Source organism: Limimaricola cinnabarinus LL-001 (assembly GCF_000466965.1).
Lineage (GTDB): Bacteria > Pseudomonadota > Alphaproteobacteria > Rhodobacterales > Rhodobacteraceae > Limimaricola > Limimaricola cinnabarinus.
On the sequence record NZ_BATB01000015.1, the window covers coordinates 1 to 54,301 of the forward strand.

Annotated in this window: 62 protein-coding genes, 1 tRNA gene, 1 other RNA gene and 4 pseudogenes; 53 read left to right on the forward strand and 15 right to left on the reverse strand. The window is 66.7% G+C overall.

The window, feature by feature from the left end; all coding sequences use genetic code 11:
* From MBELCI_RS07340 to ssrA, 4 genes are all read right to left on the reverse strand, one after another.
* On the reverse strand, positions 1-1,051 hold a 1,051-nt coding region (locus tag MBELCI_RS07340), incomplete at its 3' end, for a class II fumarate hydratase (protein WP_045319825.1).
* 86 nt (positions 1,052-1,137) lie between these two features.
* On the reverse strand, positions 1,138-1,587 hold the full coding sequence (locus MBELCI_RS07345; protein ID WP_045319826.1) for an SspB family protein: 450 nt from the start codon (positions 1,585-1,587) through the stop codon (positions 1,138-1,140).
* Between the two features lie 126 nt (positions 1,588-1,713).
* On the reverse strand, positions 1,714-2,394 hold the full coding sequence (locus MBELCI_RS07350; RefSeq protein ID WP_021693547.1) for a DUF1194 domain-containing protein: 681 nt from the start codon (positions 2,392-2,394) through the stop codon (positions 1,714-1,716).
* 77 nt (positions 2,395-2,471) lie between these two features.
* Positions 2,472-2,826, reverse strand: a transfer-messenger RNA (tmRNA) gene (gene ssrA, locus MBELCI_RS19810).
* Between the two features lie 99 nt (positions 2,827-2,925).
* On the opposite strand from ssrA, the gene MBELCI_RS07355 reads away from it, so the two are divergent.
* Positions 2,926-3,471 (forward strand): GNAT family N-acetyltransferase, encoded by a 546-nt coding sequence (locus tag MBELCI_RS07355; protein ID WP_021693548.1) that lies wholly within the window; start codon positions 2,926-2,928, stop codon positions 3,469-3,471.
* An 80-nt stretch (positions 3,472-3,551) separates the two neighbouring features.
* Here MBELCI_RS07355 and MBELCI_RS07360 read toward each other — a convergent pair.
* Positions 3,552-4,591, reverse strand: a pseudogene (locus MBELCI_RS07360) (ABC transporter substrate-binding protein).
* A 156-nt stretch (positions 4,592-4,747) separates the two neighbouring features.
* Here MBELCI_RS07360 and acuI point away from each other — a divergent pair.
* The 9 genes and pseudogenes from acuI (at position 4,748) to MBELCI_RS22920 (ending at position 16,955) form a co-directional block, all read left to right on the forward strand.
* On the forward strand, positions 4,748-5,737 hold the full coding sequence (gene acuI / locus MBELCI_RS07365) for an acryloyl-CoA reductase (protein WP_021693550.1): 990 nt from the start codon (positions 4,748-4,750) through the stop codon (positions 5,735-5,737).
* 147 nt (positions 5,738-5,884) lie between these two features.
* The gene (locus MBELCI_RS07370; RefSeq protein ID WP_021693551.1) at positions 5,885-7,600 is read left to right on the forward strand and encodes a BCCT family transporter; all 1,716 of its coding nucleotides are present in this window, start codon (positions 5,885-5,887) and stop codon (positions 7,598-7,600) included.
* A gap of 136 nt (positions 7,601-7,736) precedes the next feature.
* Positions 7,737-8,849: a mechanosensitive ion channel family protein gene (locus MBELCI_RS07375; protein ID WP_021693552.1), complete on the forward strand. Its 1,113-nt coding sequence runs from the start codon at positions 7,737-7,739 to the stop codon at positions 8,847-8,849.
* 51 nt (positions 8,850-8,900) lie between these two features.
* Positions 8,901-10,316: a cryptochrome/photolyase family protein gene (locus tag MBELCI_RS07380; protein WP_021693553.1), complete on the forward strand. Its 1,416-nt coding sequence runs from the start codon at positions 8,901-8,903 to the stop codon at positions 10,314-10,316.
* Between the two features lie 105 nt (positions 10,317-10,421).
* Entirely contained in the window at positions 10,422-11,630 is a 1,209-nt protein-coding gene (locus MBELCI_RS07385) for an SAM-dependent methyltransferase (protein WP_045319827.1), read from the forward strand.
* 41 nt (positions 11,631-11,671) lie between these two features.
* Positions 11,672-12,112, forward strand: coding sequence for a TrgA family protein (locus MBELCI_RS07390; RefSeq protein ID WP_021693555.1), 441 nt, complete (start codon positions 11,672-11,674; stop codon positions 12,110-12,112).
* On the forward strand, positions 12,112-13,242 hold the full coding sequence (locus MBELCI_RS07395; protein ID WP_021693556.1) for an NUDIX domain-containing protein: 1,131 nt from the start codon (positions 12,112-12,114) through the stop codon (positions 13,240-13,242). The genes MBELCI_RS07390 and MBELCI_RS07395 overlap by 1 nt, the downstream gene beginning before the upstream one ends.
* A 51-nt stretch (positions 13,243-13,293) precedes the next feature.
* Positions 13,294-14,307 (forward strand): annotated as a pseudogene (locus tag MBELCI_RS07400) (cysteine synthase A); the annotation flags it as partial.
* Between the two features lie 16 nt (positions 14,308-14,323).
* Positions 14,324-16,955 (forward strand): annotated as a pseudogene (locus MBELCI_RS22920) (DUF3772 domain-containing protein).
* Positions 16,956-16,974: 19 nt separating this feature from the next.
* Here the strand turns inward: MBELCI_RS22920 and MBELCI_RS07410 are convergent.
* Positions 16,975-18,100 (reverse strand): annotated as a pseudogene (locus MBELCI_RS07410) (AI-2E family transporter).
* 154 nt (positions 18,101-18,254) lie between these two features.
* On the opposite strand from MBELCI_RS07410, the gene MBELCI_RS07415 reads away from it, so the two are divergent.
* The 3 genes from MBELCI_RS07415 (at position 18,255) to MBELCI_RS22520 (ending at position 19,752) form a co-directional block, all read left to right on the forward strand.
* A tRNA-Ser gene (locus MBELCI_RS07415) sits at positions 18,255-18,344 on the forward strand.
* A 152-nt stretch (positions 18,345-18,496) separates the two neighbouring features.
* The gene (locus MBELCI_RS07420; protein WP_021693562.1) at positions 18,497-19,315 is read left to right on the forward strand and encodes a hypothetical protein; all 819 of its coding nucleotides are present in this window, start codon (positions 18,497-18,499) and stop codon (positions 19,313-19,315) included.
* Positions 19,312-19,752, forward strand: a complete 441-nt coding sequence (locus tag MBELCI_RS22520) for a site-specific integrase (protein ID WP_369385392.1) — start codon at positions 19,312-19,314, stop codon at positions 19,750-19,752. Before MBELCI_RS07420 ends, MBELCI_RS22520 begins: the two co-directional genes overlap by 4 nt.
* On the opposite strand, the gene MBELCI_RS07425 is transcribed toward MBELCI_RS22520, so the two are convergent.
* The 4 genes from MBELCI_RS07425 to MBELCI_RS07435 all read right to left on the reverse strand — a co-directional run bounded on the left by MBELCI_RS07425 (position 19,749) and on the right by MBELCI_RS07435 (position 21,149).
* Positions 19,749-20,093, reverse strand: coding sequence for a helix-turn-helix domain-containing protein (locus tag MBELCI_RS07425; protein WP_045319828.1), 345 nt, complete (start codon positions 20,091-20,093; stop codon positions 19,749-19,751). The two genes, MBELCI_RS22520 and MBELCI_RS07425, sit on opposite strands and share 4 nt — an antisense overlap.
* A 180-nt stretch (positions 20,094-20,273) precedes the next feature.
* Complete coding sequence (locus MBELCI_RS20985) at positions 20,274-20,441, reverse strand: hypothetical protein (RefSeq protein WP_021693565.1); 168 nt, start codon at positions 20,439-20,441, stop codon at positions 20,274-20,276.
* A gap of 113 nt (positions 20,442-20,554) precedes the next feature.
* Complete coding sequence (locus MBELCI_RS07430; protein ID WP_045319829.1) at positions 20,555-20,815, reverse strand: hypothetical protein; 261 nt, start codon at positions 20,813-20,815, stop codon at positions 20,555-20,557.
* A 64-nt stretch (positions 20,816-20,879) separates the two neighbouring features.
* Positions 20,880-21,149: a hypothetical protein gene (locus tag MBELCI_RS07435; protein WP_021693568.1), complete on the reverse strand. Its 270-nt coding sequence runs from the start codon at positions 21,147-21,149 to the stop codon at positions 20,880-20,882.
* 148 nt (positions 21,150-21,297) lie between these two features.
* Here MBELCI_RS07435 and MBELCI_RS07440 point away from each other — a divergent pair, with 148 nt between their 5' ends.
* Positions 21,298-21,888 (forward strand): hypothetical protein, encoded by a 591-nt coding sequence (locus MBELCI_RS07440; protein WP_045319830.1) that lies wholly within the window; start codon positions 21,298-21,300, stop codon positions 21,886-21,888.
* 369 nt (positions 21,889-22,257) lie between these two features.
* On the opposite strand, the gene MBELCI_RS07445 is transcribed toward MBELCI_RS07440, so the two are convergent.
* The 5 genes from MBELCI_RS07445 to MBELCI_RS19245 form a co-directional block, all read right to left on the reverse strand.
* On the reverse strand, positions 22,258-22,686 hold the full coding sequence (locus MBELCI_RS07445) for a hypothetical protein (protein ID WP_021693571.1): 429 nt from the start codon (positions 22,684-22,686) through the stop codon (positions 22,258-22,260).
* A gap of 59 nt (positions 22,687-22,745) precedes the next feature.
* Complete coding sequence (locus MBELCI_RS20990) at positions 22,746-22,910, reverse strand: hypothetical protein (RefSeq protein WP_021693572.1); 165 nt, start codon at positions 22,908-22,910, stop codon at positions 22,746-22,748.
* Positions 22,910-23,335 carry a tellurite resistance TerB family protein gene (locus tag MBELCI_RS07450; RefSeq protein WP_021693573.1) on the reverse strand — a complete coding sequence of 142 codons (426 nt, stop codon included), beginning with the start codon at positions 23,333-23,335 and terminating at the stop codon, positions 22,910-22,912. The genes MBELCI_RS20990 and MBELCI_RS07450 overlap by 1 nt, the downstream gene beginning before the upstream one ends.
* Before the next feature lie 219 nt (positions 23,336-23,554).
* Entirely contained in the window at positions 23,555-24,085 is a 531-nt protein-coding gene (locus MBELCI_RS19240) for a hypothetical protein (protein ID WP_052512688.1), read from the reverse strand.
* A complete protein-coding gene (locus tag MBELCI_RS19245; protein WP_052512689.1) occupies positions 24,082-24,750 on the reverse strand; it encodes a LexA family transcriptional regulator in 669 nt (222 codons plus the stop codon). The genes MBELCI_RS19240 and MBELCI_RS19245 overlap by 4 nt, the downstream gene beginning before the upstream one ends.
* 422 nt (positions 24,751-25,172) lie before the next feature.
* On the opposite strand from MBELCI_RS19245, the gene MBELCI_RS07460 reads away from it, so the two are divergent.
* The 39 genes from MBELCI_RS07460 (at position 25,173) to MBELCI_RS07655 (ending at position 54,163) form a co-directional block, all read left to right on the forward strand.
* A complete protein-coding gene (locus tag MBELCI_RS07460) occupies positions 25,173-25,625 on the forward strand; it encodes a hypothetical protein (RefSeq protein ID WP_021693575.1) in 453 nt (150 codons plus the stop codon).
* Positions 25,626-25,662: 37 nt separating this feature from the next.
* On the forward strand, positions 25,663-25,878 hold the full coding sequence (locus MBELCI_RS07465) for a hypothetical protein (RefSeq protein ID WP_021693576.1): 216 nt from the start codon (positions 25,663-25,665) through the stop codon (positions 25,876-25,878).
* Complete coding sequence (locus MBELCI_RS07470) at positions 25,875-26,069, forward strand: hypothetical protein (protein WP_045319831.1); 195 nt, start codon at positions 25,875-25,877, stop codon at positions 26,067-26,069. The genes MBELCI_RS07465 and MBELCI_RS07470 overlap by 4 nt, the downstream gene beginning before the upstream one ends.
* Positions 26,069-26,920, forward strand: a complete 852-nt coding sequence (locus MBELCI_RS07475) for a ParB N-terminal domain-containing protein (protein ID WP_045319832.1) — start codon at positions 26,069-26,071, stop codon at positions 26,918-26,920. Before MBELCI_RS07470 ends, MBELCI_RS07475 begins: the two co-directional genes overlap by 1 nt.
* On the forward strand, positions 26,917-27,492 hold the full coding sequence (locus MBELCI_RS07480; protein WP_021693578.1) for a hypothetical protein: 576 nt from the start codon (positions 26,917-26,919) through the stop codon (positions 27,490-27,492). The genes MBELCI_RS07475 and MBELCI_RS07480 overlap by 4 nt, the downstream gene beginning before the upstream one ends.
* A complete protein-coding gene (locus MBELCI_RS07485) occupies positions 27,489-27,818 on the forward strand; it encodes a hypothetical protein (RefSeq protein WP_045319833.1) in 330 nt (109 codons plus the stop codon). The genes MBELCI_RS07480 and MBELCI_RS07485 overlap by 4 nt, the downstream gene beginning before the upstream one ends.
* A complete protein-coding gene (locus tag MBELCI_RS07490; protein ID WP_021693580.1) occupies positions 27,811-28,143 on the forward strand; it encodes a hypothetical protein in 333 nt (110 codons plus the stop codon). The genes MBELCI_RS07485 and MBELCI_RS07490 overlap by 8 nt, the downstream gene beginning before the upstream one ends.
* A gap of 13 nt (positions 28,144-28,156) precedes the next feature.
* A complete protein-coding gene (locus MBELCI_RS07495) occupies positions 28,157-29,284 on the forward strand; it encodes a DUF7146 domain-containing protein (protein WP_110546393.1) in 1,128 nt (375 codons plus the stop codon).
* On the forward strand, positions 29,281-31,140 hold the full coding sequence (locus tag MBELCI_RS07500; protein ID WP_021693582.1) for a DNA primase family protein: 1,860 nt from the start codon (positions 29,281-29,283) through the stop codon (positions 31,138-31,140). Before MBELCI_RS07495 ends, MBELCI_RS07500 begins: the two co-directional genes overlap by 4 nt.
* Before the next feature lie 403 nt (positions 31,141-31,543).
* On the forward strand, positions 31,544-32,248 hold the full coding sequence (locus tag MBELCI_RS19250) for a hypothetical protein (protein ID WP_021693583.1): 705 nt from the start codon (positions 31,544-31,546) through the stop codon (positions 32,246-32,248).
* 126 nt (positions 32,249-32,374) lie between these two features.
* Positions 32,375-32,722 carry an HNH endonuclease gene (locus tag MBELCI_RS07510; RefSeq protein ID WP_021693584.1) on the forward strand — a complete coding sequence of 116 codons (348 nt, stop codon included), beginning with the start codon at positions 32,375-32,377 and terminating at the stop codon, positions 32,720-32,722.
* A gap of 96 nt (positions 32,723-32,818) precedes the next feature.
* Entirely contained in the window at positions 32,819-33,310 is a 492-nt protein-coding gene (locus MBELCI_RS07515; RefSeq protein WP_045319844.1) for a hypothetical protein, read from the forward strand.
* A 201-nt stretch (positions 33,311-33,511) separates the two neighbouring features.
* Positions 33,512-35,026: a terminase large subunit domain-containing protein gene (locus MBELCI_RS07520; RefSeq protein ID WP_235047591.1), complete on the forward strand. Its 1,515-nt coding sequence runs from the start codon at positions 33,512-33,514 to the stop codon at positions 35,024-35,026.
* A gap of 1 nt (position 35,027) precedes the next feature.
* Positions 35,028-36,296: a phage portal protein gene (locus tag MBELCI_RS07525; RefSeq protein WP_021693587.1), complete on the forward strand. Its 1,269-nt coding sequence runs from the start codon at positions 35,028-35,030 to the stop codon at positions 36,294-36,296.
* Positions 36,297-36,305: 9 nt separating this feature from the next.
* Complete coding sequence (locus tag MBELCI_RS07530) at positions 36,306-37,181, forward strand: head maturation protease, ClpP-related (RefSeq protein ID WP_021693588.1); 876 nt, start codon at positions 36,306-36,308, stop codon at positions 37,179-37,181.
* Positions 37,168-38,394: a phage major capsid protein gene (locus MBELCI_RS07535; RefSeq protein WP_021693589.1), complete on the forward strand. Its 1,227-nt coding sequence runs from the start codon at positions 37,168-37,170 to the stop codon at positions 38,392-38,394. Before MBELCI_RS07530 ends, MBELCI_RS07535 begins: the two co-directional genes overlap by 14 nt.
* A gap of 66 nt (positions 38,395-38,460) precedes the next feature.
* On the forward strand, positions 38,461-38,781 hold the full coding sequence (locus tag MBELCI_RS20375) for a hypothetical protein (protein WP_052512690.1): 321 nt from the start codon (positions 38,461-38,463) through the stop codon (positions 38,779-38,781).
* Positions 38,782-38,791: 10 nt separating this feature from the next.
* On the forward strand, positions 38,792-39,355 hold the full coding sequence (locus MBELCI_RS07545) for a head-tail connector protein (RefSeq protein ID WP_021693591.1): 564 nt from the start codon (positions 38,792-38,794) through the stop codon (positions 39,353-39,355).
* Position 39,356: 1 nt separating this feature from the next.
* Entirely contained in the window at positions 39,357-39,704 is a 348-nt protein-coding gene (locus tag MBELCI_RS07550; protein WP_021693592.1) for a phage head closure protein, read from the forward strand.
* Between the two features lies 1 nt (position 39,705).
* Positions 39,706-40,212: an HK97-gp10 family putative phage morphogenesis protein gene (locus tag MBELCI_RS07555; RefSeq protein ID WP_021693593.1), complete on the forward strand. Its 507-nt coding sequence runs from the start codon at positions 39,706-39,708 to the stop codon at positions 40,210-40,212.
* A gap of 1 nt (position 40,213) precedes the next feature.
* Entirely contained in the window at positions 40,214-40,603 is a 390-nt protein-coding gene (locus MBELCI_RS07560; protein ID WP_021693594.1) for a DUF3168 domain-containing protein, read from the forward strand.
* On the forward strand, positions 40,596-41,024 hold the full coding sequence (locus tag MBELCI_RS07565; protein ID WP_021693595.1) for a phage tail tube protein: 429 nt from the start codon (positions 40,596-40,598) through the stop codon (positions 41,022-41,024). Before MBELCI_RS07560 ends, MBELCI_RS07565 begins: the two co-directional genes overlap by 8 nt.
* On the forward strand, positions 41,024-41,380 hold the full coding sequence (locus MBELCI_RS07570; RefSeq protein WP_021693596.1) for a GTA-gp10 family protein: 357 nt from the start codon (positions 41,024-41,026) through the stop codon (positions 41,378-41,380). Before MBELCI_RS07565 ends, MBELCI_RS07570 begins: the two co-directional genes overlap by 1 nt.
* An 11-nt stretch (positions 41,381-41,391) precedes the next feature.
* Positions 41,392-41,679 carry a hypothetical protein gene (locus tag MBELCI_RS07575; protein ID WP_021693597.1) on the forward strand — a complete coding sequence of 96 codons (288 nt, stop codon included), beginning with the start codon at positions 41,392-41,394 and terminating at the stop codon, positions 41,677-41,679.
* A 3-nt stretch (positions 41,680-41,682) separates the two neighbouring features.
* On the forward strand, positions 41,683-43,917 hold the full coding sequence (locus MBELCI_RS07580) for a hypothetical protein (RefSeq protein WP_021693598.1): 2,235 nt from the start codon (positions 41,683-41,685) through the stop codon (positions 43,915-43,917).
* Entirely contained in the window at positions 43,914-44,657 is a 744-nt protein-coding gene (locus tag MBELCI_RS07585) for a hypothetical protein (RefSeq protein WP_045319835.1), read from the forward strand. The genes MBELCI_RS07580 and MBELCI_RS07585 overlap by 4 nt, the downstream gene beginning before the upstream one ends.
* On the forward strand, positions 44,648-45,232 hold the full coding sequence (locus MBELCI_RS07590; RefSeq protein ID WP_021693600.1) for a hypothetical protein: 585 nt from the start codon (positions 44,648-44,650) through the stop codon (positions 45,230-45,232). The genes MBELCI_RS07585 and MBELCI_RS07590 overlap by 10 nt, the downstream gene beginning before the upstream one ends.
* Entirely contained in the window at positions 45,217-45,633 is a 417-nt protein-coding gene (locus tag MBELCI_RS07595; RefSeq protein WP_131505512.1) for a DUF6950 family protein, read from the forward strand. The genes MBELCI_RS07590 and MBELCI_RS07595 overlap by 16 nt, the downstream gene beginning before the upstream one ends.
* Positions 45,624-47,801 carry a phage tail protein gene (locus MBELCI_RS07600; protein ID WP_021693602.1) on the forward strand — a complete coding sequence of 726 codons (2,178 nt, stop codon included), beginning with the start codon at positions 45,624-45,626 and terminating at the stop codon, positions 47,799-47,801. The genes MBELCI_RS07595 and MBELCI_RS07600 overlap by 10 nt, the downstream gene beginning before the upstream one ends.
* Before the next feature lie 64 nt (positions 47,802-47,865).
* Entirely contained in the window at positions 47,866-49,698 is a 1,833-nt protein-coding gene (locus tag MBELCI_RS07605) for a hypothetical protein (protein WP_021693603.1), read from the forward strand.
* A 72-nt stretch (positions 49,699-49,770) separates the two neighbouring features.
* Positions 49,771-50,067 (forward strand): hypothetical protein, encoded by a 297-nt coding sequence (locus tag MBELCI_RS07610; protein ID WP_021693604.1) that lies wholly within the window; start codon positions 49,771-49,773, stop codon positions 50,065-50,067.
* Positions 50,060-50,437: a hypothetical protein gene (locus MBELCI_RS07615; protein ID WP_021693605.1), complete on the forward strand. Its 378-nt coding sequence runs from the start codon at positions 50,060-50,062 to the stop codon at positions 50,435-50,437. The genes MBELCI_RS07610 and MBELCI_RS07615 overlap by 8 nt, the downstream gene beginning before the upstream one ends.
* A complete protein-coding gene (locus tag MBELCI_RS07620) occupies positions 50,434-51,090 on the forward strand; it encodes a lysozyme (protein WP_021693606.1) in 657 nt (218 codons plus the stop codon). The genes MBELCI_RS07615 and MBELCI_RS07620 overlap by 4 nt, the downstream gene beginning before the upstream one ends.
* A gap of 2 nt (positions 51,091-51,092) precedes the next feature.
* Entirely contained in the window at positions 51,093-51,395 is a 303-nt protein-coding gene (locus tag MBELCI_RS07625) for a Gp49 family protein (protein ID WP_021693607.1), read from the forward strand.
* 2 nt (positions 51,396-51,397) lie between these two features.
* Positions 51,398-51,724 (forward strand): ubiquitination-like system serine protease family protein, encoded by a 327-nt coding sequence (locus tag MBELCI_RS07630; RefSeq protein WP_021693608.1) that lies wholly within the window; start codon positions 51,398-51,400, stop codon positions 51,722-51,724.
* Positions 51,721-51,927, forward strand: coding sequence for a hypothetical protein (locus MBELCI_RS07635; protein ID WP_021693609.1), 207 nt, complete (start codon positions 51,721-51,723; stop codon positions 51,925-51,927). The genes MBELCI_RS07630 and MBELCI_RS07635 overlap by 4 nt, the downstream gene beginning before the upstream one ends.
* Before the next feature lie 127 nt (positions 51,928-52,054).
* Positions 52,055-52,456 carry a hypothetical protein gene (locus MBELCI_RS07640; RefSeq protein ID WP_021693610.1) on the forward strand — a complete coding sequence of 134 codons (402 nt, stop codon included), beginning with the start codon at positions 52,055-52,057 and terminating at the stop codon, positions 52,454-52,456.
* 1 nt (position 52,457) lies between these two features.
* Positions 52,458-53,912, forward strand: a complete 1,455-nt coding sequence (locus MBELCI_RS19255) for a phage fiber-tail adaptor protein (RefSeq protein WP_021693611.1) — start codon at positions 52,458-52,460, stop codon at positions 53,910-53,912.
* Positions 53,909-54,163 (forward strand): hypothetical protein, encoded by a 255-nt coding sequence (locus MBELCI_RS07655; protein ID WP_045319836.1) that lies wholly within the window; start codon positions 53,909-53,911, stop codon positions 54,161-54,163. Before MBELCI_RS19255 ends, MBELCI_RS07655 begins: the two co-directional genes overlap by 4 nt.
* Positions 54,164-54,301: the final 138 nt, after the last annotated feature.

Here is a 54,301-nt window from a genome sequence, read left to right on the forward strand (position 1 = left end):
CCACGGCGGCGTCGTTGCCCATCACATGCGCGCAGACCTGCGTCAGCGCCTCGCACTGGGTCGGGTTGACCTTGCCGGGCATGATCGAGGAACCGGGCTCGTTCTCGGGCAGCATCAGCTCGCCCAGACCGCAGCGCGGGCCCGAGCCGAGCAGGCGGATGTCGTTGGCGATCTTGAACAGAGAGGCCGCGACCGTGCGCAGCGCGCCCGACATCTCGACCATCGCGTCATGCGCGGCCAGGGCCTCGAACTTGTTGGGCGCGGTGACGAAGGGCAGGCCTGTGATCTCGGCCATGTTGGCCGCGACCGTCTCGCCCCAGCCTTGCGGCGTGTTGAGCCCGGTGCCCACGGCGGTGCCGCCCTGCGCCAGCTCGTAAATCGCGGGCAGTGCCGCCTTGACGCGGCGGATCCCCATCGCGACCTGATGCGCGTAGCCGCCGAACTCCTGTCCTAGCGTCAGCGGGGTCGCATCCATCGTATGGGTGCGGCCGATCTTGATGATGTCCTTGAACGCGCCGGCCTTCGCGGCCAACTCGGCGTGCAGCTTCTCCAGCCCCGGCAGCGTCACGTCGCGCGCGGTGGTGGCCACGGCGATGTGCATCGCGGTGGGGAAGGTGTCGTTCGAGGACTGGCCCATGTTGACGTGGTCGTTGGGATGCACCGGGTCCTTGGAGCCGATGGTGCCGCCCAGCATCTCGATGGCGCGGTTCGAGATCACCTCGTTGGCGTTCATGTTCGACTGGGTGCCCGAGCCGGTCTGCCAGACGACGAGGGGGAAGTGATCGTCGAGCTTGCCCTCCACGACCTCCGAGGCCGCCGCGATCATCGCGTCGGCGATCTTTGCGTCGAGCTTGCCGCGGTCCTTGTTGGCCTCGGCGCAGGCCTGCTTGATGACGCCCAGCGCGCGCACGATGGCCACGGGCTGCTTTTCCCAGCCGATCGGGAAGTTCAGGATCGAGCGCTGCGTCTGCGCCCCCCAGTAGCGGTCCGCGCGGACCTCGAGCGGGCCGAAGCTGTCGGATTCGGTGCGGGTGGGGCTGGTCTGGCTCATCGCGGTCTCCCTGGTATGCCGTCGCATGCCATGTACCGCGTGGGCCCCCTCCGGGGCAATTGCCTAATTGCGAAGGGCCGCGCGGCTCAGGACTTGCGGAAGCTGTCGAGGCTGACGACCTGCGCGTCGCCCTTTTTGGGGGCATCTTCCTCGGGTTCGGCCATCTCCTGCATCGGCGCCTCTTCGTCTTCCTCTTCCTCCTCGTCGTCCCCCTCCTGGTTCTCGAAGCGTAGGCCGAACTCGACCGAGGGGTCGACGAAAGTGCGGATCGCATCAAAGGGGATGTAGAGCGGCTCGGGGCTGTCGCCGAAGTTGAGCGTGATCGAGAATCCCTCGTCGGTGACGGTGAGATTGTCGAACCAATGCTGGATCACGATGGTCATCTCGCCCGGATAGCGATCGGAGAGCCAGTCGGCGATCTCCACGTCGGGATGCATCGTGTCGAAGGTGATGAAGAAGTGGTGCTTTCCAGGCAGCCCCTCCGAGGAGATGCGGGTGAGCACCTCCTGAATCAGCCCGCGCATCGCCCGATGCATCAGGTTTCCGTAATCGATCGAACGGTGGGCAGGGCGGGTCACGTTACGTCATCCTTTCGCGGTCGAGGCAAGCATAAGGGATTCGGAGGCGGATGAAAGGGGGCGGCACACCGCCCGGCCCGCCTGTCACCGCCCCCGTGTCTCCCCGACCACCCGGACAAGCTCGCGGCGCAGCTTGAGACGGATCGCCCGGGGGAAATCGCGATGTCCGCGCGCGGTGAGCACGAAGCCGTCGCGGGTGGCGACGTGTCGCCTGTAAAAGCCGGTGATCGCTTGGCCCAGGCTTTCGATCGCGAGGCCGTTGATCGTGACGCCCATCGCTTCGGCACGTCGGCGGGCAGTCCCCACATCGCCGCCGTCATTGGGCGTGCCGTCGCCGGACACGTCGATCACGAGGCGATGGCAATCGGGGGCCCGCTCGATCAGTTGCAGCGCTGCGTGCAGCGCCTCGGCGGGGGCTGTGCCGCCCATCACGAAGGCGCGCGGCGTCGCCCTGACCCGGCCGGAGAAGTTGTCGAGGGCCGCGCGGTCAGCCGGCTGGATCCAGTCGGTGACGACGATCTGCTGGCCTGCGTCGGACCATTGCAGCACCGCCATCGCGACCTTTCCCATGAGCACCGCCTCGACCACGACGGGGTCGGCCAGCGCGTCGGCCAGCCCGTCGATCTGGAGCCTGTATTCGGCCTCGTCGACCGAGTTCGACACATCCATGGCGAGCACCAGCGCCGTCTCGCAGGCCCGCGACATCGCGGGCACGAGCGCGCAGACGAGAGCAGGGGCAAGGGCAAAGGGCATGAGCCGGGCCATGGCCCATGCTGCACCGGAGCACACACGCAGAGCAAGATTCTTGTCCGGCGATGACGTGGAGAAGGTGAAATGGGGAAAGTGCAGGCTTCTGTTGCCAGGTGCCTGCGAACCCCGCCTTACGCTGCTAGGCGCAAGGGCTTAAGTTTCGGCAACCCGGACTGCTTAAGCAGCCAGAGCCATAGCCGGAGCACGGTTGTCGTTGGCAACTGTACAATTTTGGACCGATATCGGTGGTACCTCACCGAGACAAAGCCATCCTCTTTACACGTTCGTCGATCCTGTTTCGGCCCCATCTGCCCCCAACGAGGGATGTATGGTGGAGCCGCCGGGTACCGCCCCCGGGTCCGATCCGCTTATTACAGGCGCGTTTATGTCCATAGTTCCCGAAGGAACATTGCGAATATAGGCGGGCCGCCGCCGCTTGAAAAGGGGGGGCGGCATGAAAGCCGGGTGTTCGGATTAGAGGAGCGCAGGGCAACCTCTCGCCGCAATCCGGTGGCCGCGATCCTCTTTCGCCGATAGGTTGCCCGGATGACCCAGATACCCTCACTCACGATCCGCGCGGCCGAACCGGACGACGCCGCTGCACTTACCGAGATGGCGAACCTGCCCGGTGTGCGGCACGGCACGCTGCAGTTGCCCTTCGGGCCCCGCGCACGGCTCGAACAGCGGCTGGCGGCGACCGGCGACGATCACCTGCTCGTCGGCGAAATCTGCGATACGGGGGCGACGCGCGAGATCGTCGCCCATGGCGGCCTGCTGCGCGGCAAGAGGCGCAGGGCCCATGTGGGCGAGATCCTCCTGATCGTGCATGACGACCATGTCGGCCGGGGCCATGGCACGGCGATGCTCCGCGCGCTTCTCGACCTGGCCGACGACTGGCTCGGGCTGCGGCGTCTGGAGTTAGAGGTGAACACCGACAACCTCGCGGCGATCCGGCTCTATGAGCGGCACGGCTTCGAGATCGAGGGGACCAAGCGGGGTGATGCGCTGCGCGCGGGCGAATTGATCGATTGCCACATCATGGGGCGGCTTCGCGAGGCCCCGCGCCTCGCGCCACCTTTCGACCCTCTCTAGCCAGCGCGCGACCTAGCCAGCGCGCGACGGCGGAGCAGGGGCCGCACGAAAACGGCCCCCGTTGGTTCCTTCAAGGCGGCTCAGAAGCCCGACTTGATCATCTCGAAGGTCTCGGCGTGCTGCTCACGCAGCGCGTTCGAGATCGGCAGCTGCGCCAGCACCGGCACTTCGATCTTCTCGAGACCCGAGGCGGTCAGCGTTTCCTCGTCGATCTCGCCCAGCGCCGCGGCGTTGGCTGTGCCGAAGCCCGCCTCAAGCAGAGGCACCGCCGCGTCCGAGGCCAGCATCGCGTTGACGTAGTCGTAGGCGAGATCCTCCGAACCGGGCGCGTCCTTCATCTTCACGTAGCCGCACAGCCACAGAGAGGAACCCTCGCTCGCCTCGCGCTGAAAGCCGATGGGGCGGCCTTCCTCGACCATCGCGGGAAAGGTCTCGTTCCACGCCCAGCTCACCAGCACCTCTCCCGAGGCCAGAAGCTGGCTCAGCTCGGCCGGGTCGGTCCAATAGGTGCGCAGATTGGGATGCACCTCGCGCAGCCACGCGGTCGCGGCCTCGAATTCGGCTGCGCCTGCCTGCGTCCAGTCGGTCGTGCCGGTGGCGAGATAGGCCAGCGCATAGGCGTCGTCGACATTGTCAGGCAACGCCATGCGGCCCGCATAGGCCGGGTCGGTGAACACGTCGAGCGAGCCCACGTCCTCGGCCGGGACCTCTTCGGGGTTATAGGCGATGGCGGTGGAGCCGAAATCGGTGGGCAAGAAATAGACCTCCTCCGTCTCGCCGCCGACTTGCTGGCCGGTGAGGTTCTGGTCGAGATCCTCCCAAGCGTCGACCTTCGAGGTGTCCCACGGCGCGATCAGCCCGCTTTCGGTCCATTTGGTGACCGAGCCCGCGCAGATATGGGTGATGTCGGCGCGAAAGCCCGAGCGCAGCTTCTGGAATGCCTCCTCCTCGTCGCCAAAGAAGGAATAGGTCGCTCGCCATGCGCCTCGCCGTAGGCCGGGTGGAACGACGGCTCCTCGAATCCCGGATAGTCGAGCACGGTGAGGCTGCCATCCTGCGCCGCGGCGGCGGTGGCGAGGGCGGCGAGAGAGGCGGCGCCGAGAAGACGGAGGTGGATCATGCAATGGCTCCAGTTGGTTGCGCGGCTCCCGCGCGGCACGCGAAGCCTAGAAGCGGCCCCCCGCCGCATCAAGTCCCATGAATGTCCCGCGATTGCGCCGCCCTTCGGGACGTGCATTCATGCTCGCAAGACAGGTTTGCCCAAGGGAGGATGTCCATGTTCAAGGCGCTTTTGGTCGAAAAGGACGAGGCGGGCGCGACCCATGCCTCGGTGCAGGAGCTCGACGACGCACGTCTGCCCGAGGGCGAGGTGACCGTCGCCGTCGAGTATTCGACGCTGAACTACAAGGACGGGCTGTGCATCGGGCCGGGTGGCGGGTTGGTGCGCAGCTATCCGCACGTGCCGGGCATCGATTTCGCGGGCACGGTCGAGGCCTCCGAGGACGACCGCTACGCCCCCGGCGACAAGGTGGTGCTGACCGGATGGCGCGTGGGCGAGGCGCATTGGGGCGGTTACGCCACCCGCGCGCGGGTCAAGGCCGACTGGCTGGTGCCGTTGCCCCAAGCGCTTTCGACGCGCGACGCGATGGCGGTGGGCACCGCCGGTCTCACGGCGATGCTCGCGGTGATGGCGCTCGAGGCGCATGGGCTCAGAACCGGGCAGGGGCCGGTGCTGGTCACCGGGGCAGCGGGCGGCGTGGGCTCGGTCGCCACGGCGATCCTCGCCTCGCTCGGCCACGAGGTCGCGGCCGTCACCGGGCGGCCCGAGACCGAGGATTACCTGCGCGATCTGGGCGCGGCCTCGATCGTGCCGCGCGCCGAGCTGAACGAGACCACCAGGAAACCGCTCGAAAGCGAGCGCTGGGCGGGCTGCGTCGATGCGGTGGGCGGGGCGATGCTGGCGCGCGTTCTGGGCCAGCTCAACTACGGCGCCTCGGTCGCGGCGGTGGGCCTTGCGGGGGGGACGGACCTGCCCGCCAAGGTGATCCCCTTCTTGCTGCGCGGCGTGAACCTTCTGGGCATCGACAGCGTCATGCAGCCCTATGACAACCGCGTCGAAGCCTGGGAGCGGATCGCACGCGACCTGCCGATGGAAAAGCTGCGTGCGATGATCCGCCCGGCGCGGCTCGGCGATCTGCCGGATCTGGGGGCCGAAATCCTCAAGGGGCAGGTGCGCGGACGGGTCGTGGTGGACGTCGCCGGCTGAGCCACGGTCGCCGACACGCATCGGTTGACCCCGTGACGTATGCCGCCACGGGGTCGCATTCCGTGATATGATGTGACAGACACACGTTTTCTTGACCTCGGCCTCTCGGGCTAGGTCTTCGTGTGACATCTAGCATTGGGGGTGACGATGACGACGCCGGATACGGATCCAGACGCGACAGACGGCACGCGTCTCATAGACGAAACCGACTACGAGGTCGGTCAGGACAACATCCAGACACAGATCGGGCCCTTCGGTCTCGACATCCACAACCCGGTATTCCTGATCGCGGGTCTCGGGATCGTGGCCTTCGTGCTCGGCACGCTCATGGTGCCCGAGGCCGCGACCTCGATGTTCGGAGGGCTGCGCGACTGGCTCACCGGCAATTTCTCGTGGTTCTTCATCCTGTCGGGCAACATCTTCGTGCTGTTCGGCCTGTTGCTGATCGTGACCCCGCTGGGCTCGGTGCGGCTGGGCGGCGCGGCGGCGCGGCCGGATTACGGCTATGCGGGCTGGTTCGCGATGCTCTTTGCCGCCGGCATGGGCATCGGCCTGATGTTCTACGGCGTGTCCGAGCCGCTGTCGCATTTCTCGACCTCCTTCGCCGAGGGCGCGGGCAGCCCCGAAAGCTGGGCGCCGCTCGCGGGTGCGGCAGGCGATGCCGAAGCCGCGCGTCAGCTCGGCATGGCGGCGACCATCTATCACTGGGGCCTGCACCCTTGGGCGATGTATGCCGTGGTGGCGCTGGCGCTGGGTCTGTTCAGCTACAACCAGGGCTTGCCGCTCACCATCCGCTCGGCCTTCTACCCGATCTTCGGTGAACGCGTCTGGGGCTGGACCGGGCACATCATCGACATCGTCGCGGTCTTCGCCACGCTGTTCGGCCTCGCCACTTCGCTGGGCTTCGGCGCGGAGCAGGCGGTCGCGGGGATGGATTTCCTGTTCGGCACCGGTGACACCGCCGAGAACACCCGCGCGGTGTTCGGGCTGAGCTACAACAACCCGTTGCTGAACCCCGAGGGCGACGAGGTCGGCCGCTCCGGCGCCGGGCTCAAGATCCTGCTGATCCTCGGCATCACCGCCATCGCCACCGTCTCGGTCATGGCTGGTCTCGACGGCGGCGTGAAGCGCGCCTCCGAGATCAACATGGTGCTGGCCTTCCTGCTGCTGCTCTTCGTGCTCTTCGTCGGGCCCACCGGCACCATCATCAACACCTTCTTCGCCTCGCTCTGGGCCTATGTCGTCAACTTCCCGGCGCTGAGCCAACCCTTCGGGCGCGAGGACGCCAACTTCTCCCAAGGTTGGACCGCCTTCTACTGGGCGTGGTGGATCAGCTGGTCCCCCTTCGTCGGCATGTTCATCGCCCGCGTCAGCCGTGGCCGTACCGTGCGCGAGTTCATGATCGCTGTGCTGCTCGTGCCGTCGATGGTTTGCGTGCTGTGGATGAGCGTTTTCGGCGGCACCGCGATCACGCAGGTGGTGCAAGACAGCTTCACGGGCGCGGCCGAGGCGGCGCTGCCGGTACAGCTGTTCGAGATGCTGAGCCAGCTGCCGTTGGCCACGATCACCTCGCTGATCGGCGTCGTGCTGGTGATCGTGTTCTTCGTGACCTCGTCGGATTCGGGCTCGCTGGTCGTCGACACCATCACCTCGGGCGGCAAGGTCGACGGCCCGCTGCCGCAGCGCATCTTCTGGTGCGTGTTCGAGGGCCTCGTGGCGATCGCGCTGCTGTTGGGCGGCGGTCTCGCGGCCCTGCAGGCGATGGCGGTGGCCACGGGCTTTCCGTTCGCCTTCCTGCTATTGGTGATGTGCGTCGCGATCTTCATCGCGCTGAGAAACGAGCGCAGGAACCCGACGCCCTGAGGCGTCAACGTATCGCCGCATGACCGGGCGGCCCCCATGGCAGGGGCCGCCCGTTTCGGCAAGGATATGCCGCACCGCGGCAAATTTCCGGGCGTGAGGGCTTTCCAGTCGCGACATCGCCCTATGATATCCCCCCATGATGCTGTTTCAGACCTTTTCCGATTTCGGTCTCGGCTGGCTCCCGGCCTGGGCCGTGATCCTGATCGACATGGGGCTGGCGATCGCGCTGGCCGTGATCGTCCATGCCTGCCTTTACGCGGCCCTGCGCCGCTGGGCGCATGGCAGCAAGATGTTCCGCCGCAACCTCGTGGAGCAGACACGCGGGCCCGCCCGCCTTGCGATGATCTTTTTGTTCATGGCCCCCGCCGCCAGCGTCGCGCCGCTGTCGCCCTCGGACGAACAGGTTCTGCATCATGTCGTGCTGGTGGGGACGATCCTGCTCATCGGCTGGGTCGGGCGCATCGTGATCGACGTCTGGGCCAAGCTGCATCTGCGCCGCTTCACGCTGGATGCCGAAGACAATTTGATGGCGCGCAAGCATATCACCCAGACCAAGATCTTCCTGCGCGTCTCCTCGGTGGTGATCTCGCTCGTCACCATCGCCACGGCGCTGATGACCTTCGAGGGGGTGCGCCAATACGGCGTGTCGCTGCTGGCCTCGGCCGGGGCGGCGGGCATCGTCGCCGGCCTGGCGCTGCAGCCGGTCCTGAAAAACCTCTTCGCCGGCATCCAGCTTGCCATGACGCAGCCGATCCGCATCGACGACGCGCTCATCGTCGAGGGGGAATGGGGCAATGTCGAGGAGATCACCTCGACCTACGTGGTGATCCGGATCTGGGACTGGCGGCGGATGATCGTGCCGCTGAGCTACTTCATAGAGCAGCCGTTCCAGAACTGGACCCGCGAGAATTCGCAGCTGATCGGCACGGTGCTGATCTATCTCGACCATTCCGCGCCGGTGGACCGCATCCGCGACAAGGCGCGCGAAATCGCCGAGGCCAGCACGCTGTGGGACCGAGACGTGTTCAACCTCGCCGTCACCGATTTCCGCGAGCGGGTCATGGAGGTGCGGCTCCTCGTGTCGGCGCGCAATGCGCCGCGCGCCTTCGACCTGCGCTGCGAGATGCGCGAGAGGCTGGTGGCGTGGATTCAGGCCGAGATCCCGCACGCCCTGCCGCGCACCCGCGAGGAGCTGACGCTACAGACCGGGCACCCCGCGTTCGAGACGCGACGCGACGGCGCGTCTTGATCGGGCGGGCGCGGCGCTAGCTCGGGACGAAAGCGCCCGAGGAGTGACACCATGCCCGCCCCGATTCTGATCTGGCTGCGCCGCGACCTGCGGCTCGCCGACCATCCGCTCTTGAGCGAGGCCGTGATGACCGGCGCGCCGCTGATCCCGGTCTTTCTTCATGACGAGGTGGTCGAGGAACAGGGAGCCGCGCCGCGCTTTCGGCTCGGCCGGTCGGTCGAAAGCCTCGCGCGCGATCTCGACGCCATCGGATCGAAGCTGGTGCTGCGGCGGGGAAGGGCGCTCGACAGCCTGCGGGCGCTGGCGGCCGAAACGGGCGCGCGCGCGGTCTGGTGGAGCCGCGCCTATGACCCCGAGGCGCGTGCGCGCGACGCCGAAACCATGGAGGGCCTCGACGCCGAGGGGATCGAGACCCGCGACTTCACCGGCCATCTGCTGTTCGAGCCCGAAAGCGTCGAGACCAAGACCGGCGGCTATTACAAGGTCTATACGCCCTACATGAAATCGCTGCGCGGTCGCGATCCCGGCGCGCCCTTGCCCGCGTCCGCGCGCCTGCCCGCGCCCGACCGCTGGCCCCCAAGCGAAAGCCTCGACGATTGGGACATGGGCCGCGACATGAACCGGGGCGGGGCGGTGGTAGCGCAGTACCTCACCGTCGGGGAGGCGGCGGCGCGCGCGCGGCTCGACCGCTTCGTGGCCGAACGGATCGAGGATTACGGCCTCGCCCGCGACCGGCCCGACATCGACGGCACCTCGGGGCTGTCGGAGAACCTCACCTATGGCGAGATCGGCATTCGGACTTGCTACCGCGCCGCCCTCGCCGCGCGCGAGGCGGGGGCCGAAGGGGCCGAGACCTTTCTCAAGGAGTTGATTTGGCGCGAGTTTGCCTATCACCTGCTGCACCACACGCCTCGGCTGATCACCCGCAACTGGCGCGCCGAATGGGACCGGTTCCCGTGGTCCGAGGATGGCCACAGTCCCGAGGCCACGGCGTGGAAGCGGGGCCGCACGGGGATGCGCTTTGTCGATGCCGCGATGCGCGAGCTTTATGCGACGGGGCGGATGCACAACCGCGCGCGGATGATCGTCGGCAGCTATCTCACCAAGCACCTGATGACGCATTGGAAGATCGGCCACGACTGGTTCGCCGATTGCCTGATCGACTGGGATCCGGCCAACAACGCGCTGGGCTGGCAGTGGATCGCCGGGTCAGGCCCCGACGCCGCGCCCTACTTCCGGGTCTACAACCCCGAGAGCCAGCTTGCGAAGTTCGACCCCGACGGGGCCTATGTCCGCGCCTGGATCGCCGAAGGGCAATCCGCGCCGCCCCGAACCGCGCTGGATTTCCTCGCCGCCGCGCCGCGCCACTGGGGGCTGTCGGCGGAGATGGCCTATCCCGCGCCGATCGTCGGTGCGGCCGAGGGGCGGGACCGGGCGCTGGCGGCCTACAGGGCGCGCGATACCTGAGGCCCGCCGCGGGCCGCGGCACCGCCACCGCGTGACAAGACCCGTGGCTCGGGTAATCTGAACTTGCGAGGGGCCTCGGCCCTGGCATGGCAGGGAGCGCGGGTGATGATCCTGACGAGCACCGACGGCCAGACGGAACTGCCGCGCTACTTCGCGCAGGTCTTCGCCATGACGCGCGGGATCGGGCATGGGCGGCTCGACATCGTGCTGCCCGACGGACGGCGGTTTCGCGCGCAGGGGCCGAAGCCGGGCTTCGCCGCCGAGATCGCGGCCCACGACCCCGACTGCTTCGCACGGCTGATCCGCGAGGGCGATCTGGGGTTTTCGGAGGCCTATGTCGATGGCGCGTGGTCCTCGCCGGACCTCTTGGGTCTTCTGGACCTCGTGCATGAGGAGGTCGAAGCGCTGTTCGACGGATTTCCGGGACGCGGGGTTCTGCGCGTCTATGAGCGCCTGCGCTTTTGGCTGCGCGCCAACAGCCCCGCACAGGCGCGGCGCAACATCCGGCACCATTACGATCTGGGCAACGCGTTCTACGCGCTCTGGCTCGACGAGACGATGACCTATTCCTCGGCCCTGTTCGACGGCGGCCAGCAGAGCCTCGAGGCGGCGCAGCGGCGCAAATACGACAGCCTGCTCGACGAGATGGGCGCGCGGCCCGGAGATCACCTGCTCGAGATCGGCTGCGGCTGGGGCGGGTTCGCCGAACACGCGGCGCGCGAAAGGGGGGTGCGGGTGACCGGGCTGACCATCAGCCGCGCGCAACACGAGCATGCGCAGGCGCGCATCGCGCGCGCCGGGCTGTCCGAGCGGGTCGAGCTGCGGCTGCAGGACTACCGCGAAGAGCGCGGGGTTTATGATGGCATCGCCAGCATCGAGATGTTCGAGGCGGTGGGCGAGGCCTATTGGCCCGGCTATTTCGACCGGCTGCGCGCCTGCCTGCAGCCGGGCCGCCGCGCGGGCCTGCAGGTGATCACGGTGCAGGATCACCGTTTTGCGCAGTACCGGCGCGGCGTCGATTTCATCCAGAAGCACATTTTTCCGGGCGGCATGTTGCCCAGCCCGAGGATCCTTCGCGAACTGACCGAGGCGGCAGGGCTTCGCGTCGCGCGTTCCATGACCTTCGGCGACAGCTATTCGCGCACGCTGCGCCTGTGGCACGAGCGGTTCAACGACCGCTGGGACGAGATCGCGCGCCTCGGCTTTGATGTCAGATTCCGACGCATGTGGAATTTCTATCTCTGCGCTTGCGCCAGCAGCTTTCGCTCGGGCAATTGCGACGTTACGCAGTTCACCGTGACCCGACCGGCCTGAGCCGCTTCGGCCCCCCTCCGCCGTCTCTCAGGAGAGCCCTCATGCCCACCGCCTCCAAGCTCGTCGGAGCCCTGCTGTTCGCCGCGTTGGGTTATCTCGCCACGATACTGGCGACGCCGCTGCTGTCGGGGATATACGTGCCGGCCTCCGCGCCGGTCATCAACGCGGTGCTGGGCGCGATCACCGGCTGGTTCATCGCCGGGCCGCGGGTCGGCGGGGGCTGGCAGGGGGGCGTGAGCAACGGGCTGACGGCGACGGCCAGTGGGCTGTTGATGGCGATCGTGCTGCATGGAGCGATTTTCATGTGGCGCAGCGCCATGCGGGGCCGATACCGCGACCCGGTGGATGCGCTCGAGGCAATGATCGATTTTTGGTTCGTTGTGGCGCAGCGCCTCGCCGTGCCGCAGGTGATCGGGCTGCTGCTCGTCGGCGGCGTGGCGGTCGGGCTCGCGCTCGAATTGACGCGCTCACGGAGGTTCTGATGCACGAGTTGTTTCTTGTCGGGCCGCTCGCCGCGCCGGGCGTGTTCGAGGCCGTCACCGGGGTCGACTGCACGCACCGCCTGGCGCGGCTCGCCGATCATGCGCTCGTCGGCGCGGCCGATGCCGCGCCCGCGGTCGTCGCGCGGCGAGGGGACGTGCTCGAAGGCCGGCTCGTGGCGCGGCCCGACGCTACGGCGCGAGACCGGCTCGAGAGCTATACCGCGACGCTCGGGCTGAGCGAGCGCAAGGTCGAGATCGTTCTGCCGGGCGACGACGTCGTCGCCGCCGCGCTTCTCGCGCCCGAGGCCGAGCCGGACGCGCTTGACTGGTGTGTCGAGGCGTGGCGTGAGCGTTGGTCCGAAAGCTGGCCTCTCATCGCCGCCGAGATCGCCTTGCATATGCCACCGATGACGCCGGGCAGCTTTGCGCGGCAAAAGACGATGATGGCGGTCAGGGCGCAGTCACGGCTACGCGCGGCGCGAGCGCCCGCACCCGCGACGCTGCGCCGCGAGGCCGCACCGGGCGATTTCACGTGGCGGCCCGACGCGCCGCTCGCGGGGCAGTTCTTCAAGCTCGCCGGGCTGCGCATCGATCATGCGCGCTTCGACGGCGGCCGCGCTGAGGCATTGCCGCGCGAGGTGCTGGTGGGGGTCGATGCGTGCCTCGTGCTGCCCTATGACCCGCGCCGCGACCGGGTGCTTCTGGTCGAGCAGTTTCGCACCGGCCCCGTCAGGCGTGGCGCGTCGAACCCGTGGAGCCTCGAGCCGGTGGCGGGCATCGTCGATCCGGGCGAAACCCCCGAAGCCGCGGGTCTGCGCGAGTCCTTCGAGGAGGCGGGGCTGCGGCTCGATGCGTTGATTCCGATCTTCGGCGGCTACCCTTCGCCGGGCTCGAACACGGACTACTTTCATTGCTACCTTGCGCTGGCCGACCTGCCACGCGAGGAAAGCTGGCGCGGCGGCCTCGCCGAGGAGCACGAGGATCTGCGGCTGCATGCGATCTCCTTCGCGCGGGCGATGGATCTGGTGCAGTCGGGCGAGATCGACGTGATTCCGATGCAGGGCATGCTCTACTGGCTCGCACATCATCGTGCACGGCTGCGAGCCGATGCGGGGGTGTCAGACGCTTGAGTTCTGCGCCGCCGCTGCCTATTGCTCGGGCAACACAGGAAAGGCCGCCAAATGGACATCAAATCCGATCTCGCCGCCGCCGTCGGCAACACCCCCCTGATCCGGCTGCGCGCCGCCTCCGAGGCGACGGGCTGCGAGATTCTGGGCAAGGCCGAGTTCCTGAACCCCGGCCAGTCGGTCAAGGACCGCGCCGCGCTCTGGATGATCCGCGACGCGGTGGCGAAGGGCACGCTCAAGCCCGGCGGCACCATCGTCGAGGGCACGGCAGGCAACACCGGCATCGGCCTGGCGCTGATGGGCTCCTCGATGGGTTTCAAGACCGTCATCGTGATCCCCGAGACCCAGAGTCAGGAAAAGAAGGACATGCTGCGGCTCGCGGGGGCCGAGCTGGTGCAGGTGCCCGCCGCGCCCTATCGCAATCCCAACAACTATGTCCGCTATTCAGGCCGCCTCGCCGAGGAGTTGGCGCGCACCACGCCCGAGGGCGTGCTCTGGGCCAACCAGTTCGACAACATCGCCAACAGGCAGGCGCATATCGACGCCACCGGCCCCGAGATCTGGGAGCAGACCAAGGGCAAGGTGGACGGCTTCATCTGCGCCGTGGGCACGGGCGGCACGCTGGCGGGCGTCGGCATGGCGCTGCAGCCCAAGGGCGTGAAGATCGGTCTCGCCGATCCCGAAGGGGCCGCGCTGCACAGCTTCTACACCACCGGTGAGCTGAAGGCCGAGGGCGATTCGATTACCGAAGGCATCGGGCAGGGGCGGATCACCGCCAATCTCGAAGGCTTTACCCCCGATTTCAGCTACAAGATCCCCGACGCCGAAGCCTTGCCGATCGTATTTGACCTGCTGCAGCACGAGGGTCTCTGCTTGGGCGGCTCTTCGGGCATCAATCTGGCGGGCGCGATCCGCATGGCGCGGGATATGGGGCCGGGCCACACCATCGTGACGGTGCTGTGCGATTACGGCACGCGCTACCAGTCCAAGCTGTTCAACCCCGGCTTCCTGAAGTCGAAGGGGCTGCCGACGCCGGACTGGCTCGATCAGGGCCCGTCCTCCATCCCGGGCGCTTCGAGGACGCATGAGCGCCCGCATTCCGGCGGCCCGCAAGGGATCGCGCCTCGCCGGTCGGCTGATGCTGACCATCTGGCTTGCCTTGTGGGTCGGGCCTGTCCTTGCGCAGGGAATCGCGCCTGCGCCGGGCGGGCTGTTCGATGCGCCCGAGTCCGAGACGGCCGCCCCGCCCGAAGCCGTCCCCTCCGACGCCCCAGCCGCCAGCATCGAGGAGGCGCTGAGCCCCGAGGTGATCGAAGCCGCGGATGGGGTCACCGACGGGACGACCGCCGAAGCTGCCGAAGGAGAAGGGGAAGGCGAGGCCTTGACCCCGGCCACCGCCTATCCGTCCGGGGGCGAAAGCCTGCCCGGCACCGGGCCGCTTTCGGCGGTTCTGGCCGCGAATGGCGTGAACTGGGAAAGCTGGGAACGCACGACGGCGCGCAGCGAAGCCATGTCCGAGCGCGGGCAGGGGTCCGACTTCGCGTTGCAGCGGCTGCGCGAGGACCTCGTGGTTTGGCGCGACAGGTTCCAGCAGGCGCGCGGCGCCAACAGTGGCCGCATCGGCACCGTCGAGGCGCAGCTCACAGCGCTCGGGGCCGCGCCGGAGGCGGGGGGTGAGGACGCCTCCATCGCCGCGCGCCGCGCCGCCCTCACCGAACAGCTGATGCGGCTGCGCGCGCCGGTGCGCCTCGCCGACGAAGCCTATGCCCATGCCGACGGTCTGATCCGCGAGATCGATCGGCTGATCCGCGAGCGGCGGGGCAGGACGCTCGGCGATCGCGGCGCCTCGCCGCTCAATCCGGGTCTCTGGGCCCCCGCGCTGGTCGTGATGTTCGAACGGGCCGAGGCGCTGAGTGCCGAGCTCTGGGCGGGCTGGACCTCGCAGACCCGGCGCGACGCTTTGCGCGCCGTGCTGGCCGAGGTGCTGCTTCTGGGGGTGATTGGCGGGCTGTTGATGCGCGCGGGTCTCTGGGCGCGGCACCTGCGTCGCCGCATCCTCGTCGCCGACCGGCGCGGATCGCGCGCGATGGGCTTCATGGTATCTCTGGGACAGGTGGCGTTGCCTTATGCGGGGCTGGTGTCGATCGCGCGCGCGCTCGATATCGCCGGGATGGACGGGCCGCGCGCGGGCGCGTTGCTGTCGGTCCTGCCGATGGCCGGTCTCGCGGTGCTTTTGGCGCGCTGGATGGCGGGGCAGTTCTTTGGCCCCGAGGCGGCGCAACCGATCGCAGGCATCGCATTGGCGCGGCAGACCCGCGCCCGGCGGCAGCTGATGTGGCTTGGCTGGGCCATCGCGCTGGCGCAGGTGTCCCAGGCCCTCATCGCCACGGCGGACGCGCCCGACGGCGCCGAGGCCGCGCTCTACCTGCCGCTGCAGCTCCTGATGGCGATCCCGCTGTTCTTGCTGGGCCGAACGCTCGCCGGGGTGGCGCGCGACGGCGCTCCGGCCACGGCGGTGCCGACGCCGCAGCCCGAGGCGGCGCGGCGCGACACGACGGGGTTCCGGCAGGGGCTCTTGTCGGTGCTGGGCAAGGTGGCCATGGCGGTGGCCGTTCTGGCACCGCTGCTGTCGATCCTCGGCTATGCGGCGCTGTCGGATGCGCTGCTGATTCCGGCGATCAAGACGATGATGCTGATCGGCGTGCTGGTGCTCTTGCAGCGATTGGTGTTCGACTTGTGGACCGTGGCGACCGGGTCCGAGGACGTGGCGCGCGACGCGCTGGTGCCGGTCCTGATCGGGCTGTTCCTGATCCTCGCCGCGGTGCCGGTGCTGGCGCTGATCTGGGGCGCGCGCCCGAGGATCTCGCCGAGGTCTGGACCCGGTTCCGCGAGGGCTACTCCTTCGGCGAAACCCGGCTGCAGCCGACCGATCTGATGTGGCTCTTCGTGATCTTCGTGATCGGCTACGCGCTGACACGGCTGATCCAGCGGGCGCTGCGCTCGGTGGTGCTGCCGCGCACCAAGCTCGACCTTGGCGGTCAGAACGCCGTCGCGGTGGGTTTTGGCTATGTCGGCATCACGTCGGCGGCGATCCTCGCGATCACCACCGCCGGGCTCGACCTGTCGAACCTTGCCATCGTCGCCGGTGCGCTCTCGGTCGGCATCGGTTTCGGCCTGCAGAACATCGTGTCGAACTTCGTCTCGGGCATCATCCTGCTGATCGAACGGCCAATCGGCGAAGGCGACTGGATCGAGGTCGGCGGCAGTCGGGCTATGTGCGCGACATTTCGGTGCGATCGACCCGGATCGAAACCTTTGACCGGACCGACGTGATCGTGCCAAACGCCGATCTGGTATCGAACCAGGTGACCAACTGGACCCGTGGCAACTCGGTCGGTCGTGTGATCGTGCCGGTGGGCGTGGCCTATGGCAGCGATCTGGTGCGGGTGCAGGAGATCCTGCTGGAGGTCGCCGAGGACCATCCGCTGGTGCTCGCCAACCCGGCGCCCGCGGTGCTGTTCCGCGCCTTCGGGCCATCGCGGCTCGAGTTCGAGATCCGGGCGATCCTGCGCGACATCAACTTCGTGGTGGCGGTGCAGTCCGAGATGAACAACGACATCGCGCGGCGCTTCAATGCCGAGGGGATCGAGATCCCGTTCCCGCAGCAGGATCTGTGGCTGAAGAACCCCGAGGCGCTTCGCCCGGAGACGAGCTGAGAAAACGGCCGGGGCGGCTCTATTCCGCCGCCTCGTGCCGGGGCGCGTGGTCGCGCGCCTCGGTCTCGGGCTCGGGCAGCCCCTCACGCGACAGCAGGATCGCGATCGGCCTGAGCGCCGGAATCTCGGAGCAGACGATCATCGCGGCCACGGTGATCGGCACCGACAGAAACATCCCCGGGATGCCCCAGACCGCGCCCCAGAAGGCGAGAGAGATGATGATCCCGAACGACGAGAGCCTGAGCGCGCGGCCCATCATCATCGGGTCGAGCACGTTGCCGTTGATGAACTGGATCGCGCCGGTGATCGCGAAGATCGCCCCTGTCGTCGCGGGATCGCCCAGCTGCACATAGGCCACCAGCGCCACCAGCGCCGTGGCCACGATCGAGCCGATGTTGGGGATGTAGTTCAGGATGAAGGTGAGGATGCCCAATGCCACCGCCAGCTCCAGCCCGAAAAGCCCTGCCAGCGCCCAGACCATGACGCCGGTCATCAGCGACACCAGCGTCTTGACCGCGAGGTAACGGTTCACCCGGCGGATGATCGAGCCGATGATCCGGCCCACCCGGTCGGCCTGCACCGGGTCGCCCACGAAATTCACCAGCTTGGTCGAGAACCAGACCCGCTCGGCGAAGAGAAAACCCACGAAGAGAATGACGAGCACCGTGCCCTGCATCAGGTTGCCCGCCTGGCTCGCCAGCGCCCGTATATAGCCGCCGAATTCCACCGTCTGCACGGAGTTGAGCACCGCGGCCTCGGTGTTTTCCCCCAGCCACGAGAACAGAGCCGCGATCGCCTCGGGGGGCGCGGTCGACATAGCTCAGCGTGGTGATCAGCACCGTGTTGATCTGCGCCAGCACGATCGAGGTCAGCGTGAGAAGGAGGGCGGCGATGGCGACCACGGCGGCGACGGAGGCCAGCCAGTTGGGGATCGCGAGCGGGCCGATGCGTGCGCGGGCGATGAAATTGATCGCGTCGCTCATGAGCGAGAAGATCACGATGGCCGTCACCAGCGAAATCAGCAGGAACCGCGCCTGCACCAGCAGAAACAGCACCACCGCGAAGGCGATGATGATGAGGGCGACATCCTGCACCCGGTGCGGATCGCGGGGGGAAAGGCGGGATCGCGGGCGGTCGGGTCGCAGCGTGTGGCGGGGCGGTTCGTTGATCAACTGGGGGTCTCGCGGCCTGTTACATTGACACTATGCGGGAGCGGCGAGCCAGTAGCAATCAAGGCACGATATTGCGTCATTTTCGGCTCTTGCAATGCCGGTTCGGCTTGGCTACTGAGCCCGCAACGGAGCGGTGGCCGAGTGGTCGAAGGCGCACGCCTGGAAAGTGTGTAGGCGGGGAACCGTCTCGAGGGTTCGAATCCCTCTCGCTCCGCCACTTTTCATTCAGTAAAATCCCCATAAGACATTGAAAAGGTTCGATAAATCCCCGGACCTCGCGATGGGCGTTTTCCCGATCTCCTGAGCTGATGCACAAATTGGTGCACTTGCCCCCTTGTGCTGCCCCGCGAAACCCGCGCATCTGTACCCATGATCTATCTGCGCGGCACCACCTGGTTCATGCGACGGCGGCGACCCAAGCGCTATGCCGCGGTCGATCCTCGCGAGATCCTCAACATCAGCCTGGCGACCGACAGCGAGAGCGTGGCGCGCGAGAAGGAATCGGCAGTCTGGGGAGAGCTGATCGAGGGCTGGGAGGCGAAGCTCGCCGGCCGTGATGGCGATGCCGAGGCGCGCTACCAGGCCGCCCGCGACCTGGCACAGCAGCGCGGCTTCCGTTTCCGGCGGATTGAGGAGGTAGCTAAGATGCCGACGGACGAGATCCTCGATCGGGTCGAGGCGATCTCCGAGGTGAAGGGTGAGCCAGACGCGATGGAGGCGGCCGCGCTTCTAGGCACAGCCCGGCCGCCGGCGCTGACCATCAGCCGCACACTCGAAGCGTATTGGACGCTGGCCCGCGACAAGACGCTGGGCAAGTCGACCGATCAGCTGCGGCGCTGGCGCAATCCCCATATCAAAGCGATCCGCAACCTGATCGGCGTCGTCGGTGATGTCGAGCTAGAGCGCCTGACGCCTGACGATATGCAGGACTTCCGAGATTGGTGGATCGACAAGGTCGAGGAGGGCGACGTGATCCCCGCCTCGGCGAACAAGGACTTCACCTATGTCGGCGCGGTGCTGCGCCTAGTGGCCGCCCGCAAACGCCTGGGCTTTGTGCCTCCGACCCCGGAGCCGATCAAGGCGGGGCGTCAGAACACACGGCTACCCTTCTCAGTGGACTGGATCCGCGACAAGATCATCCCCGGCCTCGGTGGGTTGAACAGCGAGCGCGCGCGATCGTCCTGGTGATGGTCAACACTGGCATGCGGCCGAGCGAAATCGCCAACCTGGGCGGCGACCGGATCCAGCTCGAAGGTAACATCCCGCATGTCCAGGTGCGGCCCGTGGGGCGTCAGCTGAAGAACGATGTCTCTGAGCGTGACGTGCCTCTCGTTGGCGTCTCGCTCGAGGCCATGCGCGGCTGCCCGGAGGGCTTCCCGCGGTATCTCGACAAGGCGGGCCTGTCGGCGACCGTGAACAAGTACCTGCGGGAGAACGGCCTATCCGAGACGCCGCGCCACACGCTCTACGGTCTGCGGCATTCGGTCGAGGATCGCTTGTTGATCGCAGGGGTGGATGAGCGTGTGCGCCGCGACATCCTTGGCCACAGCCTCAACCGGCAGCGCTACGGCGACGGGGGCGGTCTGCCGATGAAGCTCGAGGCACTGCAGCGGATCGCGCTCTAAGCGGGGTTCATGCTGCGCACGAGCTCGAGCACGGCTTGCCGCTTATCATCCGGTACCGCCAGTATGGCGCGCAGCAGCTCCGCAGTTTCGCGGTCGATGACCGGCTCGGCCTGAGAGGTGGCCTGCTCCCCATTGTCGTAGAAATAGGTTACCGGCAGATCCAGTGCTTGGGCGATGTCCCATAGCCGCGAGGCAGACACCCGGTTCGCGCCAGTTTCGTACTTCTGGATCTGCTGAAACTTGCAGCCAGCGGCATCGCCTAGCTGCTGTTGCGTGATACCCCGGAGCCAACGGCCTTGGCGGATCCGCGAGCCAACAAGTTTATCGATAGGGTGGGGCATTGAGAATCTCCCGGTGGGCGTAGAACGAAGCTGCGCCTTATCGCGTGCCGATTGAGTGCTCACCAGCGCGCGAAGATGCAATTCCGTATAGATATGCAGACCTGCCGCCACGTCCCATGTCGGGTTAGAGGCCCGAACGACATCGTGAAGCCTGCGGTAGGACCGTTGATACAGGCCGCTTCAGCGGATCGCCCTCTGAGCCGCGTCGAGCTCGTCACGCAGTCGGTTGATGACGGGGATGTAATCTTCGCCGCCTGGTGCCTCTGCGATGCGCTCGACTTTCAACAGCGCGGCCTCGATGCGCGCCGCGCGGGCTTCGATCGGTGAAGGGCGGCGGATGGCGGGCATTTAGAACCGCACCTCGATCAGCTGTGCGACACCGCAGATGATCAGCACCCACAGGCCGATCCCGATCGGGACGGCGAGGAAGGCGCTGGTGCCAAGTGCGATCCGCCTGCGGCTCATGCCCGGGTGCCCTTGTCGATGAGCTTCATCCGCGCCTTCTCCACGCCCAAAGCCTTGCGGCCTTGGGCCACGATCACTGGGGCGATCATGAGCGGGAACAGCATCGATCCCACGACCTGAAGCGGGGTGCTGTCGATCAGCAGGCCGGGGCCGTAGGAGATGACGGCCATCAGGGCCGTCGTTCTGATGCTGCCTGGCAGGACGCGGCGCCTCGATGGCCAGTCGAGAACAAGCGAGATCTTCAGTTCGTTCGCCATTTGAAACTCCTTCTTCTCTCTAGGCTGAGGGTACGGGTTGGGCTTTGTCTGGCTGGGCGATGCTCTATGCCGCTCCTCGACGCGCATGCGCCCATTCGAGGAAGGGCTGACGCGGGCCGTAGATGCTCAACCATTGCAGGAGGAGCATCTGACGCTGTGCTTCCCAGATGGCGGCGACCTCGGGGTCCGTGCCGTCGACAAGGTCGGCCAGCATGGCTTTGGCTTCGGTCGTGCGGCCCGACTGCAGTGTCTCAAGCGCCTGCTCGATGCCGCTTTCGAGGCGGGCCACCTCGTTGAAACACAGGCAGGGTGTGCAGGGGCAGGGGTCAGACATCATGCGTCCTCGCGGCAAGGTTGCAGTTGAGGATGATAGGAGCCGCAACTAACGTCAGGTGCAGGCCGCACGCCACAAACGTGCGACCTGCCACACCCCCTACGCTTTGCAGGACTGCAGGAGGCATGTTCAGAATGAGAGAGAGCAGATGCGCGAAACCACCGACGCCACCCCGCCCGCCAGCGCTACCACCGGGGACCAGGGGAATGCCTCCGGGGATCAAGCCCCCGCGGCCAAAGTAGATCTTCAGCGGTTCGAGCTGCTGCGAAGCGCGCTCTACCATGAGGACCGCGAGGACTGGTACGGGCGCATCAGTCGCGTGACCACGTTCATTGTGCTGCTCTTGGGCAGTGGCGCGGTGGCGGCTTTCGGAGCCAGCTACGAGATCGTTGGCCAATTGGCCGGGCTGGCGATTGCCACGCTGTCCGGCGCTAGCCTGGTCTGGGACATGAGCGGTCGCATGCAGACCCATGCCGTGCTCAAGCGCCGGTTCTTCTGGCTGATGGCCGATCTTGAGCGAGGCCGCGCTCTTGAAGAAGTTACGGCCGAGGCAACCATGATCTATGCGGACGAGCCGCCGGCGATGTGCGCCGTCAATTCCGTGGCGCATAATCGAGCCGGCCGGAACACCTACGGCAGCGACTACGATCGCGTCGAGCTCCGCTGGTACCAGCGCCGGTTCCGACACTGGGCGGCCTTTCGAAGCCTCGAGGAGCCTCAGGCCAAAGCAGCTGCCTAAGGCGATCATGGCGCGATCTCCCGTGTCAGCAGGCCGGGCAGATCCGTCAAAAGCGATAGGGCGAAGACTGCGATCGTGATGATCGCGGCGGCGCCCATGAAGGTGGCGAGGCCCGACATGATCCGGTATTCGAGCTTTCGCCTTCGGGCTGTGTCGCCGTCTTGACGCAGGCGGGAGCGGGTTGCGCGATGAGGCGAGTTACCGCCTTGATGGTTATGCGATCACGCTGCCGCGCGCGGTCGAGATCCTCGATCGACCCGGCGAGGGTCTCGATCTCGATGAGGGTAAGGCGATCTTGTGCCGACACGGGTGGGCGGGGTTCGTTCGCCGGGCGCGCCGGGCGAATGTGGCGAATGGCAGGAAGCGCGATCATGCTGCCGCCCCCGGCTGCTCGAGGTACAGACGTGCGGCATCTCGCACCATCTGGCTGGTAGACCAAAGCATCGCGATCGCGGCCGCCTGACGACGCAGATCCTCCGCCCCGATGAAGAGGGCCATCTGCGCCCATTCCAGCTGAGCGCGGCGGAGGTTGGGGTTGTGGTCAGGGTGAGGCCAGCCGCCGATCGCGCTGCGCGCGTCGATATGCCAATGCATCGCCGCGCCATCCGCATCGAAGCCGGGGACCTCGATCCCGTGCAGCGAGATGACGAAGCAGGACCGGCCGCTCATCGGCGGTGTCTGCCAGGTGCCGCCGGTCTCGATCACTTCGTTGGCGATCGCCTCGGTGCGCTCTTCAGGCGTCATGCGGTCGAGCGCGGTGACAAGCCGGGCGACGCGGTCGTGCAGTTCGGGGGGCATGGGGGGCTCCTCAATCGCGATGTCTGGGAAGGGCCGGGCGCAGGCGCCCAGCCAGAGGCTCAGCGCGCCGTGGCTTGCGCGAGGCGCGCCGCCAGCCAGACGAGACCGACGACCATCAGGTCGAGGATCAGGTCGATGAAGCCGGGCGCGACCATCTGCGCCGCGGTCAGCGTCAGCGCCGCGCTGGTGGTCCAGGCCAAGACGTGGCGGTGTAGCCAGTCCATCAGGTGTAGCTCGACAGCTTGAGACCGAGCTTGGTCGCGACCTTGTCGAGCACGGCCGTTTCCTTGTCGTCGATCGTGCCATCGGCTTCGGCGATGTCGAGCGCGGCCATCAGCACCAGCTCGGCATCGGGATCGGCCGCGACTTCCTCGATTTCGCGATAGAGGCCCATCTGCCCGACGCGCCCGCCATTGGCGCGGTCGATCATGCGGGTGATCGAGCCTTCGATCTCGCGCGCGGAGAAGGCGGTGTTCAGGATCTCATTGGCGGAGACGGCCTTGGCCATCGCCTCGATCTCGCTGTCTTCGATTCTGCCATCAGCGGCGGCGACCAGGGCGGAGGCGGCGCAGACCGCTTCGAGCATGTCGGTCTTGCCCTGCATGCGCTTGGCGCCGGAGGTGAGCTTGGTTTTCAGTGCTGCGAACAATGGAGGGTCTCCTCAGGTAGACCGTCGCGGAGTGCGGCGGACGAGGAGGAGTATTGCGAATATCGCAACACTAAGTCAATCGCAAATGTTGCGATAAGCGCATTCAGCTGCTTGTGGTAGTCTTGCGAAGGAGCTCAGCTATCAGGATGTAGTTGGCTCCGAAGGGCAAAAAGCCCGGCGCGATGCCGGGCTCATAGGTGATTTTATGCCATGAGCGTGTCACCGCATGGCGGGAGGTTCGATGCGGACGGTAGCACCCGAGGTATCTGCAGAGCCGCGTCTGCCGCGTTCTTGATCATAAATGACCACTTCTCGTCGACCACCTAGCGACAGAACAAGCCCTGTGATGAGGAATATCACCCCCAAGATGAATCCTATGATCGCAGCGGCAGCAGTGATCGCGCCGCCTGCCAACCCCGCACCGACCGCAGCCATGCCTTTGTCGGTATCGGGTGCAGTCCCGACAACTTCATTGAACGCAGCGCCCGAGATGAGCATTGCGGAAAGGGGCAGGAAGAAAACTGCGGCGCCCAGTGCCAGGAAGCCGCGTCCGAAGGCGCGTCGTATGGTAGGGGCAAAGGCACAGAGGCATGAGACTGCAGCAATTACTATGAGAGTGATACCTGTGGCGAGGCCGCTATCGGGGCCGCCGGAGGCGAATGAGGCAAGGGCAGGGGACAGGGCCAGCATCGTGGCGATGCCGAATGCAAAGCCTATGATGAGCCGCACCAGAAACCTAAAAAACTTCATACCTTACCTCCTACCCAAATCACTTTTCCAATGACCGAGACCTGATCTTCCGGCCATTCCTGCATCGGATAGGCATCCCGGTTGTCTGATATGATCGTGATGTGCCCTGGCTTGGCTGCGCGCGTGACGCGTTTGACATGCAGCGCTTCGCCGAAGCGTAATACAAAGAGGCCATCGTAGCTGAGATTGGTCTTGGATCGGTCCAGCATGACGACATCGTCGTCTTTCAGCGTAGGCTCCATGCTGTCGCCCTTGACGCTGATGATCGCCAAATTCTGCAGGCTGGCTCTGGTGACACGACGCAGATAGTCTTGGGGGAAGGCCAAGCTGAAGGCTATTGCCTCATAGTCGTCTACGTTGGCTCCGTGGCCCGCACTCGCCGCTACATCGTAGACCGGAACCAATGCATCCTCACGAGCTTCCGAGGCGAGGTCTGCGATCTCGAGCTTCGGTACCTTGTTTTCCGGCTCCTCCGACTGATCTTCAAAGAAGGCCACCACCCGAGGAACTTCTGCTGCCTGAACTCGACGAACGCCCTTGAGTATCTTGCTCAATTTGTCCTGATCGATCCCCATGCGCTCTGCAAGTCGAGCTTGTTCGCCATGGCGGCCGCTCAACTTTGCCTTGATCCATTCTGCATCTACAACATCCATGGGTGCAATCATTGCGGATTCCGCAACGACCCTACAATCGCGGATATCGCAACTATATGACTTGCGTTCTACTGCGATATTCGCAATATTCGCGTACATGGAACCTGCACTCACCATTATAGAGCTATGCGGAGGCTTCAAGGCGGTAGCCGAGATGACCGGCCGTGATGAATCTCGTGTCCGGCGCTGGACCTACTCCAAGGAGCGGGGCGGTACTGATGGCCTTATTCCTTCTGACATGGCGAAAATCCTTATGAGGGAAGCGCGCCGCCGGAATCTTCCGCTGCAGCCAGAGCACTTTTTCCCCGCCTCTGAGAATCCCGCCGCCTGATGCGCCGTTCCATCCCGTCCCGATCAAGCGTGCTTGTTCCATGCCTCCAATCTGGGGCCTCGGGCGCCGCTGATCGAGTAAACACCCTCACGAGGTTTTCACGGTGAGAAACAACCGTCCCGACAGCATCCAGTCCGCGATCGCCGCCGCCTACACGGCCAATGGCGGGCTAGAGAACACCGCCTCGGACATCGGCGTCTCGACGGCCTTGCTGAGCCTCGGCACCCGCGTCGACGAGAAGCGGCAGGGCGGGCTCGGGGTCAACTATCTCGACCGGCTCGGCCGGATGCACCGGCCCTCGGCGCTGCCCCTGGCACAGCATTTCTGCGCGCTTGGCGGCGGCGTGTTCCAGCCGCTCGAGGCGCGTGGGCCCGGTTGCCTGATCAGCCTGAGCGGCGATGCGGCCAAGGAGTTCGGCGATGTCGTGGCCTCGGCGCTCAGGGCCAAGCTCAGCATGAGCACGACCGACTGCGACGACACCATCCTGCAGATTGATGAGGCGATGGGGGTTCTGGTGCGGATGCGCGCCGAAGCCGTGAAACAGCGCGGCCGCTGAGGCTGCGTAAAACAAGAAACGACGAGGAGAGCAGACCATGAAGGCATCCACGGCCCCTCGGGCCCGTTTTCCGCTCGCGCATCTCGCGGTCGAGGTTGTGTACGAGCAGGGCAATACACCCTTCTTCGCGCTGGTCGCATGCGAGGCTATCCGGCCTGCCGACCGCAAGCCGATCTTCTCCGGTCCCGTGCCCTCCGACATGCCCGCCCAGCTGCGCGCTCTCGCCGATCATCTCGAGGGGGTCGGCGCATGAGGAAGATCTACACCGATGAGCTCGTGCTGAGCTGGCTCGAGCGCCGACGCACCGGTCAGACCTGCCTCGCTATTGCGCGGACCGACTGCGTCGACAAGCGCGCCGTGCTGGTCACCACAAATTGCGTTCGCGCAGCGGACTTATCAGAATCGGGCGAAGGCCCGGTGCGCGTCCTGGAGGGCTATTGGTGATGAGCATCTACCGACCGATCGACATCACCGGTCAGCCGATGCCCGATGAGCTTCCGATCGAGGATCGCCCTGAGGTGACCTGGATCCCGATCGAACGGCTGGTGATCGACGACCGCTACCAGCGCCCGCTCCTCGAGGCGAACTGGGAGATCATCCATAAGATCGCCCGCAGCTTCACCTGGAAGCGATTCTCGCCGGTCATGGTCGCACCGATCGAAAGCGATCTGTTTGCTCTGATCGACGGGCAGCACCGCACCCATGCCGCAGCACTGGTGGGGCACACGGCCGTGCCCGGCGCGATCAACCATCTCGATCCCGCGGCGCAGGCCGCCGCCTTCGCCGGGATCAATGGCGAGATGACACGGGTTCACCCGATCCAAGTGTTCAAGGCCGCGCTGGCGGCGGGCGAGGCTTGGGCCGTCGAGTGTCAGCAAGTGGTGGCTGCGGCTGGGTGCCATTTGATGACGGTGCAGGCCAGCAGCGAAAAGCGGCAGGTGCGTCAGGTCTATGCGGTGTCAGCCATCCGGCAGATGGTCGAGGCCGGGCACGGCAAAGCGGTGACCCTGGCGCTGACCGCGCTCTCGCGCAGCACCTTCGGGAGCCAGTTCGTCGAGGCCTGGACCAACGAGACGCTCAAGCCCCTGATCGCCGCCGTGATCGCGACACCGAAGGTTCGGCTCGGCACGCTGATCCCCTTCATCGATCACCTCGACCTGGCGCGGATCAACGGCGATGTCGCCCGGCTTCGCATGCAGCCCGGCTATTCGCAGCGCAGCCAGATGGCGCTGCTTACCGAGACGCTGACGGCGATGCTGCAGCGCTGGCACCGCGAAGGAGGCATCCCGTCATGACCATCGACATCCTTGCCGCTCTGAGAGCCGTGGCCAGCCGCCCCGTTCCGGCCCCGCGCCGGGGCGATCTGTTGTCCGATCTCGCCAAGGTGGCCGGCGGAGACCGGCTGCTGCCATCTCCTCCTGCTGCTGCAGCCGATCCGGAGCGGCTCGGTTCGGCGGAGAAGCCCGACCGCTCCAGGTACGGCCTCCGGCAGATGATCGAGGCGCAGGTGGCGGCCGCGAACCGTGACGCGGCTTGCGAAGCCGAGCGCCGTGCGCCATGGGCAGAGAGCTGGTGGAGCACCACCGACAGTGCGGATGTCGCGCATTGCCAGATGCTTTGGCAGGAAGTCCTGCGTCAGTGCTTGATGTCCGCGATCGACGTGCATTTAGGCGCTCGGATCAGCAGCAGCGGCGCCACGACCGCATGGATCGGGTCCCCCGACTTTGCCGTTGTCTGCGATTTGGCCGGTTTTGAGCCCTCGGCCGTGGCAGAACGCCTCCGTGCGCGCCTGCGGGAGCCCAACGGAGCCGAAGCTCTGCGCCAAGAACTCGCCGTTGCCCCGCGTCGCTCGGGGGATCAGGAATGACGAACACCCTTGTGGCATTCGGCCTCGCGGCCATGACGGCAGCCTTCAAAGCCAAACAGCGCCCGCTGACCGAAGGCGAGATCACCGCCTTCACCGCGCGGGCCGATGAGCTCGTGCCCGACGATGCCCTCGCGCAGCAGGCCGTGGCGGCGTTTCTCACGGATCTGCCGATAGACTATGTCGGTGCCGGCCAAGCGCTGCTCGACTTCACCTGCGTCTGGTCGCGCATTCCTACGCCGGAGGAGGTCCAGCGCACCGAAGCCCTTCTGACCGAAGATCTCCCGAGCGGCTTTGATGCCTGGCAGCGCGAGGCCGACCATGACTGAGCGCGCGCGGCATCCTGTCGATCGGGCGGCGCTGGCGGCATTGATTGAGACGTCGGTGACCTACGCGCTGACGCCCGCCCGATCGGATGACGTGCGCAACAGCCTGCGTGTTCGACTGCGGGAGGTGCTCGCGCGCCTCGGCAAGCCCAATGACGAGCCGCTGGCCGAGCCGATAGAGCTGGTGCGTGTGCAGGCGGGCCGTGTCGCCCATGGCGCCGCCGGCATCAGGCCAGAGCAGGCGGACGAGCTGCTGCGGCGGGCGCTGCTGATGCTCTATGCGGGCCGGTCCGACGCGGCGCAGCAGCGCCTGTCCGGCGGGTTGTGAGGCGGGCATGTCGATGATGGATGATACCCGGCTCGAGGAGGCCCGCGCGATCCCGGTCGCTGAGGTCGCGCACCGGCTCGACATTCGGGGGCTGAAGCCGGCCGGGCGCGAACAGGTGGGGCCGTGTCCGGCCTGTGGCGGCAGGGACCGCTTCTCGATCAACCCCGATCTCGGCGTGTTCAACTGCCGCCATTGCGGCGGCGGCGACGGCGTGCGCTTGGTCGAGCTGGTGCTGGCCTGCGATTTCAAGGCGGCGCTCGCCTGGCTGGTGGGCGAGGAGGCCCGCGAGATCGATCCCGAGGTTCGCCGGCAGCGCGAAGAGGCGCGGGAGCGCGACAAGGCCGAGGCCGAGCGGGTGGCGGAGCGCAAGCGCGCCGAGGCCGTCTCGGCCGCGCGCGCCATCTGGGAGGCGGCCGTGCCCGCTGTCGGCTCGCCCGTGGTCGAGTACCTGCGGCAGCGCGGCCTGCCGGAGGCGGTGGCCGCGACCCCGCCGCCCTGCCTGCGCTATGCGCCAGCACTGCCCTACATGATCCCGGCCGAGGGGCGCGGCTGGCAGGAGGTCCATCGTGGCCCCGCCATGCTCGCGGCGATCCAGCTGCCCGGTGGTGGCTTCTCGGCCGTGCACCGCACCTGGTTCGATCTTGACCGGCTGCAGGGCAAGGCGCGGATCGAGCACGCCGGCGAGATTCTCGATCGCAAGAAGAGCCTCGGCTCCAAGAAAGGCTGCGCGATCCGGCTGACGCATCACCGTGCCCGACCGGGTGACTTCGACACGCTGGTGATGGGCGAGGGGATCGAGACCACGCTGACAGCACTGGCGGCCGATGCGCTGCCGGGGGCGGCGTATTGGGCCGGGATCGATCTCGGCAACATGGCCGGCCGCCGCGTGCTGCGCGGCAAGGGCATGAAATACGCCGGCGTCCCCGACCTCGAGGACGACACCGCCTTCCTGCCGCCGCCGTGGATTCGGCGCCTGGTCTTCATTCAGGACGGCGACAGCGATCCGCGCGCGACCCGCGCCCAGCTTCTTTCCGGCCTGCGCCGCGCCCGGGCGCGGATTCGCGGGCTCGACAGCATCTCCATCGTCCATGCGGGCGAGGGACAGGACTTGAACGACATTCTGACGAGGGACCCACAATGACGGATGAGATCGATCCGCTGCGCGAGGTGCGCGACCGTTTCGCCTCGGCCGAGGAGGTCGACATGGGTGATGTGCCGATCGCGGCCGAAACCCCGGACCCCGAGGATGACTCTGTCGACGCGCAAGACCGGGAAGCCGGGCCGTCGAACGATCGCAGCGACCCGACCACGCCCCCGCCGCTGGAGGTCAAGGGGGCGGGCTTTCCACTCAACGATGTCGGCAACGGCCGGCGTTTCGTGCTGTACCACGGCTCCGAGGTGACCGAGGTGAAGCGCGTCGGATGGTTCGTCTGGGATGACACCAGATGGGCGCAGGATGACAACGGGATCGGCGTGCGTCGGCTTGCCCAGTCGGTCAGCGACCGGATGCTTCACGAGATCCGCTTCCTCGCGCTCGACGACTGGGAGCGCGAGCGTCTTGCGGCGCTCCCTTCGGCCGAGGCGGAGGTCCGCCGCTTGCGCGCCATCGAAGAGCCCACCGATGAGGATGAGACCGCGCTCAAGGCGGCCTACGAGAAGGTCAATGCGGCGATCGCGGTGAAGAAGGCGCTCGCCAAACGGCGTACAGAGCACCGGACCTTCGCCAAGTCGACGGGGAACACGGGCAAGATCGACGCCATGCTGACCGAGGCCGGCGTGACGCTGTCAAAGACGCTCGACCAGCTCGACGCGGATCCTCTGGCGATCAACACCGCCTCTGGCACCCTGCATTTCTCGGTGCACGAGGAAAAAGGCAAGCCGAAGCGCGCCAGCTGGGAGATGCGGCCGCATGACCGGGAGGATTACCTGACCAAGTGCATGCCGGTCGAGCACGACCCTGAGGCGACGGCGCCGCTCTTCGAGGGCTTTCTGCGCCGCGTTCAGCCCGACCCGCAGATCCGGGGCTTCTTGCAGCGCTGGTTCGCACTCTCGATGACTGGCGTCGTGGTGCAGAACCTTGTGTTCTTCTACGGCCACGGGGCCAACGGCAAATCCGTCCTGGTCGACCTCATGGCGCGGATGATGGGCGACTACTCTGCCACGGCGAAGATCGAGTCCCTGACCGGCCAATCGAAGCGGGGGGGTGCCGATGCCACTCCGGACCTCGTCCCTCTCATGGGCGCTCGTATGGTCCGGGCCTCGGAGCCTGAGCAGGGCGAGCGGTTGAAGGAGGGCACGATCAAGGAGCTGACCGGTGGCGAGCCGATCCTTGTGCGCGCGCTACGCGAAGATTTCATCGAGGTGCATCCCAAGTTCAAGCTGACGATTTCGGGCAACCACAAGCCGGAGATCCGCGGCACCGATGACGGCATCTGGCGGCGGGTGCTGCTGGTGCTCTTCGGCGTCCAGATCCCCGAAGAGGAGCGCGATCCTCACCTCGGAAAGAAGCTCTGGGAGGAACGCGCGGGCATTCTGAACTGGCTGATCGAGGGGCTGGAGGATTATCTCGAGTTGGGGCTGCAGGTGCCCGAAAGCGTGGCGGAGGCGACGCGCGCCTACCGGGAGGAGAGCGATCCGGTCGGCAGCTTCCTCGATCAGTCCTGCGAGGTCACGGGCGATGCGGAAGCGTTCACCCGGACCAAGGATCTCGTCACCGCTTTCAACTACTGGATGGATGAGCGCGGCGACAGTCAATGGACGCCGCGCACCGTGCAGCTGCGGCTCAAGTCCAAGGCGGACCACTACCGCGACCGGCGTTCCGGGCTGACTTTCACCGAGGGCAAGCGCAGCGTGGCGGGCTATCGCGGCCTGCTCCTGTCCGAGGAGTTCAAGCAGCGGATGGCGGACGCGTCGGGCCAGAGCGGTAGCTACGGCAACTCACCGCCAGCGTCGTCGTCCGGCTCACCCAGTGACTGGGCCCCGGACCCCTATTCATGAGGACAGCCGGGAGGATGGGGAGGATGGAGACCCCGGCGGGAGGATGGCGCGGTAAAGGGGGTGCGGGGGAAAGATAATGGGATCAGCAGCTTGCACCCCGCCGAGGGAGCCAAGGGAGGATAGGGAGGATGATTTCGGCATACGCGTGCGCGCGTGTTTCTGACTGCCACAAGACCGATGAAAAGCCCTCATGCGTATACCGGAAATATCCTCCCTATCCTCCCTATCCTCTACTCCTTCCCTTTTTATCCAACGAATACAGCGATCTGGAAGGGAAGGGGATCAGGGAGGATAGCTTGATGAACCTCCTTTATCCTCCCGTTCCTCCCTGACCCCAAACGACCCGCCACAAGACCTAGACCCCGGCCCAGCAGCACCACCATATATTGAGAAAGATCCGCCCATGTCCCAGCATTTCAGCCTCCTCGGTCTCACCGCGCGCCCCATCACCGGCAAGGATCGGCTCTCGGAGGAGGTAGACCGGGTGCAGGCGCTGCTTGCCCAAGCGCAGCCGCCTGTTGATTGCAGTCCCGAGATCCCCGTCGCGCCCGGTCGGGGCCCGATGCGAGTGCTGCGCCAGTATGAGACCGTGATGACGCCCTCGGGGCTGCGCACCCGGCGCGCCACGGCCGAGGGCTTTCACCCGGCTGCCACCGTCGATGCCTTCGACCGGATGGAGTTGCAGGCGCGTCGCCGCGATCCCGAAGGCCCCGCGCTCTTCACTGTCGCCCAGGTCGAGGCAGGCCGGGTTTATGCCGCGCTGGCCGAGCGGGTCGATGCGGCTGGCGTCAAGTGCTCCTCGATTGAAGGGCAGGGCAAAGCGGGCGATGGCTCGGGGTCCTGGATCGATGCGGTGATCCACGACATCCAGCGCTACCGCGGGATGCTGCGCGCGATCGGTGACGAGGTGGTGCTCTCGCCCCAGCGTCGCCGGGCGGATGATCCCCGTCGCACGATCCGCGCGCGCCAGCTTGTCGATGCTGTCTGTGTGCAGGGCGTGACGATCAACGAGCTTCGCAGGCAGTGCGGATGGGGTGACACACAAAGGACGCGTGGCCCGCTCAGGGAGGCGCTGTGCGGGGCGCTGGATCGCCTTTACGCCCTCTGACAGCAGAAAGGGGCTTTTCGATTAAGCCGACCGGATGTAGCCCTAAGGGCATCATCACCAAGTGCGCCCGGCGGGACCCCAAGCCCGACCGGGCGTTTCCTTTTCCGAACATCGCGAGGCGGACCCATGGGCCGACTGAAGCAGCTGGGCCAGCCGCTCCGGTCTCTGGCGCCGCGCCTGTCCTATGTCGAGCGTCCGAGCGAGAGCCGGGAGCGCGACGCGCGCCATGCTTGGCGCAGCTGGTACAAGACGGCGCGCTGGCAGGCGCTGCGCTGGGAGGTGCTGGTCGAGGCGGCTTTCACCTGCGTTCGGTGCCAGCGGGTCGAGGGCGACACGGCGCTGCTCGTCGCGGACCACAAGATGCCGCATCGCGGTGTCGCCGCGCTCTTCTGGGATCGCCAGAACCTGCAGTGCCTGTGCAAGCACTGCCACGACAGCGCCAAACAGCGCGAAGAACGGCGCGATTTTGGCTGATCCGCGTCAAATCAGACGAAAGGGGAGGGGGGTGTCGAAACCTGGAAGGGTCGCGATCTCTAGACCGGCGCTCTCTCTCACGTGGAGGTTTTTTTCGTGGCTGACGAGATTTTCGACCTGTTCGGCAATCCTGTTCGGCCCGGCAAGGGCCAGCGTGGTCGGCCAGCATATGAGGCCACCGAAAAAGATCGCAATAAAGTCAAGCTGTTGCTGGCGCTCGGGTGGTCCAATGCCCGCGTGGCGGCGGCGATCCCGGTCTCCGAGGCGACGCTGAAGCGGTATTTTAGAGCCGAGCTGAAGGAACGCGATCAGATGCGCGACCGCCTCGATGCCCGGCGCTTCGAGATCGTCATGGAGCAGGCGAACGCCGGCAACGTCGGCGCGCTGAAAGAGCTGACCAAGATGATCGAACGATCGGACCTGATGCGCGCGGGCCAGCGGATGGAGAAGCCCGCGGGCGAGAAGGCCAAGGCAAAGGTCGCGCGCCTGGGCAAGAAGGAGCAGGCGCAGCTCGATGCCGAAACCGCAGGTGCGGGCGACGACGACGAATGGGGAAGCGACCTGCAGTTCCCCGGCATGGTGAACTGACGCCGCCATGGCGCACCATGTGGGCGATGCCTGGGATACCGCGATCCCGGACTGGGAGCAGCGGATCCGGAACCGCGAAAGCCTGATCCCCGATCTGCCGCTGTTCGACGCGGTGGCGCAGAAGGCCCTGCGGATTTTCAAACGGCTGCGGGTGCCCGACATCATCGGCACCCCGACCTATGGCGAAGCTGCGAGCAGTGGGTGTTCGACCTGGTTGCGGCGATCTTCGGCAGCTACGACCCCGAGACAAAAAGACGGGCGCTGCGGGAATTCTTCCTGCTGATCCCAAAAAAGAACGGGAAGTCGTCGATCGCCGCGGCCATCATCGTCACGGCCGCGATCATGAACGAGCGGCCCGAGGCGGAGCTGCTGCTGATCGCGCCAACTAAGACCATCGCCGAGATCGCCTTCAAGCAGGCGAAGGGGATCATCCGCCTCGACGCGGCGCTGACCAAGACGTTCCATGTGCGCGATCACCTGCGCAAGATCGTGCACCGCGTGAGCCGCGCCGAGATCGCGGTGAAGGCGGCGGACACGGATGCGATCACCGGCGGCAAGGCCACGTTCACGCTGATCGACGAGACGCACGAGTTTGCCAAGAAGTCGAGCGCGGCGGCGGTGTTCGTCGAGATCCGGGGCGCGCTGGCCGCAAGGCCCGACGGGTTCCTGATGCAGATCACGACCCAGTCGAAGGAGCCGCCGGCCGGCGTCTTCAAGCAGGAGCTCGACAAGGCCCGCGCGGTGCGCGACGGCGATCTTCGCCTGCCGCTGCTGGCGGTGCTCTACGAGCTGCCCGAAAGCATGGCGAAGAAGGGCGGCTGGAAAAAGCCAGCGACCTGGGGGCTGGTGAACCCGAACCTCGGCGTTTCCGTCGATCCGCAGTTCCTGGCGGACCAGTTGCTGGTGGCCGAACGCGACGGCCCGGCCGCGATGGCGCTTCTCGCCTCGCAGCACTTCAACGTCGAGGTGGGCGTCGGGCTCAGGACCGACAGTTGGATCGGTGCACGGCACTGGGAGGGTGCGGGTGAGGCGGGCCTGACCCTCGACGAGCTGATCGCGCGCAGCGAGGTCGCGGTGGCGGGTGTCGATGGCGGCGGCCTCGACGATCTTCTCGGCCTCGCGGTGATCGGCCGCGATCGGGAGACCAAGCGCTGGCTGCATTGGGCGCATGCCTGGGCCCATCCCGAGGTGCTTGAGCTGCGCAAGGAGATCGCGCCGCGGCTGCATGACTTCGCGACGGCCGGGGACCTGACCATTCTGACGGGCGAGGATCCGACGCAGGATGTCGTCGAGGTCGGGGACTACGTGGAGCGGCTCTTCAAGGCGGACCTGCTGCCCGATAGCGGCGCCGTGGGCCTCGATCCGGCGGGGATCTCGGCGATCGTCGACGAGCTCGTGGGGCGCGGTCTCGACGATGATCTGCTGCTAGCCATCCCGCAGGGCTACCGGCTGTCCCCCGCGATCTGGGGGATGGAGCGCAAGCTGAAGAACGGAACGCTCCGGCACGGGCGCCAGCCCATGATGGACTGGGTTCTCGGAAACGCGAAAACCGAACAGAGAGGCAATGCCGTGATCATCACCAAGGAAACCGCAGGCAAGGCGAAGATCGATCCGCTGATCGCGTCGCTGAACGCGTTCCTACTGATGGCGCGCAATCCGCAGGCCACGGCCCTGCGCCTCGACGACTTCCTGTCTCAGCCCGTGATGGTGGTCTGAGGTGAAGATCGTTGATCGACCCACCTCGATCCCGGCCGTGCCACGGGTCCGCAACAACCTGGTCGGCGGCGATCCGGGCAAGGAACGGCGACTGCGCGCCGACCAGGCAGGGGGCTGGGCTGCGGTCCATGGGCGCGAGAGCAATGCCGGGCGGCAGGTTTCGGTCGAAAGTGCGATGGAGCTGTCGGCAGTCTGGGCCTGCATCCGCCAGACGGCGCAGACGATCTCCGCACTGCCGCTCAGCGTCTACGAGAAGCGCGAGGGCGGCAGCCGGCAGCCGGTCGATGATCGGCTGTCCGAGATCCTGACCGTCACGCCGAATGCGCGCCAGACCGCGATGGAGCATTGGGAGGGGCAGATCGCTTGGCTGCTGGCAAACGGCAATTGCTACGCGGAGCGGATCCACACGGGGCGTCATCTCTCGGCGCTCGACCCCATGCCGGCCGCTCTGGTCGAACCGATCCTGGTCGGTGGTGAACTGCGGTATCGCGTCATGGATCGCGGCCGTGAGGAAACGCTGCCGGCCGAGAAAGTCTTCCATGTCCGGGGCTTTGGCTTCGGCGGCCTGAAAGGGCTGTCGGCGATCCGATACGGGGTCCAGAGCATGGGCGCAGGTCTCGCAGCAGAGGAGGCTGCGGCCAAGCTCTTCGCCAATGGCATGCAGGGTTCGGGTTTCCTGAAGGCAAAGCAGACGCTGTCCCCCGACCAGCGGGTGCAGCTGCAGGCGATGCTGTCGAACTATGCCGGGTCTTCGAACGCGGGCAAGATGATGGTGCTCGAGGCTGGGCTAGAATGGCTTCCCGCGACCCTCAACCCGGAGGACGCGCAGATGCTCGAGACGCGCCAGTTCACGATCGAGGACATCTGCCGGTGGTTCGGCGTGCCTCCGATCGTTATCGGCCACTCCGCCAAGGGCCAGACGATGTGGGGGACGGGGGTTGAGCAGATCCTGATCAGCTGGATGAGCCAAGGCCTCAACCCGCTGATGCGCCGCATCGAGGCGCGCATTCGTCGTGACCTGATCCGCCCCGTGCAGCGGAACGCTTACGCGGAGTGGAACCGCGAAGGCATCCTGCAGATGGAGAGCAAGGCCAAGAGCGAGTTCCTGCTCGGCTTGGTGAACGGCGGGATCATGACGCCGAACGAGGCCCGTGAGAAACTGAACCTGCCGCGTATCGAGGGTGGAGACAGCCTTCTGGTGCAGGGCGCGATGATCACGCTCGACGAGCTGCTGTCCCGCGCCAACGCCCCGCAGGCACCCAGAACCTAGGAGAGACCGATGTCCATCCGATCCCTGCGAGCGGCCCCGGCCGCGCGCCCTGTCAACCTGCGCACCAACATGCCGGTCAGCGCATTCGAGCGCTGGGTTGATAACCTCGAGGCGCGAGAGGAAACCCCCGACGCCTCGATCTCGATCCTCGATGTCATCGGCGAGGATTTTTGGGGCGATGGTGTCACCGTGAAACGGATCTCGGCCGCGCTGCGCTTGATCGGCACGCGCGACGTGACGGTCAACATCAACAGCCCTGGTGGTGACTTCTTCGAGGGCCTGGCGATCTACAACGCGCTGCGCGAACATCCGGCCAAGGTCACAGTGAACATCCTCGGGCTCGCGGCCTCCGCTGCGTCGTTCATCGCGATGGCGGGCGACGAGATCCGCATCCCGAAGGCGGGGTTCATGATGCTGCACAACACCCAAGTGATCGCCGCAGGCGACCGCCACGCGCTGCGCGAGGTGGCCGATTGGCAGGAGACGATGGATGAGGTGCTCGCTGAGATCTATGCGGATCGGTCCGGAGCTGAGCTCAGTGCGATCTCGGTAATGCTGGATGGGCGCGGCGATGGCACCTGGTTGTCGGGCAAGCGAGCGATCGAGGCCGGGCTCGTCGACGGATATCTCGCCGAGGATGCGGCGCGCGAAAGTCAGACTGCGCCAGAGGCCCGAGCCACCAACGCGATCCGCCGGCTGGAGGCCTCGCTTTCGCGCGGGGGCCACAGCCGCGGCGAAAGCCGGAAACTGATCAACGACCTCAAAGCGGCCATGCATGACGCTGGCCGGTCGAGCGGCATGCAAGACGCTGCCGCGAGCGAAGGCCTTGCTGGTCTTCTGGACTTGGCGCGCAATACGAAAGGGACTTTTCATGCCGCTGGATAACACCGAGACCCAGCTCCGCGAGCTGACGAATGAACTCAAGCGGGTCGGCGACAATGTCAGCCGCACCGCAGAGAACGCCATGGCGGAAGCCCGTCGCTCGGGGGAGGTCTCCGATGAGACCAAGGCCACCGCCGACCGCCTGCTGACCGAACAGGGCAAGCTGAACACCAGCGTAACGGCCCTGACGTCGCAGCTCGAAGGGCTTCAGACCCAGAACCTTGAGATTGAGCAGCGTCTCGCGGCGCGCGGCGATGGCGCACGCCGGGATGCCCGCCAGACCCTCGGACAGGCCGTGACCGCCAACGAGGCGGTGAAGGCCTATTCGGGGACCGGCACCGTCAAGATGGAGGTGCAGAACGCCATCACCACGGCTTCGGGCTCAGCAGGTGCGCTTGGCGACCCCTATCGCGACCCCGAGGTGGTCGGACTGCCGATGCAGGAGCGCCGGATCCGCGACCTGATCCCCTCGGTGCCGATCACGGATTCCAGTGCGAAGTACGCGCGCCAGACCGCGCGGACCAATGCCGCTGCGGCCGTGGCGGAAGGCGGGCTGAAGCCCGAAAGCGCGCTGGCCTGGGGCCCCGAAGATGCCATCGTACGGACCATCGCGCATTGGATTCCGGTCTCGCGTCAGGCGATGGCGGACCTGCCGCAACTGCAGGGGCTGATCGACACCGAGCTGCGCTACGGTCTCGACCTGGTCGAGGACGCCCAGCTCCTCGCCGGCGACGGCTTGGGCGAGAACCTCTCGGGTCTAATCACCAACGCCACCGCCTACAGCGGTGCTGCCGAGGCGAAGATCTCCAGTCCGACGCTGATCGACAAGCTTCGGGTGGCGATGCTCGAGGCCACGCTGAACCTCTATCCGGCGGACGGCATGGTGCTGAACCCCGAGGACTGGATGGTGATCGAGACCAGCAAGGACGCGCAGAACCGCTACATCTTCGCGAACCCGCTGAACCTCGCCGGCCCGGTGCTCTGGGGGCGGCCGGTGGTGAGCACTATGGCGATGAGCGTCGACAAGTTCCTCGTCGGCGCCTTCCGTGTCGCTGCGACGATTTATGACCGTGCCGACACCGAGGTGCTGATCTCGACCGAGGACCGCGACAACTTCGTCAAGAACATGATCACCGTTCTGGCCGAGAAGCGCTTGGCGCTGGGGGTCAAGCGGCCCGGCTCGCTGATCTACGGCGATTTCGGCCTCGTCATCTGATCCACCCCATGGGCTGACCGGGGCGGGCGCTTCCGCCCCGGTATCTACTGATCCGGAGATATGAAAATGTCGAAGACCACGATCACACCTCTGGTGCTGCAGTTCGGCTCATATGGCCGCGCAGAACCGCATGTGCCGCTTCAGATGGATTCCGACCTGGCCAAGAAGCTCGTCGCCACGGGCCGCTGGGTCGATGGAAAGTCTGACGTCGCCAAGCGGCGCGAGGCTGCCGCGCGCGCCGTCGCGGAAGAGAAGGCAGAAGTGGAAAAGGCTGCGGCGGAACAGGCGGCTGCAGAGGCCGCCGCCGCTGCGCAGGGTGAGACAGGCAAAGCCTCGACCGACAAGGCCAGGGGCAGCAAGTCCGGCGACGGCGCGGCAGCAAGCTGAGGCACGGGAGATGGCCCTGCTGACGATCACCCCGCCGGCCGAGGAGCCGATCGATCTGAACCTCGTCAAGACACATGTGCGGGTCGACGGGGCCGAAGAGGACGCGCTGCTGCAGGGCTTCATTGCTGCGGCGCGGGCCTCGGTCGAAGCCTACACACGGCGAAGCCTGGTCGCGCGGGTTGTCGAATTTCACCGTGACGACCTGCCGTCTCGGATCATGCTGCCAGCGGCACCGGTCCAGTCGGTCGATGCGGTGTCGATCGAGGATGGCGATGGCGTGGTGACGGGCCTCCCGGAGGGTAGCTGGCGGCTTCTCGGTCACCTGACGCCTGCCTACCTGGTGCCTGCGGCCGGTACCTACTGGCCCTCTGCCGGGAGCAGGATCGAGGGAGGCGTGAGGATCCGGATGACCGTCGGCTATGGCGCAGCCCAAGATGTGCCCGGAGACCTTCGTACGGCCCTGCTGCTCTACGTCGCGCATCTCTACCAGAACCGGGAAGGCGGGTTGCCGGCGGGCGATCGAATGCCGCTGACCGTCTCGGCGCTTTTGGCGCCCCACATCCTCTGGAGCTGACATGGGCGCCGCCAAACTCGATCGCCGCGTGCAGGTTCGGCGCGCGACCGCTTCCGACAACGGCTTCAACTCCTCCCGAAACTGGAACGCGGCAGATTCGGCTGCCGACAATTTCGGGACGCCGGTCTGGGCCCAGAAGACCGATCTGAGCGATGGCGAGCGTTGGCGCGCCGGCGAGGTCGCGGCGCATATCACGACGCGCTTCGTCGTGCGCTATTCGAGCTTCACCGTCTCGATCACTCCCGCGGATCGGATCGTCTGCGAGGGCGATGTCTACGAGATCACGGGCATCAAAGAAGGCGAGGGGCGTCGCCAGTGGCTGGAAATCACCTGCGCGAGGATGGTCTGACATGGGAACGTCGGTAAAGCTCTCGGGCTTTCGCGAGCTTGAGCGCGAGCTGCAGAAGCTCTCGAAATCGGCGGGCAAGGCCACCTTGCGGCGCTCGTTGAAGAAGGCAGCCAAACCGATGGCCGAGGCGATGCGCGACCGCGCGCCGTGGGGCGACACCGCATCGGACGATCTGGCCGAGTCGATCGCCATTTCGACCAAGCTCTCGAAGCGTCAGGCCTCGCGGCACCGGCGCATGTTTCGCAACAATCGTGCCTCGGTCGAGATGTTCGTCGGGCCCGGCCCCTTGCCGCAGGCGATCTACACCGAGTTCGGAACGGCGCCGCATATCAACAAGGGAAAATATGCAGGGTCGCAGCACCCCGGTACGGCGCCCCAACCCTACGTTCGCCCTGCCTGGGACGGGGGGCACGATGCCCTGCTCAGACGGCTGAAGGAGGATCTCTGGGTCGAGATCCGCAAGTCGATCAAGCGTGCCGAAGCGCGCGCCGCGAAGGCGAAGGGCTGACATGGAAGAGGCGTTTCGCGCGCTGCTTCTGGCCGACGCCGGGGTGGCGGCGCTGGCCGGATCGCGCGTCGACTTTGGCGAGGCTTTAGACACCTCCGGCCCCTACGTGGTGCTCTGGGTGATCGGCGATGCGGCAGGCCACACGCTCACCGGCTCCGACGGGCTGACGCGCGGCCGCATCCAAGCCGACTGCTACGCCCTCGGCTACCCCGAAGCCAAGCGTTTGTCGCGCGCCGTGCGCGATGCGCTCGACGCGCATCAGGGCGGTGGCTTCCGCAGCATTTTTCACGACGCGACCCGAGAGGATCGCGAGGGCGGCGGCAACGAGACCAAACGCCCCTACCGCATTTCACTCGATTTCCTGACCCATTGGAGGGCTGACCATGCCTGAGACAAAAGCAGATATTGGCTTCGGTGCCATTTTCGGAATCGAGGGTGACACCCCCGGTACCTACGTGCCGGTTGCCGAGGTGACGGCGATTACCCCGCCGTCGCGGTCGCGTGAGGCGATCGAGGCCACCCACCTCAACAGCCCCGACCAGTATGCCGAATTCATCGCCGGTATCATGCGGGGCGGTGAAGCGGGGTTCACCATGAACTTCGTTCCGAACGCGACCGATACGCTGGTCACCGCCTTCGAAGCCGGGAAAGGCAAATATCAGATCACCTTTCCGAACGGCGTGAAGCTGCAGTTTGGCGGCGTCTTCACCAATTACGAGATCGACGAGATCACGAACGAAAAGATGAGCGCGACTTGCACCTTCCAGCAGTCTGGCAAGGCGGCGCTCGAAGCTGCGGGGGCACCGGCATAATGGCGAACAGGTTCCTCGGAGAGGCCACGACCGAGGTCGATGGCAAGAGCTTCACCCTGCGCTGCGACTTCAACGCGATGGCGCACTTCGAAGACGAAACTGGCATGTCCGCGCTGGAAGCCTTCGAGGCATTCGAAGCTGGCGGCCTCCGTGCGAAGACCATGATCGCGATGGTCTGGGCCTTTCTGCAGCACCATCATCCCGATGCCGACATGAAGTTGGCCGGCATGGTCCTGTCCGAAGATGTCGGTGCACTGCAGCGTGTGGTGGCGGCGGCCTCGCCGACGAAAGCGGAGGCTGGGGATGCGGGAAACGGGCGGGCCCCGCGTCGGCGCAAGGCGAAGGCGGCGGGCTAGACTACCTCGCGATGCTCTCTGAATACGTCGCGGCCGGGTTCGATCCGGCCGCGTTCTGGGGCCTGACCCCGCGGCTCTACCTCGTGCAGATGCGCGGTGCGGGTGAACGGCTCAAGCGCGAGCACGAGGGCCGTGCCTGGCTCGCCTGGCACAGCGCAGCGCTCGAGCGCGCCAAGAAGCTTCCCGCATTGCGGCGCTTCGTCACCGGCCGCGCGGCGCGGCCACAACAGCAATCCCGCGAGACCCTGCAGGCCATGTGCGATGCACTGGCCGCCGCTTGGGGTGCGAAGGAAGGATAGGGCATGGCGCAATCTGTCATCGGCGCGCTGCGCGTCAATCTCGGCCTCGACAGCGCGCAGTTCGAGCGGGGTGCGAAGAAGCTGCCCTCGACGGTGCAGACCATGCGCAAGCAGTTCATGGCCTTGGGGGCAATTGGCGTCGCGGCCTTTGCCTCGATCTCGGCCGCAGCGCTCAAAGGCGCATCCGACATCGACCGTGCCGCGAAATCGGCCCGACGGCTCGACGGATCAATCGGCGCTTTCCGGGCGCTCGAGGTTACCGCTGGCGAGGCCGGCGTCTCGGTCGAGAAGCTCGCCGACGACATCCAGACCATGAACCGCCAACTCGCGAATATCGGCACCTCGGGCAATGCGGATCGCGCGCTCGGTCGGCTCGGCATTTCGGCGGAAAGCCTGCAAGGGCTCGACACCGACGAGAAGGTCGCGCGCATTGCCGATCGGGTGAAAGAGCTCGGCCTGTCGGCGGGCGAGGCGACGACCGTGCTGCAGGATCTGGGCATTCGCAATCGCGAGATGGCGCTTCTGATGATCCAGGGCGGGGATGCGATCCGTAATGCCCGTGCCGATATCGACAGCTACGGTCTCGCCCTCAACAGCGTCGACGCGGGCAAGATCGAGTCGGCAAACGACAAGATCGCCCGTCTTGGCCTGATCGGCCAATATGCGGGTCAGCAGCTGGCTTTGGCGCTGGTACCGGCCATGGGCCAGCTGGCGCAGGCGATGACGGATAGCCTGCGCGAGGGCGGGACGCTGCGCGGGGTGATCGACGGGCTCGTCGGCAATCTCGATCGGCTGGCGGTCTATTTCGGCATCGCGGCGACGGCGCTTGGCGTGCGCTATGTGAGCGCCCTCGTTGCGGCCCGAGCCATGACCATCGCCGTCAATATCTCGACGCTGGGACTGGTGGGGTCGCTCAAGCTGCTGCGCGGGGCGATCATGCGGACAGGCTTCGGCGCGCTGGTCATCGTTGCGGGTGAACTGGTCTATCAGTTTTCTCGCTTGGTCTCTGCGACCGGCGGCTTTGGCAACGCGCTGTCGCTCCTAGGGGACATCGCTGGCAATGTCTGGCGCAACATGGCGACGACGGGGCAGGGGCTTTACCGCATCCTGCAGGGTGTCGCCTCGGGCATCGGTGCGGCCTTCCTCAATGCGTTCTCGGTCATCGCTAGGCAATGGGACTTGGTGCTGAACGGCATGGCGATGCCGTTCAACGCGCTGATGGGTGCGCTAGAGATCGATGCACAGATCGGCGCGTCGAACATCGGCGGCAAGTTCGCTGGCATCGCCGATGAATGGGAGGCGAACGCCCTATCACGCATCAAGGAAGGCGGTGGGCTCTTGGCGGAGGCCGCCGGTGCGCCGCTCGAGAAGCTCGATGCTCTGCGCGCCGCGACTGACGCGGCGAACGAAGCGCTGGCAGGTGGTCCCGGCGGTGATGTGCTGGGCGGCGGTGGCGGCCTCCCGATCAACACCAGCGACACCGGCGGCGGTGGCGGCAAGGAAAGCGAAGCCGCCAAGAAGGCGACGGCCGAGGCGGAAAAGCGCGCCCAGGTGCTGAAGGATCTGCGCGCCGAACATGACAAGCTGCGCGCCACGATCAACATGACCGATCTGCAGGCAAAGATCTGGAACGACACACAGGAGGCGGGCACCACGGCGACGAGCGCGCAGGGCCAAGAGATTACCCGTCTCAACACCGCGATCGACGACATGACGCAGGCCAAGGATCGCGCCTCGCAGATGGCCGACACGCTGAAGCAATCGTCCGGTTCGGCGTTCTCGTCGATTGTCACCGGCGCCTCGAGCGCGAAGGATGCGATCGCAAGCCTCGCACAGAGCCTTGCGAGCATGTTCGCTGACCAGGCCTTCAACTCGATCTGGGGCGCGCTGGCCCCCTCGATCCCCGGCGCGATGCCGCAGGTGTCGCTCGGCTCCAACGCCAGCGGCACGAGCAACTGGCGCGGTGGTCTGACGCGGGTGCACGAGCTCGGCGGGGAGATCATGAACCTGCCGAGGGGAACGCAGATCATCCCGCACGACATTTCTAAGCGCATGGCGGGCGGTGGCGGAGGGATTGAATTGATCCTCCACGCTGCCGAAGGCGTCACCATCGAAACCGTGCGCAACGAGGCTGGGGCGATGATCCGGCAGGCCGCTCCGGGCATTAGAAATGGCGCGGTGCAGCAAGCCTATCGGGGGATGAAAACCCAGCCCAAATCCATGACGGGGATCAGATGACCGACGTTATTGCATGGCCCCCCGTGGGCCTGACCGCGTGGGAGTTGACCCGCTCGGACCCCGTGTCGCGCTCGGTCGGGCTGATCGACGGTCGGCCCCGCACATCATCGGCGCAGCGGTCGCGGCGGCTGGTCACGGCGCAGGTCGCGGGCATCGGCCCCGATCTCGCGGGGGCGGGCTACGTCGAGATGCTGAAGGATCTCCTGGCTGGCGGCGCGAACCTGGTACGGATGGACTGTCGCTCGGTCGGGTGGCACCTAGTGCCATCTCTCGGCTTGCAAAACGGGGTGATGGACTGGCGCGAGGGCGCGGTCGAGCTGGTCTGGCAGGCCGAAGACGGTGCGGTGATGTGGGCGGACGGCCGGGGGATGCACGGGGCGCCTGTTGTCTTTCGCGGGTGGTCGGCGCTGCGGGTCGAGGGCTTGCCGGGGGGCATGACGGTCGCCCGGCCCGGCGACCTGATCTCCATCACGGACGGGGCGGCGACCGAGCGCAGCCGCGTCATGGCGGTGACGCGCTCCGATGCCGTGGGCGTCGCCACGATCCGCACCCGCGACGCCTTCACTTTGTCGGGTCTGGTCTCGATCGGCGGGACGGAAAGCATCGTGTTCGAGGTCGCGGGCGACATGCCGCGGGCGGTGCAGCCGGTTTCGGCAAACTGGTCCTATGATTTCAGTCTGCGCGAGGTGTTCGCCGACGAATACCCCGACGGCTGGACGGAGCGCGACCCATGGCACTGACCCGAGGCGCAACCACGGCGCTTCTCACGGCGCTGGCCGGCCATTTCCACCCCGTGCTGCTCACCGAGGCTGACTGGCCGGGCGAGCTGATCCGGGTCAACACGAACGCCGTGCCGATCACTTGGAATGGCGCGACCTGGCTCGGGGCGGGCAAGCTGGTGGAGTTCAGCGGCCCGGCAGAGCAGGGCGGGCTCGCCACGGCAGACGCATCCGTGCGCGTGGCGGCAACGCTTGAAAGCATGCTGGCCGAGCGCGGCAAGATCATCCGCAACCGCAACATCACGGTCTGGTTCGGCATCACGACCGAGCAGGGCGGCGGCGTTCTCGCGGCAGACCCGGTGGTCATTTTCAACGGCTACTTTGACAGCCGCGAGTTCAGCACCATCCGCGACGGCGAGGATCCGCGGCACGACATGCTCTTGGGCCTTGGCATCGGCCCGGCGGCGCGGGCCTCGGCCTCGATCACCCATGGGCCCGAGGATCAGGAGCGGACCTATCCGGGCGACACCGCAGGGCGGCACGTCATTCATGCGATCAAGCGGCAGGCGAACCCGCCGGTATGGCCCGAGCCGTAACGCCGGAGGCGGCAACCGCGGCCGCCCGCATCCACATGGCGGGGCGGCTGCAGCGCGGCACTCATGACTGTCTCACGGCCGCCTGCGCGACCTCACTGGCGCTCTGGGGCCGCGACCCTCTGGCAGGCGGACCGCCGCGCTACCGGACCTTCACCGCTGCGCAGCGCATCATTCGCGCGGCGGGCGGCATCCTCGCCTGGTCGCGGCAGACCTTCGAGGGGGCGGGGATGCGGCTCACTGACACCCCAGGGCCGGGCGACCTGGCACTGATCGAGACGAGCCGGGCCAAGGGCGGCGCGACCTACGCCCTCTGCATCGGAACCGGCGAATACGCCGCCAAGGCAACAGACGGCCTCGCCATCGTGCAGGGCGAGATCATTGGAGCATGGGCATGGGAATAGAGACCGCGATTGCCGGGGCACTGATCTCTGCGGGAGCGTCTGCCGCCGTCGCGGGGGCCGTGGCCGGTTTCGTCGTGCGGGTGGGCGCGTCCCTGATCTTCTCCGCTCTCGCCAACGCCCTGAGCGGAAAGCAGTCCCGTGCTCAGGACGTGGGCCGTCAGCTCGCGCAGCCTGACACCGCCCCGTCCTATCGCTTCGTCTATGGCGCGGCCCGCGCGACAGGAACGCCGGTCGGAGCGCCCGTGCGCGGCAAATACATCTGGGGGTGCTGGATTCTCAACAGCCGCCCCTCCGATCTTTCGACGGCCAAGCTGTTTCTCGACAAGCGCGAGGTCAGCTTCACCGGCGACCCGTTCAATTTCGCTGGCACGGGTGGCGAGGGCAACACGTTCCCCTTCGTCGGGGAGGACGGCACAGCATCCGTTGTCCGTTTCTGGATCGGTCGCGGCGACCAGACCAGCCCGCCGCAGCAGTTCCTCAATGACGTGCCGTGGGCTGCCGGGGCTGACAGCGAGCTCTGGAAGGCATCGGACGCATGGAAAGGCCGCACCGTCATCTGGATGCGGCTCAACGCCGGCGCGGATCGGAATCGGCAGGAGCGCTGGCCCGCCTCGCCCCCGCTGGTCGAGATGGAGGGCCGATGGTCGAAGGTCTGGGACATGCGTGATCCGCTGCAGAGCTCCGACGACCCGGCGACATGGACGTGGTCCGACAACCACGCGCTCTGCTGTCTCGATGCCCTCCGTCAGAACCCGATCCGGCGCTACACCGACGCGACCCTGCACCTGTCGTCCTGGCAGGATGCGGCCAACGTTGCCGACGAGCTGGTCACGCTCAATTCCGGTGGCACCGAGAAGCGCTACCGTGCCGCTGGCACGCTGATCTTCGCGGATGGCGAGATCGAGGATCAGATCAACCCACTGGTGCTGTCGGGCGCGGCCGACCTGATCCGCATCGGCGGGCAGCTCGGCATCAAGCCCGGGGCATGGCAGGCCCCGACGCTGACCGTCACGGAATTCTTCAGCGACGGGTTCACGGCCACCGATATGGTGCCAGGCGCGGAACTGGTGAACGAGCTGCGCGTGTCCTACCTCAATCCTGAACGGGGCTACGAGACGGCGGACCTGAAGCCCTGGCCGATCCCCGGTGCGCTCACGGAGGACGGCGGGCTACCAGCGCCGCAATCGGTCGAACTGTCGTTCTGCCCCTCGCCGTATCAGGCCATGCGGGTGCGCAAGATCACCGGTCTCAGGCTGAGGCGGCAGGAGCGAATCGAGGGCGCGAGCCTGCCGCCCGAGGCCTTCGACCTCGTGGCTGGTGCCACGCTCAATGTCGCCCTGCCGTCGCCCTACAATGCCCTCGACGGCACCTACGAGGTGGAGAGCATCCATCCGGCGATGGACCCGCTGGGCAACGGCAGCGCGGTGGCGCTGACCATGCCGGCCGCGCTGGTGAAGACCGATGCCACGATCTACGACTGGGCCCCCACCGAGGAAGAGGCGGTCGTCTCCGAGCCCTACGACGGCACCCGCAAGGGCATGCGAGATCCGGGAGCGATCACGGCCCTCACCGGGGATGCCGCGAACCTCAACACCGGGGGTACCGTCATCCCGCGCATCCGCTTCGCCTTTGCCCCGAGCCCATCGGCCGGGGTGAGCGACTACGAGTGGGAGTATCGTCCCACGGCCGAGTTCTGGCGCGAAGGCGGTCGGATCGAGGCCGATGTGCGCGACGGCACGGGCGATGTCTTCGCCTTCACCGGCCCGCTCGCCACGGGCGAGGCCTATGACATCCGCGCCCGCGCGGTCGGCGCAGCTGGCAAATCGGACTGGGTGGAGATCGTCGGCACCTCGCCGACGGTGAGCATCTCCCTCGTCCTGCCGATTTTCGTCAGCGTGGCCGAGACGTCCCCGGGCACGGTCAAGGTTACCTACGAAGTCCCGAACGATCCGGACGTCGACGCGGTGGAGATCTTCGCCGGGCCCGACGCCAACCCGGCCAACGCCGCGCCGATGCGCAACCCGATCTATGCAGCACAGGGCTCCAATGTCAGCGCGTCCGAGAGCGGGCTGATCAGCGGGACCACCCGCTACTACTTCGCGCGTTCCCGCGGCGACTACGCATCCGCCTCCGGCTTCACGGCGGCGCGGTCCTTCACCACCGCCTGATCCCTTCCGCACATCGCATTTCGACCCACCCCGCCTGCGGGGCCCAATCGCTTGGAGTATCCACATGGCAATCACCGTAGGCCAGCTGACCATCCCCACCACTGGCGTAAGCCCAAAGGTTGCGTCCGCCGAGGGGACCGAGGACGCGATCGAGGCGCTGGTGCAGGGTGTGGTCAACCAGCTGGGAGCGTTGGCCGAGAAAAACAGCGTCAACGGCACCGATCTCGACGATGCGGCGGTCTACGGCGCGAAGATCGCCGACGGGGCGGCGACCAACGCCAAGCTGGCCAACGCTCCGGCGCAGACCCTCAAGGGGCGGCTGCTGGGCACGAGCGGCCCTGTCACCGACCTGACCCCGGCCGAGGTGCGCGGCTTGCTCGACGTGCTGCCCTCAAATGAGGCGGCGAGCCGTGCCGAGGGCAGGCTCGCGCGGAACAAGGGGGCGGACTACCCGCTGCAAAAGCGCAGCCGGAACAACATCGTTTCGCCTGCTTCGGCGGTGCTGAACAACCTGCTGCTCGACGCCAAGGTGATCAACGCCGACCCGAAGATGTACTACCGGGTCGCTTACCAGCAGAACAAGGCGTTGCTCGACGGCGAGAACGCCTACGACTGGATCATCGAAGAGGCCCCGCGCGAAGGCTTTGTCGGCACCGGCACCAGCACGGTCATCATCGGCTATCAGGCGGCCGTCTATGGCGCACAGCAGCAGATTGCGCCGCTGGATGGCATCCAGACGATTGTTCTCCACGCTGCGGCCCGGCCCGGGGTTCGCGTCGAGCTGACCATCGACCCGACGGCCTTGCCCGCCGGGAACCTCCCCATCTCATCCCTGACGTCGGACAAAGATGCCTGGTCGTGGGTGATCGATCCGGCCAACTACATGCTGCGGCTCCCTTCTGCCGACGCCTTGGCCTACACGCTGACGCCGACGGGCGACCTCGCTGCGACGTGGCAGAGTGCCGACACCAAATATCGGGTGACGTTGGGCAAGAACGGCTTCAACAGCCTGCCCAACGTCAAGAAGCTGGAAACCGCTGCGCCCGGTGCGTCTGTCTGGTCGACGCTCACCTCGTCCCCGAGCGACTGGCTTCCGCCCCTGATCGTTTCGGCGAGCGCCAACGGCGACGCGGCCCCGTCCAACTTCACCGGCGGCAACCATGGATCGAACGGCGATGCCAGCGGAACGGTCACGGCGCGGAATATCATGCACCAGGTCCGGATCGATGGTGCGCCGGCCAGCTTCGGGGATAAGGGCGGACACGCCAGCCGGATCGAGATCTTCATCGTCAACGAGCTGATGGCCTACAACACCGTCACCGCCGGTCGCTATGTCGTGCGTCAGACGTTCAAGGTGACGATCCGGGCAGGCGCGGTCGAGGTCGTCGCCAAGGTCAAGGCGATCGAGGCGTGCACCGTGTCTCGCGACTACGGCCCGCAGATGATCACCGACGGCTTCCAGACCGATGCGCTGTTCCTCGGCGGTCAGTATGCGGCGCCGCAAGCCTTTGCCGACCCGCTGAACTCTGGCACCAAAGCCGACTATCCCACCGCGTGGGCCGTTGCGCTGCGGTCGACCAATGGCCAGCTCATGAGCTGGATCGATCGCGCATATGGCATCGGGGCGGGGGCCTACGTGGCCAGCACGAACCCGCTGATCTTCAAGGCCACGGACCCGAACAAGAAGGTCTACCATGCCGTCGTCTATGGCGCGAGCCTGCCGCTTGCTGCGGCTCAGGGCTACGAGTGGCGCGGCGGATATGCCCTGCAGGCACCGGGGCTGCAGCCCACGGGCCACCACGTCGCGGCGAACGTGATCCGCGCGGGCCAATCCCACGACGTCTTGGCGGCGGGCGGACAGGACTGGCTGGCACTGCCGGAGTTGGGGTGGTCTTGATGGTCGTTCTGCGCAACACGCCCGGCCCCGTGTGGCACTCCTATCCCCAGCCCGGAAAGGCGGCCTGATCTGATGGCAGAACTTCCTGAAAACCTCGTGGCGCTGATCCTCTCGGGTGCCGGTGGGGCATACGTTCGCGCCGTCTTCGCGCCAGAGCAGAACTGGAAGCGCCGGCTGGTCGAGGGCTCGGCCGGCGCCGTGTCCGCCATATTTCTCGGCGGCGTCCTTGGCCATCTCATCAATGCCGCCACCGGGGCGGAACTCTATGCCTACCTCGCGGGAGGCTTCATCATGGGCGAGGGGGGCATCCTCGCGGTGCAGGCCATTCGTCGCAAATTTCTTCCCTCAGAGGATGCCGACAATGGATAGCCTGATCTCCCTCCTGCATCATGCGGGAAGCGTAGCCCTTGCCATCATCTGCTGGTGGCTCGCGCACCAGAACGGGCAAGCCGATCCGCCGGGCCGGGTGATCGCGGCCGGGTTCTCGATCACCGGGCTGATGCTGCTGGTCGTCGCCTTCGCTCGCGCGACCGGGGACGGGCTGGATTGGGCGATCATCGTCCTGAAGGCGGCCATGATCTGGACATTCCTCGCTGTGAGCTATCGGCGCCACAAGCTCGGCGCGACGAATGATCCTCTGCGGCGACGCCTAGCGGCGCACCAGCCGGGAACCCGAACCCCTCACACTCCAGCCCACCAGCCCGCCTGCGGGCTCCTTTCGCATGGGAGAACACCATGAAGATCAGCGACCGAGGCCTGCTCGAGATATGTGAGCACGAGGGCATCGTGCCCGCGCCCTACTACGACAGCGTGGGCGTCCTGACCTACGGCATCGGCCACACCAAGAACGCAGGCGGCATCGACCCGGCGGACTTGCCGCGCGGCATGCCGGCTGATCTCGATGCGGCCATCGACCACGCGATCGAGGTCTTCCGGGCCGACATCGCGAGCTACGAAGCGCGGGTGAACGAGGCGATCAAGGTGCCGCTCGCGCAGCACCAGTTCGATGCCCTCGGATCCTTCGATCTGAACACCGGCGGCATCTACCGCGCGATCCTGACCCGGCAGATCAACGCTAGCGATCCGAAGGCTTCAGAGCATTTCTTTGGTTGGCTCCGACCGCCGGAGATCCGCAAGCGCCGCACGGCCGAGAAGCGGCTCTACGAGACGGGCGACTACGACCACAACGGCGACGAGGTCGCGGTCTGGCGCGTCGATGAGCGCGGCAAGCTGCGCGGCGTGCTCAAGACGATCTCCGGCGCCGAGCTGCTGGACCGGATGAAGCGGCCCGCCGCGCTCGCGCCGGCACCCACCCCCACGACCACCGAAGCCGAGCTCGTCGCGCAGATCCGCGCGCTGATCGCGGCGCACGACGCTCAGAAAGGAGCATGACCATGAGCAAGGACGAGCATGCAATCGAGGCCGAGATCCAGGCGAAAGGCCTGACAGCCAAGCGCATCACGCCTGAAATGCTGGACGCCGAGATCGCCGACGAGGACTATCACGTCTTCCCCGGTTCATGTCTCACCGTCTGCGCGCTGACGCTGCGCAATGGCTTCACCGTCACCGGCGAGAGCGCCTGCGCCTCGCCCGAGAACTTCAATGCCGATCTCGGTCAGAAGATCGCCCGCAGCAACGCCCGCGAGAAGCTCTGGCCTTTGATGGGCTTCCGCCTGCGCGACCAGCTCGCCGCCTGACCATGCAACTCGGCAGCAAACTGCGCGGGCTCCAAGGCGGGCGGGTCGGCTTCATGTGCCCCGGCTGCGGGACGATGCACCAAGTCACCGTCGAGGGGCAGGGCCGCCCGCGCTGGGAATGGAACGGCGATGCCGACGCGCCGACCTTCTCGCCTTCGGTGCTGGTGACGTGGCCTGACCCTGACGCGCCCGGCGCAAACCTCGCGACCTGCCACAGCTTCGTCCGCGACGGCCGCATCCAGTTTCTCGGCGACTGCACCCATGCGCTCGCCGGGCAGACCGTCGACCTCCCCGATTTCTACCCCGCTCAGAAAGGAGCAAACCCGTGACCGACTACAAATCCGTCTTCGCCTCGAAGACCGTGTGGGCTGGCATCGTCGTGGTGCTGGCGACCATCGCTCAATTCTTCGGCTACGAGATCAGCGCGGCAGATCAAGCCTCCATCGTCGTCATCCTGACGCAGGCCGTCACCCTGATCGGTGGCATCGTTGCGATCTACGGGCGGATCACCGCCACGCGGAAGATCGACTGATGCCCGCCCGCGTCCTCTCCCTCGATCGCTGTCCCGGCCCTTGCCCCACGACGGCCTGACCCCTCGGTCCGGCCACGCGCCGGGCTGACCCTATCCCCCCGACCTCATCACCGAAAAGGAACGCCCCATGGCACTCCAAGCCTCCACCGCCGTTCGCAACGCCATGCTGGACGCCATCGAAGCCACCGTCGGCGCATCGCCCACGCTCGAAATCCGCTCAGGCGTGGTCCCGGCCACGACCGGCACTGCGGACAGCGGCACGCTGCTCGCCTCCATGGTGCTTCCGGCTGACTGGCTCGCCAACGCCGCCACCGGCTCCAAAGGCCTGCTCGGCACGTGGCGCGATGCCTCCGCCGACGCGTCCGGCACCGCCGCCCACTACCGCATCAAGCAAGGCGTGACCACGCATCTGCAAGGCACCGTGACCGCGACCGGCGGCGGCGGCGACCTGACCCTCGACAACACCAGCATCGCGGTCGGACAGGCCGTGTCGATCACCGCCTACACCTTGGCTCAATCGGGAGCCTGATATGGTGAGCCCCGTCGCAGGGCTGACGCTTACGCGGACGCACCCGGCGGGGGCCTTCGCCGCCTACACGGCGACCGAGCGGACGCAGCCCGTAGTTTTCCGCGCCCGCGGCGTAACCATCCCAAGCGTCGATACTGCCTACCTCCTGCTGGAGATGGGTGCGACCGGCGCGGGCATGGGCGTCTGGTATCAGACCGGCGTGATCAAGGCCCGCTGTGGCTCGGGTGGCGGCTCCACCTCGAACACCGACCACGCCTTTGCCGAGTCTGCTGTCACCAAGGGCAGCACCGTCGACATCACAGTCGAGTTCGATCCCGCGAACCGCCGTCTCCGCATGTGGTTCGGTGAGGCGCTGGTCGGCAACGCCACGTCGTCCCAGGCATTTGCCGAATGGGCGGGGGGCGATGCGGCTGGATACGGATCGACGGGCAGCTCCACGCCAACGGGCGTTCCGACTACCTCTTGGCCCAGCCCCCTCCCCAACGCGCTCGAAGCCTACGTCAACCAACGCTCCACATGGACCGAGGGCGGCGCTGCCGAAATCACAGGCAGCGGCAGCGGCGGCTTCACCACGACAGGGAGCGGCGCAGGAAGCGTCCAAGCGACCGAGAACGCGGGCGCGGGGGCGGGTAGCTTTACCACCGGCGCCACCGGATCGGGCAAGGCCGACGTTTCTGGAACGGGCTCCGGGGGCTTCACCTCGACCGGCTCGGGTTCGGGCGCGTCCGAAGCGGCAGGTACCGGGACCGGGGGTTTCGACACCACGGGCAGCGGCACCGGAGTCGCAGAGGGCGCAGGCGCAGGCGCCGGGGGCTTCGACACCTCCGGCACGGGTGAGGGCACCGCAGAGCAACCGGCAGGCTCGGGGAGCGGCTTCGGCAGCTTCGACACCGATGCCGGCGGCGCGGGGTCCGTCGGCGTGGGCGGGACCGGCTCTGGCGGCTTTGACTCCACGGCGAGCGGCGGCGGTACGTCTGAGGTGTCGGGAAGCAGTGCCGGAAGCTTCGATGCCGAGGGAACTGGCGCTGGCGGCGCTGAGGTGCGCGGCACCGGAGCGGCCGGGTTTACTTCAGCGGGGACAGGGGCGGGCGGGGTCGCCTCTTCCTTCGAGCCCGCAGGCCTCCCCCCGCTCTCCAGAACAATCGTTCCAGCGTTTGAACGCCGCGACATCATGGCAGGTAGCAACGTGACTCAATGGCCCAACAAAGATCCCGATGACATCCTCGACTATGCCATCGACTGGAGCGATTTGATCGGGGACGATACCATCGCCTCGCACGAATGGGTTGTCCAGGACGGCATCAAGCTGGATCGGTTCGAGCTGTCGGGCAATGTCGCAATCGCGTGGCTTTCCGGTGGAGTGGCCGTCCGCTCCTACCGCATCACGTCACGGATCACGACCGCTGCTGGAAGGCGCATCGACCGTTCGGCCAGCTTGCTGGTGGTGCCGCGATGAGCCGCTTGAGCGAGGACGGGGCCGAACGCCTCCGCGCGTCCAACAAGCGCCGCAACCGGCAGGAGGCCGTGATGACGCTGGCCTCCTGCACCCGTGCCAAGCGCGTCCAGTTGTTGCGGCAATACGGCTACAGCCGAGACACCGCCAACGCCGCGACGGACGTGCTGGAGCTGATGATCAACACGCTGGCCTATGGTCGCCGTGCCGCGCCGCTGTCGGGCAAGGCCGAGGACGACGACCGAATCGAGTAGAACACGGGACAGTAAGAGTGGGGGCAGCGAGGGAGTCGCCCGCTGGAGAGATCCGGCGGGCGGGGCAAGTGCAGCAGGCCGCACATTCTGGGCGCGTCGGCACTGTTCGATGAAATCCGTGCAGAGCCGGGGTTCGGA

Excerpts from the sequence above, each read along its gene's own strand:
- MBELCI_RS07485 (WP_045319833.1), top strand. The coding sequence starts at position 27,489 with ATGACGAACACCCTTGTGGCATTCGGCCTCGCGGCCATGACGGCAGCC.
- MBELCI_RS07435 (WP_021693568.1), bottom strand. The coding sequence starts at position 21,149 with ATGTCTGACCCCTGCCCCTGCACACCCTGCCTGTGTTTCAACGAGGTG.
- MBELCI_RS07565 (WP_021693595.1), top strand. The coding sequence starts at position 40,596 with ATGCCTGAGACAAAAGCAGATATTGGCTTCGGTGCCATTTTCGGAATC.
- MBELCI_RS07510 (WP_021693584.1), top strand. The coding sequence starts at position 32,375 with ATGGGCCGACTGAAGCAGCTGGGCCAGCCGCTCCGGTCTCTGGCGCCG.
- MBELCI_RS07500 (WP_021693582.1), top strand. The coding sequence starts at position 29,281 with ATGACGGATGAGATCGATCCGCTGCGCGAGGTGCGCGACCGTTTCGCC.
- MBELCI_RS07465 (WP_021693576.1), top strand. The coding sequence starts at position 25,663 with ATGAAGGCATCCACGGCCCCTCGGGCCCGTTTTCCGCTCGCGCATCTC.
- MBELCI_RS07375 (WP_021693552.1), top strand. The coding sequence starts at position 7,737 with ATGATGCTGTTTCAGACCTTTTCCGATTTCGGTCTCGGCTGGCTCCCG.
- MBELCI_RS07430 (WP_045319829.1), bottom strand. The coding sequence starts at position 20,815 with ATGGCGAACGAACTGAAGATCTCGCTTGTTCTCGACTGGCCATCGAGG.
- MBELCI_RS07630 (WP_021693608.1), top strand. The coding sequence starts at position 51,398 with ATGCAACTCGGCAGCAAACTGCGCGGGCTCCAAGGCGGGCGGGTCGGC.
- MBELCI_RS07570 (WP_021693596.1), top strand. The coding sequence starts at position 41,024 with ATGGCGAACAGGTTCCTCGGAGAGGCCACGACCGAGGTCGATGGCAAG.
- MBELCI_RS07495 (WP_110546393.1), top strand. The coding sequence starts at position 28,157 with ATGATGGATGATACCCGGCTCGAGGAGGCCCGCGCGATCCCGGTCGCT.
- MBELCI_RS07370 (WP_021693551.1), top strand. The coding sequence starts at position 5,885 with ATGACGACGCCGGATACGGATCCAGACGCGACAGACGGCACGCGTCTC.
- MBELCI_RS07345 (WP_045319826.1), bottom strand. The coding sequence starts at position 1,587 with ATGCATCGGGCGATGCGCGGGCTGATTCAGGAGGTGCTCACCCGCATC.
- MBELCI_RS07580 (WP_021693598.1), top strand. The coding sequence starts at position 41,683 with ATGGCGCAATCTGTCATCGGCGCGCTGCGCGTCAATCTCGGCCTCGAC.
- MBELCI_RS07550 (WP_021693592.1), top strand. The coding sequence starts at position 39,357 with ATGGGCGCCGCCAAACTCGATCGCCGCGTGCAGGTTCGGCGCGCGACC.
- MBELCI_RS07655 (WP_045319836.1), top strand. The coding sequence starts at position 53,909 with ATGAGCCGCTTGAGCGAGGACGGGGCCGAACGCCTCCGCGCGTCCAAC.
- MBELCI_RS07440 (WP_045319830.1), top strand. The coding sequence starts at position 21,298 with ATGCGCGAAACCACCGACGCCACCCCGCCCGCCAGCGCTACCACCGGG.
- MBELCI_RS20990 (WP_021693572.1), bottom strand. The coding sequence starts at position 22,910 with ATGGACTGGCTACACCGCCACGTCTTGGCCTGGACCACCAGCGCGGCG.
- MBELCI_RS07350 (WP_021693547.1), bottom strand. The coding sequence starts at position 2,394 with ATGGCCCGGCTCATGCCCTTTGCCCTTGCCCCTGCTCTCGTCTGCGCG.
- MBELCI_RS07470 (WP_045319831.1), top strand. The coding sequence starts at position 25,875 with ATGAGGAAGATCTACACCGATGAGCTCGTGCTGAGCTGGCTCGAGCGC.
- MBELCI_RS07555 (WP_021693593.1), top strand. The coding sequence starts at position 39,706 with ATGGGAACGTCGGTAAAGCTCTCGGGCTTTCGCGAGCTTGAGCGCGAG.
- MBELCI_RS07425 (WP_045319828.1), bottom strand. The coding sequence starts at position 20,093 with ATGCCCCACCCTATCGATAAACTTGTTGGCTCGCGGATCCGCCAAGGC.
- MBELCI_RS07590 (WP_021693600.1), top strand. The coding sequence starts at position 44,648 with ATGGCACTGACCCGAGGCGCAACCACGGCGCTTCTCACGGCGCTGGCC.
- MBELCI_RS07535 (WP_021693589.1), top strand. The coding sequence starts at position 37,168 with ATGCCGCTGGATAACACCGAGACCCAGCTCCGCGAGCTGACGAATGAA.
- MBELCI_RS07585 (WP_045319835.1), top strand. The coding sequence starts at position 43,914 with ATGACCGACGTTATTGCATGGCCCCCCGTGGGCCTGACCGCGTGGGAG.
- MBELCI_RS07640 (WP_021693610.1), top strand. The coding sequence starts at position 52,055 with ATGGCACTCCAAGCCTCCACCGCCGTTCGCAACGCCATGCTGGACGCC.
- MBELCI_RS07395 (WP_021693556.1), top strand. The coding sequence starts at position 12,112 with ATGCACGAGTTGTTTCTTGTCGGGCCGCTCGCCGCGCCGGGCGTGTTC.
- MBELCI_RS07380 (WP_021693553.1), top strand. The coding sequence starts at position 8,901 with ATGCCCGCCCCGATTCTGATCTGGCTGCGCCGCGACCTGCGGCTCGCC.
- MBELCI_RS20375 (WP_052512690.1), top strand. The coding sequence starts at position 38,461 with ATGTCGAAGACCACGATCACACCTCTGGTGCTGCAGTTCGGCTCATAT.
- MBELCI_RS07420 (WP_021693562.1), top strand. The coding sequence starts at position 18,497 with ATGATCTATCTGCGCGGCACCACCTGGTTCATGCGACGGCGGCGACCC.
- MBELCI_RS07625 (WP_021693607.1), top strand. The coding sequence starts at position 51,093 with ATGAGCAAGGACGAGCATGCAATCGAGGCCGAGATCCAGGCGAAAGGC.
- MBELCI_RS07385 (WP_045319827.1), top strand. The coding sequence starts at position 10,422 with ATGATCCTGACGAGCACCGACGGCCAGACGGAACTGCCGCGCTACTTC.
- MBELCI_RS07530 (WP_021693588.1), top strand. The coding sequence starts at position 36,306 with ATGTCCATCCGATCCCTGCGAGCGGCCCCGGCCGCGCGCCCTGTCAAC.
- MBELCI_RS07390 (WP_021693555.1), top strand. The coding sequence starts at position 11,672 with ATGCCCACCGCCTCCAAGCTCGTCGGAGCCCTGCTGTTCGCCGCGTTG.
- MBELCI_RS07480 (WP_021693578.1), top strand. The coding sequence starts at position 26,917 with ATGACCATCGACATCCTTGCCGCTCTGAGAGCCGTGGCCAGCCGCCCC.
- acuI (WP_021693550.1), top strand. The coding sequence starts at position 4,748 with ATGTTCAAGGCGCTTTTGGTCGAAAAGGACGAGGCGGGCGCGACCCAT.
- MBELCI_RS19240 (WP_052512688.1), bottom strand. The coding sequence starts at position 24,085 with ATGAAGTTTTTTAGGTTTCTGGTGCGGCTCATCATAGGCTTTGCATTC.
- MBELCI_RS07605 (WP_021693603.1), top strand. The coding sequence starts at position 47,866 with ATGGCAATCACCGTAGGCCAGCTGACCATCCCCACCACTGGCGTAAGC.
- MBELCI_RS07595 (WP_131505512.1), top strand. The coding sequence starts at position 45,217 with ATGGCCCGAGCCGTAACGCCGGAGGCGGCAACCGCGGCCGCCCGCATC.
- MBELCI_RS07620 (WP_021693606.1), top strand. The coding sequence starts at position 50,434 with ATGAAGATCAGCGACCGAGGCCTGCTCGAGATATGTGAGCACGAGGGC.
- MBELCI_RS19255 (WP_021693611.1), top strand. The coding sequence starts at position 52,458 with ATGGTGAGCCCCGTCGCAGGGCTGACGCTTACGCGGACGCACCCGGCG.
- MBELCI_RS19250 (WP_021693583.1), top strand. The coding sequence starts at position 31,544 with ATGTCCCAGCATTTCAGCCTCCTCGGTCTCACCGCGCGCCCCATCACC.
- MBELCI_RS07355 (WP_021693548.1), top strand. The coding sequence starts at position 2,926 with ATGACCCAGATACCCTCACTCACGATCCGCGCGGCCGAACCGGACGAC.
- MBELCI_RS07610 (WP_021693604.1), top strand. The coding sequence starts at position 49,771 with ATGGCAGAACTTCCTGAAAACCTCGTGGCGCTGATCCTCTCGGGTGCC.
- MBELCI_RS07490 (WP_021693580.1), top strand. The coding sequence starts at position 27,811 with ATGACTGAGCGCGCGCGGCATCCTGTCGATCGGGCGGCGCTGGCGGCA.
- MBELCI_RS07575 (WP_021693597.1), top strand. The coding sequence starts at position 41,392 with ATGCTCTCTGAATACGTCGCGGCCGGGTTCGATCCGGCCGCGTTCTGG.
- MBELCI_RS07545 (WP_021693591.1), top strand. The coding sequence starts at position 38,792 with ATGGCCCTGCTGACGATCACCCCGCCGGCCGAGGAGCCGATCGATCTG.
- MBELCI_RS07445 (WP_021693571.1), bottom strand. The coding sequence starts at position 22,686 with ATGCCCCCCGAACTGCACGACCGCGTCGCCCGGCTTGTCACCGCGCTC.
- MBELCI_RS20985 (WP_021693565.1), bottom strand. The coding sequence starts at position 20,441 with ATGCCCGCCATCCGCCGCCCTTCACCGATCGAAGCCCGCGCGGCGCGC.
- MBELCI_RS19245 (WP_052512689.1), bottom strand. The coding sequence starts at position 24,750 with ATGATTGCACCCATGGATGTTGTAGATGCAGAATGGATCAAGGCAAAG.
- MBELCI_RS07475 (WP_045319832.1), top strand. The coding sequence starts at position 26,069 with ATGAGCATCTACCGACCGATCGACATCACCGGTCAGCCGATGCCCGAT.
- MBELCI_RS07600 (WP_021693602.1), top strand. The coding sequence starts at position 45,624 with ATGGGAATAGAGACCGCGATTGCCGGGGCACTGATCTCTGCGGGAGCG.
- MBELCI_RS07615 (WP_021693605.1), top strand. The coding sequence starts at position 50,060 with ATGGATAGCCTGATCTCCCTCCTGCATCATGCGGGAAGCGTAGCCCTT.
- MBELCI_RS07560 (WP_021693594.1), top strand. The coding sequence starts at position 40,214 with ATGGAAGAGGCGTTTCGCGCGCTGCTTCTGGCCGACGCCGGGGTGGCG.